The 57,671-nt window shown below is 70.7% G+C and carries 51 protein-coding genes and 1 riboswitch (1 of these 52 running past the window's edge); of the genes, 34 read left to right on the plus strand and 17 right to left on the minus strand.

Annotated elements, in window-relative coordinates; all coding sequences use genetic code 11:
- The first annotated feature begins 9 nt into the window (after window positions 1-9).
- From OG254_RS34540 to OG254_RS34565, 6 genes are all read left to right on the plus strand, one after another.
- The gene (locus OG254_RS34540) at window positions 10-318 is read left to right on the plus strand and encodes a DUF2469 domain-containing protein (RefSeq protein WP_003965949.1); all 309 of its coding nucleotides are present in this window, start codon (window positions 10-12) and stop codon (window positions 316-318) included.
- A 107-nt stretch (window positions 319-425) separates the two neighbouring features.
- A complete protein-coding gene (locus OG254_RS34545; protein ID WP_405589643.1) occupies window positions 426-788 on the plus strand; it encodes a YraN family protein in 363 nt (120 codons plus the stop codon).
- Between the two features lies 1 nt (window position 789).
- Entirely contained in the window at window positions 790-2,415 is a 1,626-nt protein-coding gene (locus OG254_RS34550; protein ID WP_405589646.1) for a YifB family Mg chelatase-like AAA ATPase, read from the plus strand.
- 26 nt (window positions 2,416-2,441) lie between these two features.
- A complete protein-coding gene (gene dprA, locus OG254_RS34555; protein ID WP_405595363.1) occupies window positions 2,442-3,572 on the plus strand; it encodes a DNA-processing protein DprA in 1,131 nt (376 codons plus the stop codon).
- 306 nt (window positions 3,573-3,878) lie between these two features.
- Window positions 3,879-4,721 (plus strand): RNA polymerase sigma factor WhiG, encoded by an 843-nt coding sequence (whiG, locus tag OG254_RS34560; RefSeq protein WP_147994030.1) that lies wholly within the window; start codon window positions 3,879-3,881, stop codon window positions 4,719-4,721.
- A 95-nt stretch (window positions 4,722-4,816) separates the two neighbouring features.
- Window positions 4,817-5,374: a TetR/AcrR family transcriptional regulator gene (locus OG254_RS34565; protein WP_405595365.1), complete on the plus strand. Its 558-nt coding sequence runs from the start codon at window positions 4,817-4,819 to the stop codon at window positions 5,372-5,374.
- A 235-nt stretch (window positions 5,375-5,609) separates the two neighbouring features.
- Here the strand turns inward: OG254_RS34565 and OG254_RS34570 are convergent, their stop codons facing one another.
- Window positions 5,610-6,230 (minus strand): M23 family metallopeptidase, encoded by a 621-nt coding sequence (locus OG254_RS34570; protein ID WP_405589649.1) that lies wholly within the window; start codon window positions 6,228-6,230, stop codon window positions 5,610-5,612.
- A 272-nt stretch (window positions 6,231-6,502) separates the two neighbouring features.
- Here OG254_RS34570 and rpsB point away from each other — a divergent pair, with 272 nt between their 5' ends.
- From rpsB to OG254_RS34625, 11 genes are all read left to right on the plus strand, one after another.
- Window positions 6,503-7,432, plus strand: a complete 930-nt coding sequence (rpsB, locus tag OG254_RS34575; RefSeq protein ID WP_405589652.1) for a 30S ribosomal protein S2 — start codon at window positions 6,503-6,505, stop codon at window positions 7,430-7,432.
- A gap of 159 nt (window positions 7,433-7,591) precedes the next feature.
- On the plus strand, window positions 7,592-8,428 hold the full coding sequence (gene tsf / locus OG254_RS34580; protein ID WP_147994033.1) for a translation elongation factor Ts: 837 nt from the start codon (window positions 7,592-7,594) through the stop codon (window positions 8,426-8,428).
- Between the two features lie 195 nt (window positions 8,429-8,623).
- The gene (gene pyrH / locus OG254_RS34585; protein WP_351188424.1) at window positions 8,624-9,382 is read left to right on the plus strand and encodes a UMP kinase; all 759 of its coding nucleotides are present in this window, start codon (window positions 8,624-8,626) and stop codon (window positions 9,380-9,382) included.
- Window positions 9,383-9,559: 177 nt separating this feature from the next.
- Complete coding sequence (gene frr, locus OG254_RS34590; RefSeq protein WP_405589656.1) at window positions 9,560-10,117, plus strand: ribosome recycling factor; 558 nt, start codon at window positions 9,560-9,562, stop codon at window positions 10,115-10,117.
- Window positions 10,117-11,304 carry a phosphatidate cytidylyltransferase gene (locus OG254_RS34595; RefSeq protein ID WP_405589659.1) on the plus strand — a complete coding sequence of 396 codons (1,188 nt, stop codon included), beginning with the start codon at window positions 10,117-10,119 and terminating at the stop codon, window positions 11,302-11,304. The genes frr and OG254_RS34595 overlap by 1 nt, the downstream gene beginning before the upstream one ends.
- Before the next feature lie 189 nt (window positions 11,305-11,493).
- Entirely contained in the window at window positions 11,494-11,943 is a 450-nt protein-coding gene (locus tag OG254_RS34600) for an SRPBCC family protein (protein WP_405589662.1), read from the plus strand.
- A 119-nt stretch (window positions 11,944-12,062) separates the two neighbouring features.
- Window positions 12,063-13,169, plus strand: coding sequence for a 23S rRNA (adenine(2503)-C(2))-methyltransferase RlmN (gene rlmN, locus OG254_RS34605; protein ID WP_147994038.1), 1,107 nt, complete (start codon window positions 12,063-12,065; stop codon window positions 13,167-13,169).
- Window positions 13,170-13,200: 31 nt separating this feature from the next.
- Window positions 13,201-13,308, plus strand: a riboswitch (TPP riboswitch).
- Between the two features lie 82 nt (window positions 13,309-13,390).
- The gene (locus OG254_RS34610) at window positions 13,391-14,476 is read left to right on the plus strand and encodes a thiamine ABC transporter substrate binding subunit (RefSeq protein ID WP_405589665.1); all 1,086 of its coding nucleotides are present in this window, start codon (window positions 13,391-13,393) and stop codon (window positions 14,474-14,476) included.
- On the plus strand, window positions 14,452-16,122 hold the full coding sequence (locus tag OG254_RS34615; protein ID WP_405589667.1) for an ABC transporter permease: 1,671 nt from the start codon (window positions 14,452-14,454) through the stop codon (window positions 16,120-16,122). Before OG254_RS34610 ends, OG254_RS34615 begins: the two co-directional genes overlap by 25 nt.
- Entirely contained in the window at window positions 16,123-17,142 is a 1,020-nt protein-coding gene (locus OG254_RS34620; protein WP_405589670.1) for an ABC transporter ATP-binding protein, read from the plus strand. It abuts the gene before it with no gap.
- A 25-nt stretch (window positions 17,143-17,167) separates the two neighbouring features.
- The gene (locus tag OG254_RS34625; protein ID WP_405589673.1) at window positions 17,168-17,959 is read left to right on the plus strand and encodes a maleylpyruvate isomerase family mycothiol-dependent enzyme; all 792 of its coding nucleotides are present in this window, start codon (window positions 17,168-17,170) and stop codon (window positions 17,957-17,959) included.
- Window positions 17,960-18,020: 61 nt separating this feature from the next.
- Here OG254_RS34625 and OG254_RS34630 read toward each other — a convergent pair whose 3' ends face one another.
- From OG254_RS34630 to OG254_RS34660, 7 genes are all read right to left on the minus strand, one after another.
- Window positions 18,021-18,674, minus strand: a complete 654-nt coding sequence (locus tag OG254_RS34630) for an LAETG motif-containing sortase-dependent surface protein (protein ID WP_405589675.1) — start codon at window positions 18,672-18,674, stop codon at window positions 18,021-18,023.
- 183 nt (window positions 18,675-18,857) lie between these two features.
- Entirely contained in the window at window positions 18,858-19,979 is a 1,122-nt protein-coding gene (locus OG254_RS34635; RefSeq protein WP_405589678.1) for an LOG family protein, read from the minus strand.
- 44 nt (window positions 19,980-20,023) lie between these two features.
- Window positions 20,024-20,443, minus strand: a complete 420-nt coding sequence (locus tag OG254_RS34640; RefSeq protein ID WP_351188467.1) for a VOC family protein — start codon at window positions 20,441-20,443, stop codon at window positions 20,024-20,026.
- Between the two features lie 131 nt (window positions 20,444-20,574).
- Window positions 20,575-22,029, minus strand: coding sequence for a hypothetical protein (locus OG254_RS34645; protein ID WP_405589681.1), 1,455 nt, complete (start codon window positions 22,027-22,029; stop codon window positions 20,575-20,577).
- Window positions 22,011-22,751: an ATP-binding cassette domain-containing protein gene (locus tag OG254_RS34650; RefSeq protein ID WP_351188471.1), complete on the minus strand. Its 741-nt coding sequence runs from the start codon at window positions 22,749-22,751 to the stop codon at window positions 22,011-22,013. The genes OG254_RS34645 and OG254_RS34650 overlap by 19 nt, the downstream gene beginning before the upstream one ends.
- 214 nt (window positions 22,752-22,965) lie before the next feature.
- Window positions 22,966-24,339 carry an aspartate aminotransferase family protein gene (locus OG254_RS34655; protein ID WP_405589685.1) on the minus strand — a complete coding sequence of 458 codons (1,374 nt, stop codon included), beginning with the start codon at window positions 24,337-24,339 and terminating at the stop codon, window positions 22,966-22,968.
- A gap of 19 nt (window positions 24,340-24,358) precedes the next feature.
- Entirely contained in the window at window positions 24,359-24,874 is a 516-nt protein-coding gene (locus OG254_RS34660; protein WP_405589688.1) for an Lrp/AsnC family transcriptional regulator, read from the minus strand.
- A 168-nt stretch (window positions 24,875-25,042) separates the two neighbouring features.
- On the opposite strand from OG254_RS34660, the gene OG254_RS34665 reads away from it, so the two are divergent.
- Both OG254_RS34665 and OG254_RS34670 read left to right on the plus strand, forming a co-directional pair.
- Window positions 25,043-26,482 carry a gamma-aminobutyraldehyde dehydrogenase gene (locus tag OG254_RS34665; protein ID WP_405589691.1) on the plus strand — a complete coding sequence of 480 codons (1,440 nt, stop codon included), beginning with the start codon at window positions 25,043-25,045 and terminating at the stop codon, window positions 26,480-26,482.
- A 177-nt stretch (window positions 26,483-26,659) separates the two neighbouring features.
- Window positions 26,660-27,850: a spermidine/putrescine ABC transporter substrate-binding protein gene (locus OG254_RS34670; RefSeq protein WP_405589694.1), complete on the plus strand. Its 1,191-nt coding sequence runs from the start codon at window positions 26,660-26,662 to the stop codon at window positions 27,848-27,850.
- A gap of 36 nt (window positions 27,851-27,886) precedes the next feature.
- Here OG254_RS34670 and OG254_RS34675 read toward each other — a convergent pair whose 3' ends face one another.
- Window positions 27,887-28,894 carry an NADP-dependent oxidoreductase gene (locus OG254_RS34675; protein ID WP_405589696.1) on the minus strand — a complete coding sequence of 336 codons (1,008 nt, stop codon included), beginning with the start codon at window positions 28,892-28,894 and terminating at the stop codon, window positions 27,887-27,889.
- Window positions 28,895-29,006: 112 nt separating this feature from the next.
- On the opposite strand from OG254_RS34675, the gene OG254_RS34680 reads away from it, so the two are divergent.
- Complete coding sequence (locus OG254_RS34680) at window positions 29,007-29,555, plus strand: TetR/AcrR family transcriptional regulator (RefSeq protein WP_405595367.1); 549 nt, start codon at window positions 29,007-29,009, stop codon at window positions 29,553-29,555.
- Between the two features lie 56 nt (window positions 29,556-29,611).
- On the opposite strand, the gene OG254_RS34685 is transcribed toward OG254_RS34680, so the two are convergent.
- Entirely contained in the window at window positions 29,612-30,964 is a 1,353-nt protein-coding gene (locus OG254_RS34685; protein WP_405589698.1) for a diacylglycerol/lipid kinase family protein, read from the minus strand.
- 124 nt (window positions 30,965-31,088) lie between these two features.
- On the opposite strand from OG254_RS34685, the gene OG254_RS34690 reads away from it, so the two are divergent.
- A complete protein-coding gene (locus tag OG254_RS34690; protein WP_405589701.1) occupies window positions 31,089-31,625 on the plus strand; it encodes a hypothetical protein in 537 nt (178 codons plus the stop codon).
- On the opposite strand, the gene OG254_RS34695 is transcribed toward OG254_RS34690, so the two are convergent.
- Window positions 31,615-32,778: a serine hydrolase domain-containing protein gene (locus OG254_RS34695; protein ID WP_405589704.1), complete on the minus strand. Its 1,164-nt coding sequence runs from the start codon at window positions 32,776-32,778 to the stop codon at window positions 31,615-31,617. The genes OG254_RS34690 and OG254_RS34695 overlap by 11 nt on opposite strands.
- Window positions 32,779-33,053: 275 nt before the next feature.
- Between OG254_RS34695 and OG254_RS34700 the strand changes: the two genes are divergently transcribed.
- Complete coding sequence (locus OG254_RS34700; protein WP_405589707.1) at window positions 33,054-34,733, plus strand: RNA polymerase sigma factor; 1,680 nt, start codon at window positions 33,054-33,056, stop codon at window positions 34,731-34,733.
- 3 nt (window positions 34,734-34,736) lie between these two features.
- Here OG254_RS34700 and OG254_RS34705 read toward each other — a convergent pair whose 3' ends face one another.
- On the minus strand, window positions 34,737-35,420 hold the full coding sequence (locus tag OG254_RS34705; protein WP_405589710.1) for a glycerophosphodiester phosphodiesterase: 684 nt from the start codon (window positions 35,418-35,420) through the stop codon (window positions 34,737-34,739).
- A gap of 56 nt (window positions 35,421-35,476) precedes the next feature.
- Complete coding sequence (locus OG254_RS34710; protein WP_405589713.1) at window positions 35,477-36,538, minus strand: adenosine deaminase; 1,062 nt, start codon at window positions 36,536-36,538, stop codon at window positions 35,477-35,479.
- 156 nt (window positions 36,539-36,694) lie between these two features.
- Between OG254_RS34710 and OG254_RS34715 the strand changes: the two genes are divergently transcribed.
- Window positions 36,695-37,462, plus strand: coding sequence for a DUF4190 domain-containing protein (locus OG254_RS34715; protein WP_405589716.1), 768 nt, complete (start codon window positions 36,695-36,697; stop codon window positions 37,460-37,462).
- 111 nt (window positions 37,463-37,573) lie between these two features.
- Here OG254_RS34715 and OG254_RS34720 read toward each other — a convergent pair whose 3' ends face one another.
- Entirely contained in the window at window positions 37,574-38,158 is a 585-nt protein-coding gene (locus tag OG254_RS34720) for an NADAR family protein (RefSeq protein ID WP_405595369.1), read from the minus strand.
- A 167-nt stretch (window positions 38,159-38,325) separates the two neighbouring features.
- Between OG254_RS34720 and OG254_RS34725 the strand changes: the two genes are divergently transcribed.
- The 8 genes from OG254_RS34725 to OG254_RS34760 all read left to right on the plus strand — a co-directional run bounded on the left by OG254_RS34725 (window position 38,326) and on the right by OG254_RS34760 (window position 47,954).
- On the plus strand, window positions 38,326-39,861 hold the full coding sequence (locus OG254_RS34725; protein WP_405589719.1) for a gamma-aminobutyraldehyde dehydrogenase: 1,536 nt from the start codon (window positions 38,326-38,328) through the stop codon (window positions 39,859-39,861).
- 75 nt (window positions 39,862-39,936) lie between these two features.
- A complete protein-coding gene (locus OG254_RS34730; protein ID WP_351188510.1) occupies window positions 39,937-41,184 on the plus strand; it encodes a spermidine/putrescine ABC transporter substrate-binding protein in 1,248 nt (415 codons plus the stop codon).
- Between the two features lie 7 nt (window positions 41,185-41,191).
- Window positions 41,192-42,355, plus strand: coding sequence for an ABC transporter ATP-binding protein (locus tag OG254_RS34735; RefSeq protein ID WP_405589722.1), 1,164 nt, complete (start codon window positions 41,192-41,194; stop codon window positions 42,353-42,355).
- The gene (locus tag OG254_RS34740; protein WP_351188514.1) at window positions 42,355-43,284 is read left to right on the plus strand and encodes an ABC transporter permease; all 930 of its coding nucleotides are present in this window, start codon (window positions 42,355-42,357) and stop codon (window positions 43,282-43,284) included. Before OG254_RS34735 ends, OG254_RS34740 begins: the two co-directional genes overlap by 1 nt.
- Window positions 43,285-44,085 (plus strand): ABC transporter permease, encoded by an 801-nt coding sequence (locus OG254_RS34745; RefSeq protein WP_405589726.1) that lies wholly within the window; start codon window positions 43,285-43,287, stop codon window positions 44,083-44,085.
- Between the two features lie 22 nt (window positions 44,086-44,107).
- Window positions 44,108-45,535 (plus strand): NAD(P)/FAD-dependent oxidoreductase, encoded by a 1,428-nt coding sequence (locus tag OG254_RS34750; RefSeq protein WP_405589729.1) that lies wholly within the window; start codon window positions 44,108-44,110, stop codon window positions 45,533-45,535.
- A 115-nt stretch (window positions 45,536-45,650) separates the two neighbouring features.
- Window positions 45,651-46,094, plus strand: a complete 444-nt coding sequence (locus OG254_RS34755; protein ID WP_351188523.1) for a hypothetical protein — start codon at window positions 45,651-45,653, stop codon at window positions 46,092-46,094.
- A gap of 69 nt (window positions 46,095-46,163) precedes the next feature.
- On the plus strand, window positions 46,164-47,954 hold the full coding sequence (locus tag OG254_RS34760; protein ID WP_405589732.1) for a chitinase: 1,791 nt from the start codon (window positions 46,164-46,166) through the stop codon (window positions 47,952-47,954).
- Here OG254_RS34760 and OG254_RS34765 read toward each other — a convergent pair.
- Window positions 47,893-48,726: a phosphatase PAP2 family protein gene (locus tag OG254_RS34765; RefSeq protein WP_405595371.1), complete on the minus strand. Its 834-nt coding sequence runs from the start codon at window positions 48,724-48,726 to the stop codon at window positions 47,893-47,895. The two genes, OG254_RS34760 and OG254_RS34765, sit on opposite strands and share 62 nt — an antisense overlap.
- A 222-nt stretch (window positions 48,727-48,948) precedes the next feature.
- On the minus strand, window positions 48,949-50,283 hold the full coding sequence (gene gabT / locus OG254_RS34770; RefSeq protein ID WP_351188532.1) for a 4-aminobutyrate--2-oxoglutarate transaminase: 1,335 nt from the start codon (window positions 50,281-50,283) through the stop codon (window positions 48,949-48,951).
- Window positions 50,284-50,522: 239 nt separating this feature from the next.
- On the opposite strand from gabT, the gene OG254_RS34775 reads away from it, so the two are divergent.
- The 3 genes from OG254_RS34775 (at window position 50,523) to OG254_RS34785 (ending at window position 56,346) form a co-directional block, all read left to right on the plus strand.
- Window positions 50,523-52,949, plus strand: coding sequence for an ATP/GTP-binding protein (locus tag OG254_RS34775; protein WP_405589736.1), 2,427 nt, complete (start codon window positions 50,523-50,525; stop codon window positions 52,947-52,949).
- Between the two features lie 115 nt (window positions 52,950-53,064).
- A complete protein-coding gene (locus tag OG254_RS34780; protein WP_405589739.1) occupies window positions 53,065-54,753 on the plus strand; it encodes a PucR family transcriptional regulator in 1,689 nt (562 codons plus the stop codon).
- A gap of 147 nt (window positions 54,754-54,900) precedes the next feature.
- Window positions 54,901-56,346 (plus strand): aldehyde dehydrogenase family protein, encoded by a 1,446-nt coding sequence (locus OG254_RS34785; RefSeq protein WP_405589742.1) that lies wholly within the window; start codon window positions 54,901-54,903, stop codon window positions 56,344-56,346.
- A 97-nt stretch (window positions 56,347-56,443) separates the two neighbouring features.
- Here OG254_RS34785 and OG254_RS34790 read toward each other — a convergent pair whose 3' ends face one another.
- On the minus strand, window positions 56,444-57,671 hold the 3' end of the coding sequence (locus tag OG254_RS34790; protein ID WP_405589745.1) for a glycoside hydrolase family 3 C-terminal domain-containing protein. It continues 1,613 nt past the right edge of the window; 1,228 of the gene's 2,841 nt are visible here — the last part of the coding sequence; the start codon falls outside the window, past its right edge; the stop codon is at window positions 56,444-56,446.

The raw sequence follows: 57,671 nt of genomic DNA on the forward strand, positions 1-57,671 counted from the left end.
GAACATGCCATGAGCGCCGAGGACCTCGAAAAGTACGAGACCGAGATGGAGCTCAAGCTCTATCGGGAGTACCGCGATGTCGTCGGTCTGTTCAAGTACGTGATCGAGACTGAGCGGCGCTTCTACCTGACCAACGACTACGAGATGCAGGTGCACTCGGTCCAGGGAGAGGTGTTCTTCGAGGTGTCCATGGCGGACGCCTGGGTGTGGGACATGTATCGGCCGGCGCGGTTCGTGAAGCAGGTTCGGGTACTCACGTTCAAGGACGTGAACATCGAGGAGCTCAACAAGAGCGACCTGGAGCTCCCGGGCGGATGACGCTCACCCGCGGGGGTGAGGAAGTTATCCACAGTCGCGGGCTTGTCCACCAAGATCCAATAGCTCGCTGAGCGGGTTGCAGTGTTGGCGCCGGAGGTGGTGCCGACATGAACGCACGCAGTGCACTCGGCAGGTACGGCGAGGAGCTGGCCGCGCGGCGGCTGGTCGAGTCCGGGATGACGGTTCTCGAGCGCAACTGGCGCTGTGGCAGGACCGGAGAGATCGACATCGTCGCCATGGACGGTGACGTGCTGGTCGTGTGCGAGGTGAAGACCCGCAGGACCGGCGGCTACGAGCATCCGATGGCCGCGATCACGCCCGAGAAGGCGCAGCGTCTGCGAGGCCTCGCGGAACGCTGGATCCATGCTCACGGAGGAGCTCCACCCGGGGGCGTGCGCATCGACCTGGTCGGCATCGTCCTGCCCGGCCGGGGCGCGCCCGTGGTCGAGCACGCGCGGGGGGTGGCCTGACATGGGCTTCGCGCGTACGTGCTCGGTCGCCCTTGTGGGCGTCGAAGGGGTCGTGGTCGAGGTCCAGGCGGACCTGGAGCCGGGGGTGGCGGCGTTCACCTTGGTGGGGCTGCCGGACAAGAGTCTGTCGGAGAGCCGGGAAAGGGTGCGGGCGGCCGTCGTCAACTCGGGCGGTGAATGGCCCCAGAAGAAGCTCACCGTCGGGCTCAGCCCGGCGTCGGTGCCCAAGGCGGGCAGCGGCTTCGACCTGGCGGTGGCCTGTGCCGTCCTCGGCGCCGCCGAGCGGATCGATCCGAGGGTCCTCGCCGACATCGTGATGATCGGGGAGCTCGGCCTGGACGGACGTGTGCGACCGGTCCGGGGCATCCTGCCCGCCGTACTGGCTGCCGCGGACGCCGGATACGAGCAGGTGGTCGTCCCGGAGTGCGCCGCTGCCGAGGCCTCGCTCGTGCCGGGTGTGTCCGTCCTGGGCGTGCGCAGCCTGCGCCAGCTGATCGCCGTTCTCGCCGACGAACCCGTACCCGACGAGGCACCCGACGAGCAGGGCCGCCCGGATCCGCTGCTCGCGGGACTGCGCGTACCGGGCACGGGCGCGGCCACGGGCATGCACAGCATGGGCGCGGTCCAGTCCGACCACGGGCACGACCTCGCCGACGTGGTGGGCCAGATCTCGGCGCGCACGGCCGTGGAGGTCGCCGCGGCGGGTGGCCATCATCTGTTCCTGGAGGGGCCGCCCGGGGCCGGCAAGACGATGCTCGCGGAGCGGCTGCCGGCCATCCTGCCCCTGCTCAGCAGGCCGGAGTCGCTGGAGGTCACCGCGGTGCACTCGGTGGCGGGACTGCTTCCTCCGGGCAAGCCCTTGATCGACGTGGCCCCCTACTGCGCCCCGCATCACTCGGCGACGATGCAGGCGCTCGTCGGCGGTGGCCCGGCCATCGCACGGCCCGGCGCGGTGTCGCTCTCCCATCGTGGTGTCCTCTTCCTGGACGAGACACCGGAGTTCAGCAGCCAGGCCCTGGACGCACTGCGACAACCCCTGGAGGCCGGCCATGTCGTGATCGCGCGCAGCGCGGGCGTGGTGCGCTTCCCGGCGAAGTTCCTGATGGTGCTCGCCGCCAATCCGTGCCCCTGCGGACGCTTCTCCCAGACGGACACCATGTGCGAGTGCCCACCCTCGGCGATCCGGCGCTATCAGGCGAGGTTGTCCGGCCCGCTGCTCGACCGCGTCGACCTCCGGGTCGAGGTGGACCGCATCACACGCGCCCAACTGACCGAGCGCGGGGCGCGGGGTGAGTCCACCGCGACGGTCGCCGACCGGGTCCGCGCGGCCCGCGAGCGTGCGTCGGCCCGGCTCGCCGGCACCCCGTGGCTCACCAACAGCGAGATCCCCGGACGTGAGCTGCGCAGCCGTTGGTACGCGGCGATCGGCGCCATGGACGAGGCGGAGCGGAACCTGGAGCGCGGCGTACTGACCGCCCGTGGACTCGACCGTGTCCTGCGCGTCGCCTGGACCGTCGCCGACCTGCTCGGTCACGACAGGCCCGACGCGACGGACGTCGCCCTGGCGCTGCAACTGCGCACCGGGGTACCGCGTGGTGTGCCCATGGCCATCGGGGCACTGACGTGAGCGTGGGTGAGGATCCGGACGGCGAGATGCTCGACCGGGTGTTCCTCAGCCGGGTCCTGGAACCGGGGGATGAGGTCGCCGGGCGGTGGGTGCGGGAGTTCGGGGTGGGGGAAGTGGTGCGGCGGGTGCGGGCAGGGGCGGAGCCCCTGCCCGGGGTGAGTTACAAGCGGTGGGAGGGGTTGCGGGCCAGGGGTGCGCGGGCCGAGCCCGGCAGAGATCTTGCCGTTGCCCGGGAGGCCGGGGTGCGGTTTCTGTGTCCGGGGCACGTGGAGTGGCCCGGGCAGCTCGATGATCTGGGGGACGCCCGGCCCCTCGGGTTGTGGGTGCGGGGGCGGGCCAGTCTGCGGATGTGGGCCTTGCGGTCCGTGGCCGTCGTCGGGGCGCGTGCGTGCACCGAGTACGGCGCGCACATGGCGGCCACCCTCGCCGGCGGGCTCGCCGAGCGGGGGTGGGTGGTCGTGTCCGGGGGTGCCTACGGAGTCGACGGGGCCGCTCACAGGGGTGCTCTCGGCGCCGGCGGGGCCACCGTCGCCGTGCTCGCCTGCGGCGTCGACCGGCCCTACCCGCGCGGGCACACCCAGTTGATCAACAGGATCGCGGAACAGGGACTGGTCATCGGGGAGCTGCCACCGGGCGACCATCCGACGCCGAGCAGATTCATCGTGCGGAACAGGGTGATCGCGGCGCTGACCCGGGGCACGGTCGTCGTGGAAGCCGCCCATCGCAGCGGCTCACTGGTCACCGCACGGGCGGCCCAGCGGTTGGGCCGTCACACGATGGGGGTTCCCGGCGCGGCCACCAGCGGCCTCTCAGCGGGAGTCCATGAACTCCTGCGCGCGGACGCCGTCCTGGTGACCGACGCCGCCGAGGTGGTCGAGCTCGTCGGCGACATGGGCGACCTGGCCCCCGAGCGGCGCGGTCCCGTCCTGCCGCGCGACCTGCTGGAGCCGGCCGCCCGCCGGATCCTCGCCGCCCTGCCCGGCCGCCGCACGGCACGGGCGGACGAGATCGCACGCGGTGCGCAGACCACCGAGGACGACGCGATCGCGAGACTGTACGAACTCCGCTCACTTGGCTACGTCGAACGACACGGCGACGGCTGGAAGTTGACACGCCAGGCGATGATCTCCGTTCGCGCCGGTCGAAGCAGATGTTGACCGAGCGTGTTCGGCCGTACGGGGGAACACGGATGTCCTTGTGAATTCCCCCAGTTGGGGTGTTCGGGTGATCACGTAGAGCGATCGCCATGACCCTGCGGGGCGTCCAGCGGAACGTATCTGCGTACGGCTTGCCCTCCGTCGTTCGCGCACCGCGACACTGCAGTCACGCTACGCTCACGAGGATTCCGGCGCAGACCGGCACCTCGACACCGGAAGGTCCCCAGAACGGCACCAGCGCGACATCCGACCGACAGCTCCCCCAAAGCACCCCCCACTTCACGGCAGAACGGCACAAGGCAACGAATGCCCCAGCACACCTCCGGCTCCGACCGGGCGGCGATCCCCCCAGCCGCCCGTGACGGTGGCAGCGTGCGACCGCCCGCTCCCTCGACGCTCGACGAGCTGTGGCGGTCGTACAAGGCGACGGGGGACGAGCGATTGCGCGAGCAGCTGATCCTGCACTACTCGCCGCTCGTCAAGTACGTGGCGGGCCGGGTGAGCGTCGGTCTGCCGCCCAACGTGGAGCAGGCCGACTTCGTCTCGTCGGGGGTGTTCGGGCTGATCGACGCGATCGAGAAGTTCGACATCGACCGGGAGATCAAGTTCGAGACGTACGCGATCACGCGGATCCGGGGCGCGATGATCGACGAACTCAGGGCGTTGGACTGGATCCCGCGTTCGGTGCGGCAGAAGGCGCGCAACGTGGAGCGGGCCTACGCCACCCTGGAGGCGCGGCTGCGGCGCACGCCCACCGAAGCGGAGGTGGCCGTCGAGATGGGCATCGCGGTGGACGAACTCCACGCGGTCTTCAGCCAGTTGTCGCTGGCGAACGTGGTGGCGCTGGAGGAGTTGCTGCACGGCGGGGGCGAGGGCGGCGACGGACTGAGCGTCATGGACACGCTGGAGGACACGGCCGCGGACAATCCGGTCGAGGTGGCCGAGGACCGGGAGCTGCGGCGGTTTCTGGCGCGGGCGATCAACACGTTGCCCGAGCGGGAGAAGACCGTGGTGACGCTGTACTACTACGAGGGACTCACGCTGGCCGAGATCGGGAACGTGCTGGGCGTGACCGAGAGCCGGGTCAGTCAGATCCACACCAAGTCCGTGCTGCAGTTGCGGGCGAAGCTGGCCGGCTTCGGTCGTTGACCTGGCGGGACGTGTGTGGGGTTGGGCGGAGAGACTCCCGTCGGCACGGGCGCGTCCGTAGAGTGGTTGACGTGCCAAGGATTCGAGCGGCCTCCGTGGCCGAGCACCGGTCGATGCAGCGAGCCGCCCTGCTGGACGCGGCGCGATCCCTGTTGTCCGAGGGTGGGACGGAGGCGCTGACCTTCCCGGCTCTCGCCGAGCGGACGGGGCTCGCGCGGTCGTCCGTCTACGAGTACTTCCGGTCGCGGGCCGCCGTGGTCGAGGAGCTGTGCGAGGTCGACTTCCCGGTGTGGGCTGCGGAGGTTTCCGCGGCGATGGAGCGGGAGTCGACTGCCGAGGGCAAGGTCGAGGCGTATGTGCGCCAGCAGCTCTCGCTGGTGGGGGACCGGCGGCACCGGGCCGTCGTGGCGATCTCCGCGAGTGAGCTGGACGCCGGGGCTCGGGAGAAGATCCGGGCCGCGCACGGCGGGCTGGTCGCGATGATCGTCGAGGCCCTGGGGGAGATGGGGCACGCGGAGCCCCGGCTGGCGGCGATGTTGTTGCAGGGGGTCGTGGACGCGGCCGTGCGCAGGATTGAGCTGGGCGCGGCGGAGGAGCCTTCGGCGATTACGGAGGCGGCTGTGGCTATGGCGTTGCGGGGTGTGCGGGGCTGACGCCTGCGGGGGGCTGAGGGCTGGGGCTGGGCTCGAGTGGGTTGCGCAGCCCGGCACCAGCGGGGTGCCGCCCATCTTGGGCCGGGAGCGGCCTGGGCGGCACGAATGCCCGCGGGCTGCGAGCACCGGTTGCCACGGATGCGTGGCCCGGTTGCCACAGATGCGAGCACCGGCGGCCAGGGATGCGAGCACCGGCTGCCACAGATGCGAGCCCTGGCCGTCCTGGCCGAGCCGGCTAGGACGGCAGCGGCACCCCCAGCACCGGCAGCAACCTCGACGGGCCCCTGTGCAGCAGGCCCGGTGGCAGCAGTGACAGGGGATCCAGGTACGCCTCACCCCGCCGCAAGCCCCAGTGCACGCACGTCCCCCCGCAGTGCGACCCCGTCGTCTCCACCGTCCCCACGACCTCCCCCGCCTCCACCTCGTCCCCCTCCGCCACACTCGCCCGCACCGGCTCATACGTCGTCCGCAGCGGTGGATCCCCCGTCCCGGTCAGCTCTACCGACACGACGCCTTTCCCTGCCACCCGGCCCGCGAAGGACACCCGCCCCGCCGCCACCGCCCGTACCGGTGTCCCCGTCGGGGCCGCCAGGTCGACGCCTCGGTGGCCTCGGCCGTACGTCGTCGCCGGGGGTTCCCAGCCGCGGAGGATCGGGGGGTGTACCCCCACCGGCCACGCTCGGGCGACTGTCGGGACAGGGGGGTCGGGGCGCGGTGCGGCGGGCACGTTCGTGGCCGTGAGGGTGAGTCGTGGGGGCGGTGACAGCAGCATCGTCGCCGTCAGGAGCAGCAATAACACCAGCCGCCCGCAGAGCCTCGCCGGGGTCGCCGTCCTCGCACATCGCTTCGCTTGCATGCGAGAACCGTCCCGCACTCCCGCCGATCATGGCCGGTATCTGTGGATAACTCCCGGGTTGTGGACAGCGGCGTCACCCGGTACCTCGCCGGTCCCGTACACTTCTTCTGGCGATCCGGGTCACCGGGTCGACTTCGCACGCCCCGATACGACAACCGGAGACGGTCCGTATCAGCGCCTCTCGGTCCTTAGCGGCACGGCGCATGTGGGCGTCAGGCGCGGGAGCCGTCCGGCACCCGCGGCACAACCGAGAAATTCAAGGAGATGCGGCCATGGCCGTCGTCACGATGCGGGAGCTGCTGGAGAGCGGCGTCCACTTCGGTCACCAGACCCGTCGTTGGAACCCGAAGATGAAGCGCTTCATCTTCACGGAGCGCAACGGCATCTACATCATCGACCTGCTCCAGTCGCTGTCGTACATCGACCGCGCCTACGAGTTCGTCAAGGAGACCGTCGCCCACGGCGGCACGGTCATGTTCGTCGGCACCAAGAAGCAGGCGCAGGAGGCCATCGCCGAGCAGGCCACCCGCGTCGGCATGCCCTACGTCAACCAGCGCTGGCTGGGCGGCATGCTCACCAACTTCTCGACCGTCTACAAGCGTCTGCAGCGCCTCAAGGAGCTTGAGCAGATCGACTTCGAGGACGTCGCGGCCTCGGGTCTGACCAAGAAGGAGCTTCTCGTGCTCTCGCGCGAGAAGGCCAAGCTGGAGAAGACCCTCGGTGGTATCCGCGAGATGCAGAAGGTGCCCAGCGCCGTCTGGATCGTGGACACCAAGAAGGAGCACATCGCGGTCGGTGAGGCCCGGAAGCTCAACATTCCGGTCGTCGCCATCCTCGACACCAACTGTGACCCCGACGAGGTCGACTACAAGATCCCGGGCAACGACGACGCGATCCGCTCCGTCACCCTGCTCACCCGTGTGATCGCCGACGCCGTCGCCGAGGGACTCATCTCCCGCTCCGGCGTCGCCACCGGCGACAAGGGTGACAAGGGTGCGGGCGAGCCGCTCGCCGCGTGGGAGCGCGACCTGCTCGAGGGCGAGAAGAAGGCTGAGGAGGCCCCGGCCGCCGCCGAGGCCCCCGCGGAGGCTCCGGCTGAGGCCGCTGTCGAGGCTCCGGCTGAGGCCGCTGTCGAGGCTCCGGCTGAGGCCGCTGTCGAGGCTCCGGCTGAGGCTCCGGCCGCCGAGGGCGAGCAGGCCTGACACCGTCAGCGTCAGGGGTGACGGCGGGAGCGGTGACATGAAGTCCGCTCCCGCCGTTCACCCGTAGGTCGACGAGAGGTCAGCGGTCCCCGACTACATGGGGGCCGTAGACCCCGTAGATCTTCGATCTTCCAGACTTCGAGAAAGATTCACAGACTCATGGCGAACTACACCGCCGCTGACGTCAAGAAGCTCCGTGAGCTCACCGGCGCCGGCATGATGGACTGCAAGAAGGCGCTGGACGAGGCCGAGGGCAACGTCGAGAAGGCCGTCGAGGCGCTCCGCATCAAGGGCCAGAAGGGCGTCGCCAAGCGCGAGGGCCGCTCCGCCGAGAACGGCGCCGTGGTCTCGATCATCGCTGACGACAACTCCTCCGGTGTCCTCGTCGAGCTGAAGTGCGAGACGGACTTCGTCGCCAAGGGTGACAAGTTCCAGGCCGTCGCCACCGCGATCGCCGAGCACGTCGCGAAGACCTCCCCGGCCGACATCGAGGCTCTGCTCGCCTCCGAGATCGAGGCCGGCAAGACCGTCCAGGCGTTCGTGGACGAGGCCAACGCCAACCTGGGCGAGAAGATCGTCCTGGACCGCTTCGCGCAGTACACCGACGGCTTCGTGCTCGCGTACATGCACCGCACGATGCCCGACCTGCCCCCGCAGATCGGTGTCCTCGTCGAGCTGGACAAGCCGAACGCCGAGATCGCCAAGGGCGTCGCCCAGCACATCGCCGCCTTCGCGCCGAAGTACCTCTCCAAGGAGGACGTGCCGGCCGAGGTCGTCGAGTCCGAGCGTCGCGTCGCCGAGGAGACCACCCGCGCCGAGGGCAAGCCCGAGGCCGCCCTGCCGAAGATCGTCGAGGGTCGCCTCAACGGCTTCTTCAAGGACGCCACGCTGCTCGGTCAGCCGTACGCGCTCGACAACAAGAAGTCCGTCCAGAAGGTTCTGGACGAGGCCGGTGTCACCCTGAAGCGCTTCACGCGCATCAAGGTCGGCATCTGAGTCCGTGCCGCGATCGGCGCCTCGCACCGATAGGGTCGAGGGCAGTCGTTGGCGGACGCCGTCATCGCGTACGCGCGCGTGACGGACGACAGCAGATCTGACGAGGAGGCCATTGCCGCGCATGGGATGCGAAACACACCCCAACCGGCAGTGGCCTTCTTCGTATGTGCATCACGTAACAAAGGCGGGATCTCGATGACCACCAAGCCCCAGAAGAGCGACGACGGCAAAGTACGCGGCCGGTACATGCTGAAGCTGTCCGGAGAGGCCTTCTCCGGCGGCGGGGGCCTCGGCGTCGACCCGGACGTGGTGCACAAGATCGCCCGCGAGATCGCGGCCGTCGTGCGCGACGGCGCGCAGGTGGCGGTCGTCATCGGCGGGGGCAACTTCTTCCGCGGCGCCGAACTCCAGCAGCGCGGCATGGACCGGGCCCGCTCCGACTACATGGGCATGCTCGGCACCGTGATGAACTGCCTCGCCCTCCAGGACTTCCTGGAGAAGGAGGGGATCGACTCGCGGGTGCAGACCGCGATCACCATGGGGCAGGTCGCCGAGCCCTACATCCCGCTGCGTGCCGTACGGCATCTGGAGAAGGGCCGCGTGGTCATCTTCGGCGCCGGTATGGGCATGCCGTACTTCTCCACCGACACCACCGCCGCACAGCGCGCCCTGGAGATCGACGCCGAGGCGCTGCTGATGGGCAAGAACGGTGTCGACGGGGTCTATGACTCCGACCCCAAGACCAACCCGGACGCCGTCAAGTTCGACTCCCTCGGCTACGGCGAGGTCATCACGCGCGACCTCAAGGTCGCCGACGCCACGGCGATCACGCTGTGCCGCGACAACAAGCTCCCGATCCTCGTCTTCGAGCTTCTTACGGAGGGCAATATCGCCCGCGCCGTCAAGGGTGAGAAGATCGGCACGCTTGTGGGTGAGCAGGGCGGTCGGGGCTGACGCTCCGACAACTCCGACAACGAACCCGTCCGGGGGACGGACGGGGCGGACCCTGACCGGGGGATGGACAATGTCCTGCCGGTCGGGAACCGTGCAGGAAGAAGACGCGACGCAGCCGGCCGCCGCCCCACCGAGGAACCGCAGCCGGGCCTTACTCAAGACACGCAGGAGCAAGTGGTGATCGAAGAGACCCTCCTCGAGGCCGAGGAGAAGATGGAGAAGGCCGTCGTGGTCGCCAAGGAGGACTTCGCTGCGATTCGCACCGGCCGTGCGCACCCGGCGATGTTCAACAAGATCGTGGCCGACTACTACGGCGCGCCGACGCCGATCAACCAGCTGGCTTCGTTCTCCGTGCCGGAGCCGCGCATGGCGGTCGTGACCCCGTTCGACAAGAGCGCGCTGCGCAACATCGAGCAGGCGATCCGCGACTCCGACCTCGGCGTCAACCCGAGCAACGACGGCAACATCATCCGGGTGGTGTTCCCCGAACTCACCGAGGAGCGCCGCCGCGACTACATCAAGGTCGCCAAGGGCAAGGGCGAGGACGCCAAGGTGTCCATCCGCTCCGTGCGCCGCAAGGCCAAGGAGGCCATCGACAAGGCGATCAAGGACGGCGACATCGGCGAGGACGAGGGCCGCCGCGCGGAGAAGGATCTCGAAGACACCACGCACAAGTACGTCGCTCAGGTGGACGAGCTCCTCAAGCACAAGGAAGCCGAGCTGCTCGAGGTCTGATGAACGACTCTTCCTGGGGGGCGCCGCCACAAGCCGGCCAGGCCGGACAGGCCGGGGCGCAGGCTGGGCATGCCGGGTACTGGGGGGCCACCGCGCGTGGACCTGTCCAGGGGGCTGCCCCGGCGGGTCCCGCGTACGATGCGCCTGAGGCGCAGCACACTCGCCCCATGCCCATCGTGCCCGACGTACCCGCGTATGGCGGAGACCAGGATGACGACCGGGGGGCCGCTCGGCTGAGCGGCCCCTTGTTCCACACCCGACCGCCGCAGGCGCGGCCTCATGACACGCCGCAGGCGCGGCCCTTCGAGGCGGCGTCGCAGAATCCGGAGCCCATGCCCGACGCCCCGCCGCCGGCGCCCCAGCCGCAGAAGAAGAGCGCGGGGCGCGACCTGGGTGCGGCCATAGGGGTCGGTGTCGGTCTTGGCGTGGTGATCGTCGCGTCGCTGTTCGTCGTCAAGGCCGTGTTCGTGGGTGTCGTCGCGGTCGCCGTCGTCGTGGGCCTGTGGGAGCTGACCAAGCGGCTCGACGAGCGCAAGGGCATCAAGGCGCCGCTCGTCCCGCTCGCGCTGGGCGGCGCGGCCATGGTGGTCGCCGGGTACGTCCGGGGTGCCGAGGGTGCCTGGGTGGCGATGGCGCTGACCGCGCTGGCCGTGCTGGTCTGGCGGTTCACGGAGCCGCCGGAGGGCTACCTCAGGGATGTCACCGCGGGCGTCTTCGCGGCGTTCTACGTGCCGTTCCTGGCGACGTTCGTCGCGATGATGCTGACGGCCGACGACGGCCCGTGGCGCGTCCTGACGTTCCTGCTCCTGACGGTCGTCAGCGACACCGGCGCGTACGCGGTCGGCTGGCGCTTCGGCAAGCACAAGCTCGCTCCGCGCATCAGCCCCGGCAAGACCCGCGAGGGCCTGCTCGGCGCGGTGAGCTTCGCGATGGTGGCGGGCGCGCTGTGCATGGAGTTCCTGATCGACGACGGCACGTGGTGGCAGGGCCTGCTCCTGGGCCTCGCGGTCGCTGCCAGCGCCACGCTGGGCGACCTCGGCGAGTCGATGATCAAGCGGGACCTCGGCATCAAGGACATGGGCACGCTGCTGCCGGGGCACGGCGGGATCATGGACCGGCTGGACTCGCTGCTGCCCACGGCGCCGGTGGTGTGGCTGTTGCTGGTGCTGTTCGTGGGGTCCGGCTGACGGTCACCTCCGGCCGACCGTATGCGTACGGCTGACGGTTCAGTGGCATCCGAGGAGCCCCGAGGAGCCCCCGCTCTCGCCGAGCGGGGGCTCCTCGCCGTCTCGGCACATGGCGCGATGGTGTCCCGGAGCCTGCGGTGGGACCATTCCCCTGTACGCCCGTAATGGGGCCTCTCTAAGGGGGTCGTCATGACCGCCATCCGAGAAATCATCGACGTCGACCGGACCCCGGCCGATGTCTACGCGTACATCACCGACCCCTCTCACCTGCCGGAATGGCAGTTGAGTGCCGTCTCGGCCGAGTCGCTCGACGAGGGTCCGATCCACACCGGTTCCCGGGTCCGGGTCACCCGGCGCATCGGCAGCCGTGAGATGCCGATGACGGTGCGGTTCGACGCGCTCGACCCTCCGTACAGCTGGGACCTGCACGGGATCGACGGCCCCGTCAGGGCCCGCACGCACGGTCGGATCGAGCCGCTCGACGACGGGCGGCGCTCCCGTGTGACGATCGACATCGACTTCGAGGGGCACGGCCTCGGCAAGGTCCTGGTCCCCCTCGTCGTCCGCCCCCAGGTCCGCAAGGAACTGCCGCGCGACGAGCAACTCCTCAAGAACCGGCTGGAAGGCACGTCGGCCTAGACCTTGCAGTCCGCGTTGCAGTCCTCGATGGCCTGGTTGACGCTCGCTGACGGCCCTGCTGGCAGCCTGCGTTCCTCGGCCCCGGACCATCGGAGTTGATCTGCGACACTGGTTGAGCCATGCCTAAGCCCGGAGAACTCACATTCGTCGCCCCCCGCGGAGCCAAGAAGCCGCCGCGGCATCTTGCCGATCTCACGCCCGGTGAGCGTAAGGACGCTGTCGCTGCGATCGGGGAGAAACCCTTTCGTGCCAAGCAGCTCTCGCAGCACTACTTCGCTCGGTACGCGCACGACCCGGAGCAGTGGACCGACATCCCTGCCGGGTCGCGGGACAAGCTGCGCGAGGAGCTGTTTCCGGAGCTCATGACCGTCGTGCGGCATCTGTCGACGGACCAGGGCGACACGCGTAAGACGCTGTGGCGGCTGTTCGACGGGACGCTCGTCGAGTCGGTGCTGATGCGGTACCCGGACCGGGTGACCATGTGCATCAGCTCGCAGGCCGGGTGCGGAATGAACTGTCCCTTCTGCGCCACGGGACAGGCGGGGCTCGATCGCAATCTGTCCACCGCCGAGATCGTGCACCAGATCGTGGACGGGATGCGGGCGCTCCGGGACGGGGACGTGCCGGGAGGACCTGCTCGGCTGTCCAACATCGTCTTCATGGGGATGGGGGAGCCGCTCGCCAACTACAACCGGGTTGTGGGGTCGATCAGGCGGCTCACCGATCCCGAGCCCGACGGGCTGGGGCTGTCGCAGCGCGGGATCACCGTCTCGACCGTCGGGCTCGTCCCGGCCATCCACCGGTTCGCCGACGAGGGCTTCAAGTGCCGGCTCGCGATCTCCCTGCACGCGCCCGACGACGAGCTGCGCGACACCCTCGTGCCCGTGAACACGCGGTGGAAGGTGCGCGAGGTGCTGGATGCCGGCTTCGAGTACGTCGAGAAGAGCGGCCGTCGACTGTCCATCGAGTACGCCCTCATCCGGGACATCAACGACCAGGCCTGGCGTGGTGACCGGCTCGGGCGGCTGCTCAAGGGCAAGCCGGTGCATGTCAACCTGATTCCGCTGAATCCGACTCCGGGCTCGAAGTGGACCGCTTCCCGCCCCGAGGACGAGAAGGCGTTCGTCGAGGCCATCGCCGCCCATGGTGTGCCGGTGACCATTCGGGACACCCGTGGTCAGGAGATCGACGGGGCCTGCGGTCAGCTCGCGGCCACCGAGCGGTAATCTGAGCGCGTACACCCGTACGTACATCTTCATATTCCGACAGGGGAGCGCCACAGCGCTGAGAGTGCGGCAACCGGGCCGCAGACCCTCTGAACCTTGCCCAGGTCATTCTGGGTAGGAAGTTCGGTCATCACTCAAGCTGTTGCGCCCTGCCCGGGAGCCGATGAGAGGGCTCCCGGGCAGGGCCGCGTCTCTTCCTGGTCAACCCCAGGAGGAATCAAGTGAGCATCACCAAGAAGGCCACGGTCTTCGCCGTCGGGCTCGGACTCGTCACGCTGTCCGCGTGCGGGTCGTCCGACTCGGGGAGCGACAACCCCGAATCCAAGAGCAACACGGTGACCCTCGTCAGCCACAACTCGTGGGCCGTCTCGAAGGGCGTCCTCGCCGCGTTCGAGAAGCAGTCCGGCTACAAGGTCAAGGTCCTGGAGGACGGCGACGCCGGGCAGGCCGTCAACAAGGCGATCCTGACCAAGGACAACCCCCAGGGTGACGTCTTCTTCGGCGTCGACAACACCCTGCTCTCGCGCGCGCTCGACAACGATCTGTTCCAGTCGTACGAGGCCAAGGGCTCCGACCTGATCCTGCCCGAGTTCCGGGTGGACGAGGACAAGCACCGGGTCACTCCCGTCGACACCGGCGACATCTGCGTCAACTACGACAAGGCGTACTTCAGCGAGCACAAGCTGGCCCCGCCGACGACGTACGACGATCTGATCAAGCCCGCGTACAAGGACCTCCTCGTCACCGAGAACGCCTCCACCTCTTCGCCGGGACTGGGATTCCTCCTGGGGACCGCCGCGAAGTACGGCGACGACGGCTGGCAGGACTACTGGAAGAAGCTCAAGGCCAACGGCGTGAAGGTCGTCGACGGCTGGGAGCAGGCCTACAACGAGGAGTTCTCCGGTTCCGCCGGCGGCAAGAAGGCCAAGGCCGACCGCCCGCTCGTCGTGTCGTACGCCTCCTCGCCGCCCGCCGAGGTGATCTACGCCGATCCGAAGCCGACCAGCGCCCCGACGGGCGTCGCGGCCGGCACCTGCTTCCGGCAGGTCGAGTACGCGGGCCTGCTGAACAACGCCAAGAACACCGAGGGCGGCAAGGCGCTGCTCGACTTCCTGCTCACCAAGACGTTCCAGGACGACATGCCGCTGAACATGTTCGTCTACCCGGTGCGGGAGGCCGCCCAGGTCCCGCCGGAGTTCGTGAAGTACGGCCCGCGGGCCGAGAACCCCGAGACCCTGGACCCGGCGAAGATCGCCGACAACCGTGACGACTGGGTCAAGTCGTGGACCTCGCTCGTACTGAAGTAGCCCCGCCAAGGAGCCGTAAGGGGAACGCGGTGCGGCTCGGCCTCATCGCCGTGCCCGTCGCGTTCTTCGCGGTCTTCTTCGCCTACCCCGTCGCCGCGATCGTCGCGCGCGGACTCAAAGTCGACGGGGTGTGGCAGTTCGGGCGCCTGTGGGACGTGCTCGGGGGGTCCGACATCCGGCACGTCCTGTGGTTCACCACCTGGCAGGCGTTCGCCTCCACCGCGCTGACCCTGCTGATCGCACTGCCGGGCGCCTATGTCTTCGCCCGCTTCGACTTCCCCGGCAAGCAGGTCCTGCGGGCCGTCGTGACCGTCCCCTTCGTGCTGCCCACGGTCGTCGTCGGTACGGCGTTCCTCGCGCTCGTCGGCCGCGGCGGACTCCTCGACGAGCTGTGGGGCGTACGGCTCGACACCACCGTGTGGGCCATCCTGCTGGCGCACGTCTTCTTCAACTACGCCGTCGTCGTCCGCACGGTGGGAGGGCTCTGGGCGCAGCTCGACCCGCGGCAGGAGGAGGCCGCGCGGATGCTCGGGGCGTCGCCGCTGAAGGCCTGGCGGCAGGTCACGCTCCCGGCCCTCGGGCCCGCCGTGGCCGCCGCCGCGCTCATGGTCTTCCTGTTCACCTTCACCTCCTTCGGCGTGGTGCAGATCCTCGGCGGCCCGACCTTCTCCACCCTCGAAGTGGAGATCTACCGGCAGACCTCCGAGATCTTCGACCTGTCCACCGCCGCCGTGCTCACCATCGTCCAGCTCGTGGCGGTGGGCGCGATCCTCGCCGTGCACGCCTGGACGGTACGGCGGCGGGAGAGCGCCCTGCGTCTGGTGGACGCGTCGGTGACGGCGCGGCGGCCGCACGGGGCGGGGCAGTGGGCGCTGCTGGCCGGTGTCCTGGCCGTCATCGTCGTACTCCTGCTGCTGCCGCTGGGCGTGCTGGTGCAGCGGTCCCTTGACGCGCCCGACTTCGGCTACTACCGGGCGCTGACCAGCGCCGACGGCGGGGTCTTCCTCGTCGCGCCGATCGAGGCGATCGGCAATTCGCTGCAGTACGCCGTCGTCGCCACCCTCATCGCCGTGCTGATCGGGGGACTGGCGGCGGCGGCGCTGACCCGGCGGGACGCGGGCCGGTTCGTCCGGGGCTTCGACGCGCTGCTGATGCTGCCGCTCGGGGTGTCGGCGGTGACGGTCGGGTTCGGGTTCCTGATCGCCCTCGACGAGCCGCCGCTGGATCTGAGGAGTACCTGGATCCTCGTGCCCCTCGCCCAGGCGCTGGTCGGCGTCCCCTTCGTCGTACGGACCATGCTGCCCGTGCTGCGGGCGGTGGACCAGCGGCTGCGCGAGGCGGCGTCGGTGCTCGGGGCCTCGCCCTGGCGGGTCTGGCGCGAGGTCGATCTGCCGATGGTGCGCCGGGCGCTGCTGATCGCGGCCGGGTTCGCCTTCGCGGTGTCGCTGGGGGAGTTCGGCGCGACCGTGTTCATCGCGCGGCCCGACAACCCCACGCTGCCCGTCGCCGTCGCGCGGCTGCTGGGGCGGGCCGGCGAGCTCAACTACGGCCAGGCGATGGCCCTTTCGACGGTACTGATGGTGGTGTGCGCGGTGGCGCTGCTGGTGCTGGAGCGGCTGCGGACCGACCGGAGCGGGGAGTTCTAGATGCTGCTGAGCCTGGAAAGCGCGACCGTCCGCTTCGGCGGCCGGGCCGTGCTCGACGCCGTCGATCTCGATGTCACCGAGCACGAGATCGTGTGCGTGCTCGGGCCGAGCGGCAGCGGCAAGTCGACGCTGCTGCGGGCGGTGGCGGGGCTGCAACCCCTCGACGCCGGACGGGTGTCGCTCGACGGGCGGGACCAGGCGGGGGTGCCCGCGCACAAGCGGGGCGTCGGGCTGATGTTCCAGGACCATCAGCTGTTCCCGCAGCGGGACGTGGGCGGCAACGTGGCCTTCGGGGCGCGGATGCACGGCGCGTCGAAGGGCGAACAGGCCGAGCGGGTACGGGAGTTGCTCGACCTGGTCGGTCTGCCGGGGGCGGCCGGGCGCGCCGTCGCCTCCCTCTCCGGCGGTGAGCAGCAGAGGGTCGCGCTGGCCCGCGCGCTCGCGCCCCGGCCGCGGCTGCTGATGCTGGACGAGCCGCTGGGGCAGCTCGACCGCTCGCTGCGGGAGCGGCTCGTCGTCGAACTCCGTGAGCTGTTCGGACGGTTGGGCACCACCGTGCTGGCCGTGACGCACGACCAGGGCGAGGCCTTCGCGCTCGCCGACCGGGTCGTGGTGATGCGGGACGGGCGGATCGCCCAGAGCGGCACGCCGCTGGACGTGTGGCAGCGGCCTGTGGACGAGTTCGTGGCGCGCTTCCTCGGGTTCGACAACGTGGTCGAGGGCACCGTCGCCGGGGCGGCCGCCGACACACCCTGGGGCAAGCTGCCCGTGGACGAGGACTGCGCGCAGGGCACGCGCACGCTGCTCGTACGGCCGGCCGGGGTCCGCCTCGTCGCCCCCGACGCGGGCCTGCGCTGCACGGTCGCCGCGCGGACCTTCAAGGGCACCCATGTCGCCGTGCACCTCCAGCCGCAGGAGGCGCCGCGCCTGGAGGCGGCCTGCGCGCTGCGGGATGCGCCCGAGGTCGGGGACACCGTGGGCGTCGAGTTCGACGCGGCCGAAATTGTCGTGCTCGGCTGATCACGGCGCACATAGGGTGCGGGGCATGACGCTGCTCGCACATGACCGCTACTGCGACGAGATCGCCCACCAGGTCGGCCTGTTGAGGTCAGTGGTGACCTCCGGCGCCGATCTGTCGGCCACTGTGCCGACCTGCCCCGACTGGTCGCTGGAAGAGCTCGTGCGGCACATCGGCGGCGCCCTGCGCTGGGTGGAGCTGATGGTGCGGACGCGGGCCGAGGAGGAGATCCCTGAGGAGAAGGTCCCGGGGGTCGAGGGCCCCGAGGGTGACGCCGCCGCGCTCGACGCCTGGCTCGCGGAGACCGGCGAGATGGTCGTCGGCACGCTGCGGGAGGCCGGTCCCGACGCGAAGGTGTGGGGCTGGGCCGGGATCCTCAACGCCGGGTTCTGGGCCCGCCGTATGACCCACGAGGTCACCGTCCACCGCGCGGACGCGACGCTCGCCGCCGGGATGCCGTACGAGGTCGCGCCGGACGTGGCCGCCGACGCGATCGACGAGTGGTTGCAGATCGTCGAGTGGGCCCAGCGCAGCCTGCCGGACGACCCGACGCGGGATCTGCACCGGCCGGGGAGCAGCATCCATCTGCACGCCACCGACAACGCGCCTGAGGTGAACGCCGAGTGGGTCATCGACCTCGACGGGGGTGCCGTCACCTGGCGGCGCGGTCACGAGAAGGCGACGGTCGCCCTGCGCGGCCCGCTCACCGCCGTACTGCTCGCCTTCTACCGTCGACTGCCGCTGGACAGCCCCGAGTTGGAGGTCCTCGGCGAGCGGGAGCTGCTGGAGTTCTGGCTGGAGCGGGCGACGTTCGGCTGACACGCGGATGGCCCGCCCCCGGAAAGGGGACGGGCCACCAGGGCGTTGCTCTACGGGTGCGTCAGCGGTCGCTGCTCGCCCCGCGCCGGCGCAGGCCGAAGAAGACCGCGCCGCCGCCGAGCGCGACCAGGGAGACCGCGATGCCGGCGATCAGGCCGGTGTTGGAGTTCGCACCGGTCTCGGCGAGGTTGGAGTCACCGGCCGCCGGGGACGGGGCGCTGCTCGCGGGGGCGGTGCTCTCGCTCTCCGACGGGGTCGGGGCCGGGCTGTCGGTCTCCTCGGCCGGGGTCGAGGCGGTCTCCGACGGGGTGGGGGTGTCGGACGGAGCCGGCGGCTCCTCCTCTTCCTTCTTGCAGGCCGTGGACGGGGTCGTCAGGTTCGGCGTGATGTCCTCGTCCACGTAGCCGGCGGCCTTGACGTGGATCCGGTACTCGGCGTCCGGCTTCCAGTTCTCGGCGAAGGTGATGGTGACACCCTCGCGCGAGCCCTTGACCTCCTGCTCGCCGACCTTCTTCAGGTCGGCGCCGTTGTTCTGCAGGTACACCGTGACGGTCGCCGGGATACCGCTGGGGTCCACGTCGGTGACGGTGATGATGCCCTTTTTGCCGTCGCACTTGGCTTCGGCGGAGAATTCACTGATGTCGCACGCGAGCGCGTTGCCCGCGACGGAGAGCGCGAGCGCGGCCGAGGCCGAGGCGACACCCAGAGCGCGCACGGAACGTGCGACGGTACGGCGGTTTATGGACACGTTTGTCCTTACGGGAGTTGCGCCACTGAGGGGGGTTCGACGGAGCCGGTGACGTGACACCACCGTCCCCAGGAGACTCACAGGTTTATAAGCGTGGCATAAGTAGTGTCAACGCATATGCAGCCTACAGCCGTTGGCTTTGCCCTCTTATTAACCGCCGAGACGTTTCAATGCCTCCGGCGCGTCCTCGATCCGGTCGACCAGGGCGATCCGCGCCTCCATCGACCGCTCACGGGCGAGGGACTTGAGCAGCGGCCACGCGGGCAGCTTCTCCGTCCAGTGCACGCGGTCGACCAGGACCATGGGGGTGGGTTCACCGCGCGACTCGTAATAGTTCGGCGTCGCGTTGTCGAAGATCTCCTGTACGGTCCCGGCGGCGCCCGGCAGGAAGACGACGCCCGCGCCCGAGCGGGCCAGGAGGCCGTCCTCGCGGGTGGCGTTGGCGAAGTACTTCGCGATGTGCGAGGCGAAGGGGTTCGGCGGCTCGTGGCCGTAGAACCAGGTCGGGATGCCGACCGAGCGGCCGCCCTTGGGCCAGCGGGCACGCACCTCGAAGGCGGCCGTCGCCCAGTCGGTGATCGAGGGCGTGAACACGGGGGCCTTCGCGAGGATCCGGAGGGCTTCGGCGAGCATCTCGTCGTCGTACGGGGCGGCGTACGCGCCCAGGTTGGCGGCCTCCATCGCGCCCGGGCCGCCGCCGGTGGCGACCGTGAGGCCGGCGCGGGCCAGCTCCCGGCCGAGCCGCGCGGCGCCCTCGTAGGCAGGCGTGCCGCGCCGCATCGCGTGGCCGCCCATGACACCCACCACACGGGCGCCGGACAGGAGTTCGTCGAGCGCGTCCGAGATGGAGTCGTCGTGGATCGCCCGGAGCATGGAGGCGTACACGTCGCGGTCCGCCTTGGTCCGCTGGAACCAGGCGTACGCGCGGGCGTCGGGCGTGTTCTCGTAGCCGTCCGTGAGGGAGGCGAAGAGTTCGTCGGGGGAGTAGACCAGGCCCCGGTACGGATCGAAGGGGAGGTCCGGCACTGGCGGGAAGACCAGGGCGCCGCCGCCGCGGATCTTCGCGGCCGCCTCCTCGCGCATCGGGCAGCCGAGGAAGATGGCACCCGTCGTGTCCGTGCCGAGCAGTTCGCGCGTACGGTCCGTCAGGTCGACTGCCTGGATACGGAATCCGGCGAGGGAGCCGCGCGCCGAGACGGTCGCGTCGAACTCCTCCAGTGTCTCTATCTCACGGTCGTCGTGGTGGGCCGCATGGGCGGGCATCGTCTGCACCCGCCCATGCTAGGCACCGTGCCTCGTGCGGGGGCGCGGCGGGCTCAGCCCTCGATGGCCGCCGGGTCCATCCACACGACCTCCCAGGTGTGGCCGTCGAGGTCGTCGAAGGCACGGCCGTACATGAAGCCCATGTCCTGGACCTTGTCCGACGCGGTGCCGCCTGCCGTGACGGCCTTCTCCACGAGCTCGTCCACCTTCGCGCGGCTCTCGGCGCTCAGACAGATCAGCACCTCGCTGGTCGTCGACGCGTCCGCGATCTCCTTCTTGGTGAAGGTCGAGTAGAACGGCTTGGTGAGCAGCATCGCGACGATGGTGTCGCTGATCACGACGGACGCCGCGTTCTCGTCGCTGAACTGCGGGTTGATCGAGTAGCCCAGCTCCGTGAAGAACTTCTTCGAGGCGTCGAGGTCGTTCACGGGCAGGTTCACGAAGATCATCTGCTGGTACGCGGGGGCGCTCATCGTGGTCTCTCCCATCAGGGTGGTTGCTGTTCGGTGGGATAGACCGGGGGCCCGATCGGAACTCATCGCCGGTCGGAGATTTTTCCTCACCGGTTTTTCGGGGACGTCTGCCGGCGACCGCGGCGGCTGTGTCAGCGGGCGGCCAGGGGCAGCGCGGCCAGCTCGGCCACGACCAGGGTCAGCGGGCAGAACACGGCCAGCAGGACGCCGGTGCGCAGGGCGGCGGCGCTGCGGAGCATCGCGGTCGGGGCGCCGAGGAGCAGCAGCGCGGCCGTGGTGTCGGCGCGGGCCTGTCTGGCCTCCAGCGCGGCCATCAGGAGGGTGGTCACGGTCGCGCCGGTGACCACGGTGGCGCCGAGAGCGGAAAGCGGGCCGACGGTGGCGTTGGCCGCGGAGTCGGACAGGGGCGCCATGGCGTACACGGCGGCGGCCACGGCGCAGACGACGCCGAGGGGGCGGCCGATGCGGGTGGCTTCCGCCATGAGGCCGCGGCCCGCCAGGAGACGGACGGGGCCCGGGCGTACGGACTGGAGGAGCCGGCCGCAGAGATGGGTGAGACCCGGTGCGGCGAGCGCGAGACCGAGGGCGGCGAGCACCCAGCCGACCAGGACTGCGGCGGGGCCGGTGGGCAGCGCCGTGGGGAGGGCGTGGGGGCTGCCGGCGGTGGTGCGGCCGGCGTAGCTCTCCACGGCCAGGCCCGCGGTGAGGATGGTGATGCCCCAGGGCAGGCCCGCGGGGGGTTTGCGGGGGACCGGGGAGTGGGTCAGGTCGTCCAGCGTCTGCCGGCTGTCCTCCTCCTCGACCGGCGAGGGGACCGGTGCGCTCGCCCGCGCCTGCGGGGCGCCGCCCATCTGCGCGGTCGCGGTCCCGGCGGCACGGCCGTTGTGCGGGGCGGGCGTCGCCCCGGTGGTACGACCGCCCGGGCGCTGTGGGGTGGCCGCGGCGCCCCGTACGGCATCCCGCAACCGCGCCCCGAACCGCCCGTACGCCCCGAAGGTCTCCCCTCCCGCCGATCTGCCGGACCCCCCGAAGCGGCCGTACGGCCGTCCCGTGGACCTCCCCGAGGCGGGCCCGAGGGCCTTCGGGCGCAGCAGCAGGGCGACCGCTGCCGACGCCAGTGCCGGTGCGAGGGCCAGGAGCGTCAGGGCGGCCGGCAGCGGCAGCGGGCTGTCCGCCGCCAGGAACGCCGAGGCGGCGCCGTCGAAGGGCATGCCCGTCAGGTCGCCCCGCAGGTGCAGGAAGACGAGCAGGGCGAGCATCGAGCCGAGGGTGCAGGCCAGGGCCGTCGTGGTGGCCGAGACCAGCATGAGGCGGCCCGGACCGAGGCCGATCGCCGCGAGGCCGGGGCGGGGCCTGGTGGCGGGGTCGGTGCGGGCCACGGCCACCGCGAGGTGGATCGTCGCGGCCAGCGGCGGTGCGCACCAGGCCAGCCGGAGCGTTGCCGCGGCGGGGGAGTCCGGGTGGGACATCGCGTAGCCCAGCGCTGACAGCAGCAGGAAGCCCGTGCCCGCCGACGCCGCCGCGACGAGCAGCCGGCGCAGCTGTACGGCGGGCTGGGCGACGCGGGTCAGGCGGAGAGCGAGCACGCGGCCCGGCCTTCCGCCTCGGTGACGGGGGGCAGGTGCACCGTGTTCACGCGCCGCCCGTCGAGCAGCGTCACGGTGCGGTCGGCGAGGGCTGCTGTGTCCGCGTCATGGCTGGCCAGCAGGACGGTGATGCCGTGCGAGCGGGCCGCCGTCGTCAGGGTGCGCAGGGCGTGCGTGCGGTCGGCGCGGTGCAGGGACGCCGTCGGCTCGTCGGCGAACAGGACCATGGGCGAGGGGGCCAGCGCACGGGCGATGCACACGCGCTGGCGTTCGGCCTGGACCAGCTGGTGCGGGCGCTTGCGGGCCGCCTCGCCGATGTCCAGGCGCTCCAGCCATTCCAGCGCCGCCGTCTTGGCGCGGCGACGGCTGGTGCCGCGCAGCATCAGCGGGAGGGCGGTGTTCTCCCAGACGTTCAGCTCGGGGACGAGCGCCGGGGTGGGGTCGACCCAGGCGAACCGGTCGCGGCGCAGCCGTTCGCGGGCCACCGGACCCATCGTGTGGACCGGCACGCTGTTGAACCAGACCTCGCCGCGCCGCACCTGGGCCAGGCCGGACAGACAGCGCAGCAGCGCGGTCTTGCCGCTGGCGCGCGGACCGATGACGGCGAGGATCTCACCCTCCTGGACACCGAGTGAGACGCCGCTGAGTGCGGGCGAGCCGTCGTTGTACGAGAAGTGCAGGGCGCGTGCCCAGAGCACGTCGTTGTCCGGCGGGGCCACCATCGCGTACACCTCGGTTCTGATCCGTTTTCCCGTTCCTCGATCCCCCGTGCGGGGGAACGAAGGCTGGGCTGATCGGTCACTGGCACGCTAGGCAGCCGTCGCCCGAAGCCGGGACAGCACAGGGCCCCGGGCCGCCGTGTCTCACTCGAACGGGCGGCACCGGGGCCAGTGTGTTGATCATTCCGGCCGCGGGGCGGCGGAGGATCGGTCGGGGTCAGAGCTTCGTCCACGCCTCCGACAGCGTCTCGCGCAGGATCTGCTCGATCTCGTCGAACGTCTCCTGGTTGGAGATCAGCGGCGGCGCGAGCTGGATGACCGGGTCACCGCGGTCGTCCGCGCGGCAGTACAGGCCGTTCTCGAAGAGCTTCTTGGACAGGAAGCCGTACAGGACGCGCTCGGTCTCCTCGTCGGTGAAGGACTCCTTGGTCGCCTTGTCCTTCACCAGCTCGATGCCGTAGAAGAAGCCGTTGCCGCGGACGTCGCCGACGATCGGCAGGTCGTACAGCTTCTCCAGCGTCCCGCGGAACGCGGCCTCGTTGTCGAGGACGTGCTGGTTGAGGCCCTCGCGCTCGAACAGATCGAGGTTGGCGAGGCCCACGGCCGCGGAGACCGGGTGGCCGCCGAAGGTGTAGCCGTGCAGGAAGGTGTTGTCGCCCTTGTAGAAGGGCTCGGCGAGGCGGTCGGAGATGATGCAGGCGCCGATCGGGGAGTAGCCCGAGGTCATGCCCTTGGCGCAGGTGATCATGTCCGGGACGTAGCCGAACTTGTCGCAGGCGAACGTCGTGCCCAGACGGCCGAAGGCGCAGATGACCTCGTCCGACACCAGCAGCACGTCGTACTGGTCGCAGATCTCGCGCACCCGCTGGAAGTAGCCGGGCGGGGGCGGGAAGCAGCCGCCCGCGTTCTGGACCGGCTCCAGGAAGACCGCGGCGACGGTCTCCGGGCCCTCGAAGAGGATCTGCTGCTCGATCTGGTCGGCGGCCCAGCGGCCGAAGGCCTCCGGGTCGTCACCGAAGAGCGGAGCGCGGTAGATGTTGGTGTTCGGGACCTTGTGCGCGCCGGGGACCAGTGGCTCGAAGGGGGCCTTCAGGGCCGGCAGACCCGTGATGGACAGGGCGCCCTGCGGGGTGCCGTGGTAGGCGACCGCGCGCGAGATGACCTTGTACTTGGTCGGCTTGCCCTGCAGCTTGAAGTACTGCTTGGCGAGCTTCCAGGCGGTCTCGACGGCCTCGCCGCCGCCGGTGGTGAAGAAGACCTTGTTCAGGTCGCCCGGGGCGTGGTGGGCCAGGCGCTCGGCCAGCTCGACGGCCTTGGGGTGGGCGTAGGACCACACCGGGAAGAACGCCAGCTCCTGCGCCTGCTTGAACGCCGCCTCGGCGAGCTCCACGCGGCCGTGGCCGGCCTGGACCACGAACAGGCCCGCGAGGCCGTCGAGGTAGCGCCGGCCCTTGTCGTCGTAGATGTAGGTGCCCTCGCCCCGGACGATGGTCGGGACGGGGGACTTCTCGTACGAGGACATACGCGTGAAGTGCATCCACAAGTGGTCGTACGCGGTCCTGCTGAGGTCCTGAGGGCTGCTGGTGCTCACGGTTATCGGATCCTCACGGTTATCGGGTTCCCCACATGTAGGTCTGCTTCTTGAGCTTGAGGTAGACGAAGCTCTCCGTCGAGCGCACTCCGGGGACCGCCCGGATGCGTCGGTTGATGACGTCCAGGAGGTGGTCGTCGTCCTCGCAGACGATCTCCACCATCAGGTCGAAGGACCCGGCGGTCATCACCACGTACTCGCATTCGGACAGGGCCGTCAGCGCGTCGGCCACGGCCTCCACGTCGCCCTCGACGTTCACGCCGACCATCGCCTGCCGGCGAAAGCCCACGGTGAGCGGGTCCGTGACGGCGACGATCTGCATCACGCCCTGGTCGAGCAGCTTCTGGACGCGCTGGCGCACGGCCGCCTCGGACAGGCCCACGGCCTTGCCGATGGCTGCGTACGGCCGGCGGCCGTCCTCTTGAAGTTGTTCGATGATGGCGAGGGAGACGGCGTCCGGCTGGGGACCGCCGTTCCTGGACTCGCGGGAGTCCCTCTGCTCTGCGCTTCGACTGACCACGACGTCACTGTGCACGACGTCTCGACAGTTCCGCAAGGCCGAGGCGATGAAATTCGTTGTTTACGTGACTGAGTACTGCGGATTTCGCAGATGTGGCGCCAGTGGGGGTGTTGAAAACGTGGGAGAGCCGATTAGGGTGGGTGTCTCAGAGAATGGACAGCTCTACCTGACAGGAGGCCGGCAGTGAGCACCGAGCTGCGTCGTCTGCGCAACTACATCGACGGTGAGTTCCGGGACGCCGCCGACGGACGGACCACCGAGGTGGTCAACCCCGCGACGGGCGAGGCGTACGCGACCGCGCCGCTGTCCGGACAGGCGGACGTCGACGCCGCGATGGAGGCCGCCGCACGGGCCTTCCCCGCCTGGCGTGACGCGACCCCCGCCGAGCGACAGAAGGCCCTGCTGAAGATCGCGGACGCGTTCGAGGAGCGGGCCGAGGAGCTCATCGCGGCCGAGGTGGAGAACACCGGCAAGCCGATCGGACTCACGCGGTCCGAGGAGATCCCGCCGATGGTCGACCAGATCCGCTTCTTCGCGGGTGCGGCGCGCATGCTGGAGGGCCGCTCGGCCGGTGAGTACATGGAGGGCATGACCTCCATCGTCCGCCGTGAGCCGATCGGCGTCTGCGCGCAGGTCGCGCCCTGGAACTACCCGATGATGATGGCCGTATGGAAGTTCGCGCCGGCTCTCGCGGCGGGCAACACGGTCGTCCTGAAGCCGTCCGACACGACCCCCGCGTCGACGGTCCTCATCGCCGAGATCATCGGTTCGGTCCTGCCCAAGGGTGTCTTCAACGTCATCACCGGCGACCGTGACACCGGGCGCCTGATGGTCGAGCACCCGACTCCGGCGATGGCCTCCATCACCGGTTCGGTGCGGGCCGGTATGTCGGTCGCCGAGTCCGCCTCCAAGGACCTCAAGCGGGTCCACCTGGAGCTGGGCGGCAAGGCGCCGGTCGTCGTCTTCGAGGACACCGACATCGCCAAGGCCGTCGAGGACATCTCCGTCGCGGGCTTCTTCAACGCCGGGCAGGACTGTACGGCCGCCACGCGCGTGCTGGTGCAGGAGGCCATCCACGACGAGTTCGTGGCGGCGCTGGCCAAGGCCGCCGCCGAGACGAAGACGGGTCAGCCGGACGACGAGGACGTGCTGTTCGGCCCGCTCAACAACCCGAACCAGCTCAAGCAGGTCTCCGGGTTCATCGAGCGGCTGCCCGCCCACGCCAAGGTCGAGGCCGGCGGTCACCAGGTCGGTGACAAGGGCTACTTCTACGCGCCGACCGTCGTGTCCGGGCTGAAGCAGGACGACGAGATCATCCAGAAGGAGGTCTTCGGGCCGGTCATCACCGTGCAGTCCTTCTCGGACGAGACGCAGGCCGTCGAGTGGGCGAACGGCGTCGAGTACGCGCTCGCGTCGTCGGTGTGGACCAAGGACCACGGGCGGGCGATGCGGATGTCCAAGGCGCTGGACTTCGGGTGCGTGTGGATCAACACGCACATCCCGCTGGTCGCGGAGATGCCGCACGGTGGGTTCAAGAAGTCCGGGTACGGCAAGGACCTTTCGGCGTACGGGTTCGATGACTACACGCGGATCAAGCACGTGATGACGTCCCTGGACGCGTAGTTCTGCGGCTGCGGGGGCGTATGTGCGGGTCGCGCCCCTGGGCATGCTGCAGCCCCGGACGGGTCAAGTGCCGTCCGGGGCTGTGGTGTTTCCGATCGACAACCTGTCCGTCGGGTGCCGTTCCGCTCGACGGGGCGTCCATTGCCCGGCCCTCGGTGGCGGCGGCATGCTGCGGCCATGGCCCTCCCACCGATGAACTCTCCGCTGTCCCGTCGGACCCTGCTGCGCACCCTCGGTATGGGCACCCTGCTCGGCGGGCTCGCCGGCTGCGGTGTGCGGCCCGCCTACGTGTCGGCCGGCGACCGCGCCGCCACCGATGTCTCCGCCACCGACAAGCGGCTCACCTGGGCGAACTGGCCGCTGTACATCGACACGGACGACGAGGACCAGACCCGGCGGCCCACGCTCGAGGCCTTCCAGAAGCGCACGGGCATCTCCGTCGACTACGTCGAGGAGATCAACGACAACGACGAGTTCTTCGGCAAGATCAGCCCCGCCCTGATGAACCACCAGCGCACCGGCCGCGATCTCATCGTCATCAGCGACTGGATGTGCGCCCGGTTCGTACGGCTGGGCTGGGTGCAGGAGTTGGACCGGGCGCACCAGCCGAACGTGACGAAGTACCTCGACCCGCTGCTGCGTTCACCGGCCTTCGACCCCGGACGGAAGTTCACCGTGCCGTGGCAGTCCGGCATCACCGGCATCGCGTACAACCGCCGCAGGCTCGGCCGCGAGATACGCCACGTCTCCGAACTGTGGGCGAGCGACCTCAAGGGCCGGGTCACGCTGCTCTCCGGTCTGGACGAGGCGTTCGCGCTGCTCATGCAGGGCAACGGCGTCGACATCACCCGATGGACGGCGGACGACTTCCACACCGTCTGCGACCAGGTCGACAAGCAGGTCCGCAAGGGCCAGATCCGCCGCTTCACCGGCAACGACTACATCAAGGACCTGTCCAGCGGCGACGTCCTGGCCTGCCAGGCGTACTCGGGCGACGTCATCCAGCTCCAGGCCGACGACCCCGACATCCGCTTCGTCGTCCCCGAGGAGGGCGCCGAGCTGTGGTCGGAGTCCCTGATGGTCCCCAACCTCGCCCGCCACAAGACCAACGCCGAGCGGCTGATCGACTACTACTACGAGCCCGAGGTCGCCGCCGAACTGGCCACGTGGGTCAACTACGTCTGCCCCGTCCCGGCAGCCCAGGACATCCTCGCGTCCTCCAAGGACGAGGACACGGCCGCGCTTGCCGAGGACCCGCTGATCTTCCCGGACGGGGCGATGCGCCGACGCCTGGCGATCGCGCGGGACATCACATCGCAGGAGCGGGTGGAGTTCGCGAAGCGGTGGAACGCGATCGCGGGGTTGTAGGCGGCCGGCTCCTCGCTGAGGGCGGCTTGCTCGTTCCTACGCGACCGTGAGCACGATCTTGCCCTGGATGTGCCCTCGGGCGGCGCGTTCGTGCGCCGCGCGGGCATCCGCCAGGGGGAACGTGCTGTCGATCGCGACGCGCACCGTGCCCGCGTCGAGCAGGCGGCCCAGTTCGGCGAGCTGCGCGCCGTTGGAGCGGACCTGGGTGATCGAGACCGTGACGCCCAGCTTCGCGGTCTCCTCCTCGTCGAAGTCCCCGGGGAACACGGGGAACTGGGAGCCGCCGCGCTTGAGTGTGTGCAGGAAGCGCCTGCTGTGGGGGCCGCCGACGGTGTCGAGGACGACGTCGATGTCGTGCACGAGTTCCTCGGGACGACTCGTCGTGTAGTCGATGAACCGGTCGGCGCCGAGTTCGCGCAGGAACGACTCGTGAGCGCCCGATGCCACCGCGATGACCTGTGCGCCCTTCCACTTCGCCAGCTGCAGCGCGAAGTGCCCCACGCCGCCCGCGGCGCCGTTGACGAGGACTGTCGTGCCGGCGTCGAGCGGTGCCGGGCGATGCCGTGCCTCCTGGAAGGGCGAGGGGTGGTCGTGTCCGAGCTCGATCAGGTACTGCCATGCGGTGAGCCCTGCCATGGGCGCCCCGGCGGCGTGCACGTGGTCGATGCCGGCCGGCTTGAGTGCGAGGTCCGACGCGCGTGCGGCCACGTACTCGGCGTATGCGCTGCCGTTGAAGCTGGGGAAGCGGAGGAGGCCGAAGACTTCGTCACCTACGGCGAAGGCGTCCACGTCCTCGGCGACGGCCTCGACGACGCCCGACACGTCCGTCCCCAAGATCGCCGGCAGGCTGAGCGTCGATTCCGTCCCGGGCATGCTGGTCAGCCCGCCGCGCACGTACCAGTCCGGAGGATTGACGCCGACCGCCGATACGCGGACGAGCACCTCGCCGGGCCCCGGCTCGGGCATCGGCACCTCGTCGTAACGCAGAACCTCAGGGCCTCCGTGCTCATGCAGCCGGACCGCCCTCATCGTGTCTGTCGACATCGTTTCTCCTGCCCATGCCCTGCGGGATACGCTTATCCGGATCAGTGATCCATGTAAATGGACCACTGATCCGAATATATGGACCGCTGATCCGGATAGTCAAGAGAGACAGATGCGAGCCGACGCCAGGAAGAACCGCGACCAGCTGCTCGCCGTCGCGGGCGCCGCCATCACCGAGCAAGGCGTCGACGTGTCCCTGCGCGACATCGCGCGCCGGGCCGATGTCGGACTCGCCACGCTGCTGCGGCACTTCCCGACGCGCGAGGCGCTGCTCGATGCCCTGCTCCGCACGAGCTTCGACGAACTGACGGCGAAGGCGGGCGAGTTCGAGACGTCGAGCTCGCCCGAAGACGCTCTCGCTTCGTGGCTGCGGGACTGCGTCGCGTGGACGACCGAATACCGGGGCGTGACCGTGCTGATGGCGGCCGCCATCGAAGACACCGAATCCGCACTCCACGCTTCGTGCGTCACCCTGCGCGCAGCCGGCGCGCGGCTCCTCGCCCGTGCCCAGGCGGCCGGCGTGGCGCGCGGCGACATCGACGGCGACGATCTGTTCGCGCTGATCGCCATGCTCGCGTGGCTCGGCGATCAACCCTCGCTCGCGCCACGCGCCGATCGGCTCTTCGGGGTCGTCGCGGGCGCGATTCTGAAGAGCCGGTGAGCGAGGGGGTCAGCTCGGCTCGGTCTGCTGAGGCGTCACTCGGCACTCGGGCTTGATCACAGCGTGGGTCCCCGGCGATGCACCGCAGTCCGCCCCACCGTCGCCGCCAGCTTCCGGAGGCGTCGCCAGTCCAGGCGGGGCGGGCGTTGCGGGATGCCGGGGCGTTTGCGGGGGACGCGGACGCGCAGGGCGCCGGCGTTGATGCGGCAGTGGACGGGAGCGGGCAGGACGAGGGCCTCGCCGTCGAGGCCGACCTCGATCTCCGGACGGTCGGCCTCGATGATCACCTCGGGGGCGGTGAGGATGGTGAGGCCGTCCGGCTCGGGGTCCAGGAGCAGGGCGGCGGCCTCGGCCGCGCTGTCCACCCTGATGCCGAGGACGCCCAGGACGGCGGCGTCGAGGCGGTCGCGGCGGCCGAACCCGAAGGGATCGCCCGTGCGGTAGGGGTTGTTGCTGACCAGCACGGCATGCGGAGCGCTGAGCGTCCGGCCCGCCGCACGAGCCGTCAGTGTCGGGCCCTGCTGGCGCGTGAGCAGGTCGGGCAGCAGCTCCAGGCTGGTGCCGATCTTGTCGTCGCGGTAGCCGGGGCTCTGCACGATGGCCGCGTACGCCCCGAAGGAAGCGTTGTTGACGAAGGGCCGGCCGCCCGCGTACCCGAGGTCGACGCGCAGCTCCACGCCGTCGGTGAGGGCGTCCAGGCAGGCCGCCGGGTCGTCGCGGTCGAGGCCGAGGTCCACGGCGAAGTGGTTGCGCGTGCCGGCGCTGATCACCAGGAACGGGATGTCGTAGGCGGCGGCGACGGCCGCGACCCGCGCCTGGGTGCCGTCGCCGCCCGCGACGCCCAGCAGGTCCGCCCCCTCGGCCACGGCCTTGCGGGCGAGGGCGGTGACGTCCTGGTGATGGTCCTCGTCGAGCAGGATGACGTGGGCGCCGAGCCGCTCGGCCTTCTCCTGGAGCGAGAAGCGGCCCACCTTCCCGCCGCCGGAGCGCGGGTTCATGATCAGATACGGCCGCCGCGGCGGCGGTGCCTTGCGCTCCCGCATCACCCGCACCCGGGAGCCCCCGGCGCCCCGCAGCGCGTGCCGACCGCTCCACACGGCCACCGTCCACAGGGCCACGGACACGAGCAGCGCCCAGAAGAGGGTGGCCGCGAACAGGGCGATGACCGCGGCCGGCACCGCCAGCGCCACGACGCCCGCCACCCAGCGCAGCGGCCCGCGCAGCGTCAGCGTCCACCACAACGCGACCGCGCTGAGCCCCAGGCCCGCCGCGCCGGCCACCAGCAGCAGGAGCCCGCCGACACCGCCGTAGGCGAGCGGCACGAGCACCGCGAGCCCCGCCGCGGCGAGCGCCGTCCGCGCCGCCCACCGCTGCTCCCGGTACGCCCGGTCACTCAGGTCCAGGCCCATGAGTCCTCCCTCGTCGGCGGACATCGTAGGGCCGGTCCGGCGCGAACCGCATGGTGGCGGTCGGTTCGGGCCCACGAGGGAAACCCCTTTTGAACGTGTTCAACTCCTGGCGTACGCTACCCCCATGAGCGACAGAGCCGCCCTGCTCAAGGGCATCCGCGTCTGGCTGGCCTTCTTCGTCGTCTGTCTGGTGCTCAGCGGCGCCACGGCCTTCCCCCTTGTCCACGAACTGCGCTGGACCGAGGACCTGTTGCGCAGCCTGTCCGTGCCGGAGCACCTCCCCGGCCTGATGGACTGGATCGAGCGCGTCCGGCGCGGGCTCGACACCGCCGACGCCGACCACCCCTTCCTCCTCTACGGCACGGACTGGCTGGCCTTCGCCCACCTCGTCATCGCGGTCGCCTTCTACGGGCCGTACCGCGACCCGGTGCGCAACATCTGGGTCGTCGAGTTCGGGATGATCGCCTGCGCGGGCATCATCCCGCTGGCTCTGATCTGCGGGCCCATCCGCGACATCCCCTTCTGGTGGACGGTCATCGACATGTCGTTCGGCGTCTTCGGGGTGATCCCGCTGTACGTCGTACGGAAGAAGATCAAGCGGCTGGAGGCACTGACGGCGCCGTCGGCACCTCCGGCCGCTGCCGCCGCCGTCAGCGGTTGAACGCGGGGAACGCGAATCGCCGGGCGATGGCCTCGCCGTCGCCGCGCGCGTCGGTCGAGTTGACGGAGTAGACCACGGTGCGGGACAGGTCACGGGTGGCCGCGACGACCGTGTGGTAGCCGGGGCGGGATCCCGTCTTGGCCCAGACCGTCCGGCCGTTCAGCTTGAACGGCGAGAACGGGGCGCCCATCGTGGCGTCGACCGCGTCCGGCACCGCGAACATCTCCGTCAGCTGCGGCTCGGGCACGACCCGCCCGCTGAACACGCCCACCAACAGCCGTTCGAGATCCGCGGTCGTCGAGATCATGTCGCCGGCCGCCCACCGGTCGGACATGTTCCAGTCGGTCACGTCGACCAGCTCGCCGTCGATCCGCTCGAACCCGCGGTTGTGGGGCCCGTGGATGCGGGGGTCGGGGCCTGCGGGGAACGACGTGTGCCGCATGCCGAGCGGCCGGAAGATCCGTACGGCCGCCTGGTGGGCGTACGAGTCGCCGGTGACCCTCTCGATCAGCATGGCCAGTACGGTGTAGTGGATGTTGCCGTAGACCTGCCGCTCGCCGGGCCTGTACTCGGGGTCCGGCCCCTTGGCGACGGACGAAGCGACGACTTCGGCGGGCGTCAGGGTCTCGAAGCGGTGCGGGTACATCTCCTCGGTGGTTTCCCCGAGCGACGCCCCCGGCCGCAGCCCGCTGGTGAAGTTCAGCAACTGCCGTACGGTGATGGGCGCGAAGTTCTTCGTGAGCAGGCCGGGCAGGTACTGCTGCACCGTGCCGTCGAGGGAGATCCGCCCCTCGGCGGCGAGTTGCAGCGCGAGCGCCGCGGTCACGATCTTCGTCGCCGAACCGGCCCGGAAGCGGGCGTTCTCGATCGCCGGCGCCCCGGTTCTCAGGTCGCGCACCCCGGCCGACCCGTGCCAACTCCCCTTGCCGCCCACCCGGATCAGCGCCGCCGTCGCCTCGTTGTCGGGCAGACCGGCGAGCGCGGCGCACAGGGCCTTGACGTCGGGGCCGTCCTTCGGAGCGGCCTCGATCGCCTGCGCGGAACAGGACGACGGGGGCGCGGGCCGCGCGGAGGCGGTCCCGGCGAGCGGCAGTGCGGTCAGGGTCAGGGTGAGCGCGGAGGTGACGAGGGCGGGAAACGGGCGTACGGGCATCTTCGGCTCCTGGGTCGGTGGGATGTCCGTGATCATCGTCGGGGCGGTGGGGCCCCGGCCGGATCGTCGGTGCGGAGGGGGTCGACCCTGACCGAGCCCGGAGCAACTGCCGCACAAAACAAGGGTGTTGCCGGGGATCGCCCCTACGGGCCCTCGCCCGCCGAAAAAGTGTTATCGCCCGGCACTTCACCGCGTCTCCACTACCCCAAGCGGAATGTGACCGTCGACATAGCCAACAGTGCTGGTCGGGCTGAGAAGGTGCGTGCGGGCAGCGCATGACCCGGGAGAGGACGTACGTGGACGAGGCAGCCGGCCGGCAGTGGCGCTCCACCATCGCGGCGGCGCAGGCCGGTGACCGGCAGGCGCTCGACGAGGTGGTCGAGGGCTGGCTGCCGCTGGTCTACAACGTGGTCGGGCGCGCCCTGAACGGCCATGCCGACGTCGACGACGTCGTCCAGGAGACCATGCTGCGCGCCGTCGACAACCTCGGCTCGCTGCGGGACCCGGACAGCTTCCGCTCCTGGCTCGTCGCCATCGCCATGCGGCAGATCCGGGACCGGGCCCGCCGCAGACAGCCCGCGCAACTCGACGAGTCCGCCGCGCACGAGGCCACCGACTTCGCCGAACTCACCGTGCTGCGGCTTCAGTTGGAGGGCCAGCGGCGCGAGGTCGCGCAGGCGGTGCGCTGGCTGGACGCGGAGGACCGGCAGCTGCTGTCGCTGTGGTGGCTGGAGGTCGCGGGCGAGCTGACCCGGCGCGAACTGGCCGCCGCGGCCGGAATCAGCCGACAGCACGCGGCGGTGCGTGTCCAGCGCCTGAAGGAGCGGCTGGAGACCGCCCGCGGCATCGTCCGCGCACTCGACGGCGCCTGCCCCGGCCTGCGCGAGCTGACCGCCCGCTTCAGCGGCCGCCCCGACTCGGTCTGGCGCAAGCGGCTCGCCCGGCACATCAGGGGCTGCGGCTACTGCGGCGACACCCGCGAGGCCGTCGTCCCCGCGGAACGCCTCCTCGTCGGCATCGCGCTCGTCCCCGTCCCCGTCGGCTTCACCCTCTCCCTGGCCCTCGGCGGCAAGACGGCGGTCGCGGCGACGGCGACCTCCGTCGGCTGGTCCGCCAAGGTGATGGCCGCCCTCACCCAGCCCGCCGTGGCGGTGACGGCCGGCGCGACGCTCGTCGCGGGCGGCGCCTACGTCGTGACGCAGCCGCCGGACAGCCCGCCGCGGGCGACGGCACCCACGGCATCGAGCACGGCCCGCCCGCCGTCGCCCACCCCGCCCGGGACACCGACGGCCACGCCCTCACGGTCCCCGTCGCCGTCACCGACGCGGAAGGCCGAGCTGTACGGCACGGTCGTCGACGCCATCGACCGGGCCCCGGACCCTAACGCCGAGCCCGCCGCCCTGCCGCACCGCCCCGAGTCCGGCGTCACCAGCACCTGGGGCGCGAAGGCCGTCATGCAGCACCGGGGCGAAGCGGTGACGCTCAGCGGCCGGGGCTATGTCCTGGTGCGCTGGCAGATCTCCCCGCAGTCGCGGCCCGGCGCGCTGGTCATGCCGACCTGGACCGGCCTCAAGGGCGAGCTGTTCCATGTCGCGTCCGGCGGCGGCCGCCGTATGGACGACACCACCGGACCCGACACCACCGGGATGGGCGGCCCCGCCACCGGCTACACGGTCCTGCCGGACGGCACCCAGCAGATGTGGCAGAACGAGTACTTCTACGTCGACGGCTCGGTCACCCTCCACCAGAACGAACGGGGCGCCGACTACGGCGTGATCGTCTTCCCGTCCACCTGGGAGGAGGCCGAGAAGGACGTACGGACCGGCCCCGACCAGGGAGTGATCCGCTACGGCCTGGTCCGCGACACCGGCAAGGACACCGCGCCGGTCCCGCAGTACGTCACCCGCGAGACACCCACCGACCCGGCGACGGTGGCACAACGCTCGCGCGTGTAGCGGCTAGACGCCGCGCAGGCCGAGGAGGACGTCGAGGCGGTTCGTGGTGATCGAGTCGACGCCGAGCTCCAGCAGGCGGCGCATGGAGCGCCGGGTGTCCGGGGTCCAGACGGAGAGCAGATGGCCGCCCCGGTGGACGCGCTCGGCGAGGGCGTGGTCGACCAGGCCGAAGCGGTAGTTGAGCCAGCGCGGGCGTACCGCGTCCAGCAGCGCGGGGCGCGGCGGCGCCAGCGTCGTCCAGGTCAGGGCGATCTCGGCGGCCTGGTCGGCGGCTCGTACGGCGAGCATGGCGGAGGCGTCCGCGCAGTAGTACACGCGGTCCTGGGCACCGCACTCGCGCACGACGTCGGCGATCCGGCGCGCGGCCCGCACATCGGGCGTGCCCGGCAGATCGAGCATCACCCGGCTGTCGTCGCACACCGCGAGTGCCTCCGCCAGCGTCGGCACCCCGCCCTCCGTCAGCCCCCGCACCTCGGCCGCCGACAGCGCGCGCAGCGGCCGGTCCTGCTCCCACAGCCGCTTCAGCGTCTCGTCGTGCAGCAGCACGGGCACGCCGTCCTTGGTGAGCCGTACGTCGACCTCCACCGCGTCCGCGCCCAGGGCGAGCGCGGAGCGCAGGGAGTCGAGGGTGTTCTCGCGGACGCGGTAGGGGTCGCCGCGGTGGGCCACGGCGGTCACGTTCTGCATGGGGCCATTCTGGTGGGGACGGGGGCCGGAGCGGAAAGGTGCGCGGGCGGGTCGGCTCAGGGCGCGAGCCACGCGGCCGTGTACGTGTCGATCTCGTCGGCGATCCGGGCCTTGCCGGGCTCGTCGAGGAAGGACGAGGTCACGGCGTTCTTGGCGAGCTCGGCCAGGCCACGCTCGTCGAGGTCGAGGAGGCGGGCGGCGACCGCGTACTCGTTGTTGAGGTCGGTGCCGAACATCGGCGGGTCGTCCGAGTTGATGGTGACGACGATCCCGGCCTTCGCGAACTCCTTGATCGGGTGCTCGTCGATCGTGCGGACCGCGCGGGTGGCGATGTTGGAGGTCGGGCACACCTCCAGCGGGATCCGGTGCTCGGCGAGGTGCGCGAGCAGCTTCGGGTCCTGCGCCGAGCTGGTGCCGTGCCCGATGCGCTCGGCGTGCAGATGGGTGAGGGCGTCCCAGACCGTCTCCGGGCCGGTCGTCTCACCGGCGTGCGGCACGGAGTGCAGCCCGGCGGCGACGGCCCGGTCGAAGTACGGCTTGAACTGCGGCCTCGGTACGCCGATCTCGGGCCCGCCGAGCCCGAAGGAGACCAGGCCCTCGGGGCGCACCCGGTCGTCGGTGGCGAGCCGCGCGGTCTCCTCGGCGGCCTCCAGACCCGCCTCGCCGGGAATGTCGAAGCACCAGCGCAGCACGGTTCCGAACTCGGCCTCGGCCGCCTTGCGGGCGTCCTCGATCGCCGCCATGAAGGCGCGCTCGTCGATGCCGCGACGGGTGGAGGAGAACGGCGTGATGGTCAGCTCGGCGTAGCGCACCTGCTGGCGGGCCAGGTCACGGGCCACCTCGTAGGTCAGCAGCCGTACGTCCTCCGGGGTGCGGATCAGGTCCACGACGGACAGGTACACCTCGATGAAGTGGGCGAAGTCCGTGAAGGTGAAGTAGTCCGCCAGGGCCTCCGGGTCGGTGGGGACCCTGGAGTCGGGGTGGCGGGCGGCGAGTTCCGCGACGATGCGGGGGGAGGCGGAGCCGACGTGGTGGACGTGCAGTTCGGCCTTGGGCAGTCCGGCGATGAAGGCGTGCAGATCGCGCGGGACGCGGGCGTCGACGAGATGGTCGGTCAAGGTTCCTCCCCGGGAACAGCGCCTGCCGGTGCGGTTCCTGGCCGGCGGGACGCGGTGATCGGCTGATCGGTGACTCGGGATCATCGTAGGCCGGGGCCGCGCCGGAAATGCCAGGGCCTTAGCATGACGGGACGTACGACAGAGGGGGTCCCGCGCATGTCCGACGACGCGCAGACGCCGGAAGCGCCGGAAGTATCGGGGGAGGCGGCCGCCGGGGGGTTCGTCTCGCCGGGTGGTGCCGGTGGGGCGACGGGGGCGACCTCGCTGGACAAGACGTCCGGGGACGGTCGGGGTGGTACGCCTCAGGCGGCCGGACCCGACTCCGTGGACCCCTGGGCGGCGGGGCCTGGGCCTGGGCACACCGTCGCCTCGAACGAGCCGCCGGCCTGGGCCGCGCCGTCCGTGCACGATCAGCGGACGGTCACGTCGATGCCCTCCGCGGGGCAGTTCGCCGAGCCACCGGGTCCGCCCAACCCGTTCGCGGCGCCGGGCCCCACGCACGCCGACCCCTTCGCGGCGCCGGGCCCCATGCACGCCGACCCCTTCGCGGCGCCGTACGCCGCGCACGGCGAGCCCGTCCCTCCGCCGCCGATGTCGCCCGACGGTCCTGGGCAGGTCCCGTACGGCTATCCGGCGCCCGGTCCCGGTTATTACGGCTGGCCCGGGATGCAGCCCATGCCCAGCAACGGCATGGGGACGGCCGGTCTGGTGCTCGGGATCATCTCCGCGGCGATCTTCTGTCTGTGGCCGCTCGCCATCATCCTGGGGGTGCTGGCGTTGATCTTCGGCGCGATCGGTCGTGCCAAGGCGCGGCGGGGCGAGGCGACGAACCCCGGCCAGGCCCTGGCCGGGATGATCTGCGGCGCGGCGGGCACGGTGCTCGGCTTCGGGATGCTGGCACTGGTGATCGCGACGGGCGTGTAGCGGCAAGGCCGGGGTTTCCTCGCCCCCGCCAGGGGGCTCTGCCCCCTGGACCCCCGCTCCTCAAACGCCGGAGGGGCTGATTCATAGGCGCGGCGGGGGCGAGAAAACCCCCTACACCCGCAGCCGCTCCCGCGCCTCCATCAACGCGAACCCCAGCAGATTCGGCCCCCGCCACCGCTCCGGATTCCCGGCCCCGTCATCCCCCGCCGCAAGCCCGATCCCCCACACCCGGTCCACCGGACTCGCCTCCACCAGCACCCGCTCCCCGGTCCCCAGCAAGAACGCCCCCAGCCCGGGATCCGCGGCGAACTTGTGGACCGACCCCTCGACGACGATCCGGAACCGCTCCCGCTCCCACACCGCGTCGTCGAACCCCCGCACGAGCCGCCCGGCCTTCTTCGCCAGCGAGGGATGCTCCGCGGCCAGCACCTGCCGCTCCGCCTCCGCGTCCCCGAACAGCCGGGCCTTCTCGGCCATCATCCAGTGCTCGGCGGTCGCGTAGGACACGCCGTCCACCGTGAACGGCGACGGCCACCACTGGCTGAGACAGCTCGCGCCCACCCGCCCGTCCGGCAGCGGCCGGTGTCCCCAGAAGTGCAGATACCTGACTCTCGCCCCCGAGCGGACGGCCTGGATCAGGACATCCCAAGAATCGATCTTCGCCATATGGCCGAGTCTGGCACGCACCACCGACATTCCGTCCTCGGTTTTCCAGGCCAACTCGACACCTGGTCGACAGATTCCGTCGCGTAACCAAAAGGCAACAACGGAATCACTTGTTGGAGTCCTTCTGCTCTGTCAGGATCGGCACTCAAATCGAGCCTGAGCCACGCCGGCCCCCTCGGGGGCACGGAGGGAGCGACATGCACAACCCGGGCACCGCCACCCCGGAACGATTCCCGGCGCAGGACCGCTTCGCGGACGGCGCGCAGTACATCGCGGGCCGTCCGGCGAAGGGGACCTCGGGGCGTACGCACGCCGTCGTAGACCCTGCCACAGGCGAGGAGGTGTACACGTACGACCTGGCCGGTACCGATGACGTCGATGCCGCGGTCGCCGCCGCCCGCGAGGCCTTCCCCGCCTGGGCCGCGGCCACCCCCGGCGAGCGCTCCGACGCACTGCACCGCTTCGCCGCGGTCGTCGCCGAACGCGCCGAGGACTTCGCCCGCGCGGAGTCCCTGCAGTGCGGCAAGCCGCTGAAGCTGACCCGGGAGTTCGACGTCCCGGGGACCATCGACAACATCGCCTTCTTCGCCGGAGCCGCCCGGCATCTGCAGGGTCAGTCCGCCGGTGAGTACTCCGGCGACCACACCTCGTACGTGCGCCGCGAACCCATCGGCGTCGTCGGCTCCATCGCCCCCTGGAACTACCCCCTCCAGATGGCCGCCTGGAAGATCCTCCCGGCGATCGCCGCGGGCAACACGATCGTGCTCAAGCCCGCCGAGCTCACCCCGCTCACCTCGCTCCTGTTCGCGCAGGCGGCCACCGACGCCGGAATCCCGGACGGTGTCATCAACATCATCACGGGCACCGGGAAGGAGGCCGGCGAGCACCTGGTCGGCCATCCCGACGTCGCCATGACCTCCTTCACCGGCTCCACCGCCGTCGGCAAGCGCGTCGCCGAGATCGCCACCGCGACCGTGAAGCGGATCCACCTGGAGCTCGGCGGCAAGGCGCCCTTCCTGGTCTTCGACGACGCCGACATCGAGGCCGCCGCCCACGGCGCCGTCGCGGGCTCGCTCATCAACACCGGGCAGGACTGCACGGCCGCCACGCGCGCGTACGTGCAGCGACCGCTGTACGACGCGTTCGTCGAGCGCACCGCCGCCCTGATGGAGAGCGTCCGGCTCGGTGATCCGTTCGCGCCGGGCACCGATCTCGGGCCGCTCATCTCCCACGTCCAGCGCGACCGGGTGGCCGGCTTCGTCGACCGTGCGCGTGCCTACGCGCGCGTGGTCACCGGCGGCGCCACGCCGAAGGGGGAGCTGGAGGACGGCGCGTACTATCTGCCCACGCTCGTCGCCGACGCCGCCCAGGACAGCGAGATCGTGCAGTCCGAGATCTTCGGTCCGGTACTGGTCGTTCTGCCGTTCGACAGCGACGATGACGGGATCCGGCTGGCCAACGACACCCCGTACGGTCTGGCCGCCTCCGCGTGGAGCCGGGACGTCTACCGGGCGAACCGGGCCACGCGCGAGATCAAGGCCGGGTGCGTGTGGGTCAACGACCACATCCCGATCATCAGCGAGATGCCGCACGGCGGCTACAAGGCGTCCGGCTTCGGCAAGGACATGTCCGCCTACTCCTTCGAGGAGTACACCCAGGTCAAACACGTCATGTTCGACAACACCGCGGTCGCCGCGAAGGACTGGCACCGCACCGTCTTCGGGGACCGATAGCCAGATCAGCGGGCACGGCCGCGCGTCCGACCCACGCCGGCCGTCCCCCCTCCCTCCCGAAAGGGCACCAAGCGCATGGAGCAGTACGAGCCCGACCGCCTGTCACCGGCCCAAGTGGCCGCCATGCGGCGCAGCCTCCGCAATGGCCGGGCGGCGATGACCCGCCGTTCCCTGCTGCGCGCCTCCGCGGGCGGCGCGCTCGCGCTGGGCGGACTGGGGACGCTCAGTGCCTGCGGGATCCCCGCGGCCGGCAAGACCGAGGGCGGCACGTCCTCCGAGGACCACTCGGCGAAGGAGAAGGAGATCTCCTTCTCCAACTGGACCGAGTACATGGACGTCGACGACAGCGGCAAGCACCACCCGACGCTGGAACAGTTCACCAAGCGGACCGGCATCAAGGTCAAGTACACCGAGGACATCAACGACAACAACGAGTTCTTCGGCAAGGTCAAGCCGCAGCTCGCGGCGGGCCAGGACACCGGGCGCGACATCATCGTGCTCACCGACTGGCTGGCCGGCCGTCTCATACGCCTCGGCTGGGCCCAGAAACTGGACCCGTCCAACCTGCCGCACGCCTTCGCCAACCTCTCGCAGCAGTTCCGCGATCCCGACTGGGACCCGGGGCGGGCGTACTCGTACCCCTGGCAGGGCATCTCGACCGTCATCGCCTACAACAAGAAGGCGCTCGACGGCGTCGAGGTGAAGACGGTCTCCGACCTGCTCGACAACCCCAAGCTCAAGGGCCGCGTCGGCTTCCTCACCGAGATGCGCGACACCATCGGGATGACCCTGCTCGACATGGGCAAGGACCCCGGCAAGTTCAGCGACGACGACTACGACGCGGCGATCGCCCGCCTGCAGAAGGCCGTCGACAACAAGCAGATCCGCCGCTTCACCGGCAACGACTACACCTCCGACCTCACCAGCGGCGACTTCGCGGCCTGTCTCGCCTGGGCCGGAGACGTGGTCCAGCTGAAGGCCGACAGCCCGGACATCGACTTCCTGATCCCGGACAGCGGCTACATGACGTCGAGCGACAACATGCTCGTCCCCAACAAGGCCCGTCACAAGACGAACGCCGAGCGGCTCATCGACTTCTACTACGAGCCGAAGCCCGCGGCCGAGCTCGCCGCCTACATCAACTACGTCTGTCCCGTGGACGGTGTGAAGGAAGAGCTGGCGAAGATCGACGAGGACGCGGCGAACAACCCGCTGATCCTCCCCGACAAGGCCATGCAGGCCCAGTCCCGCGCCTTCCGCTCACTGAGCTCGAAGGAAGAGACGGCATACGAAGAGAAGTTCGCGAAGCTCACAGGGGCGTGACCACACCATGACGAACGACACCAGCGGCGACGTCCGCCTCTCCGGCATCAGCAAGACCTACGGCTCCTTCACCGCCGTGCACCCGCTCGACCTGACCGTCCCGCAGGGCTCCTTCTTCGCCCTGCTCGGCGCCTCGGGCTGCGGCAAGACCACCACGCTGCGCATGATCGCCGGCCTGGAGGAGCCCAGCGGCGGCACCGTCCACCTCGGCGATCAGGACGTGACCGCGCTCCCGCCGTACAAGCGGCCGGTGAACACGGTCTTCCAGTCCTACGCCCTCTTCCCGCACCTCGACATCTTCGAGAACGTCGCCTTCGGCCTGCGCCGACGCGGCATCAAGAGCGTGAAGAAGCAGGTCGAGGACATGCTCGACCTCGTCCAGCTCGGCGAGCAGGCCCGCAAGAAGCCGCACCAGCTCTCGGGTGGCCAGCAGCAGCGCGTGGCCGTCGCCCGCGCGCTGATCAACCACCCCAAGGTGCTTCTCCTCGACGAGCCCCTCGGCGCCCTCGACCTCAAGCTGCGCCGCCAGATGCAGCTGGAGCTCAAGCGCATCCAGACCGAGGTCGGCATCACCTTCGTCCACGTCACGCACGACCAGGAGGAGGCCATGACGATGGCCGACACGGTCGCCGTGATGAACGCGGGCCGCGTCGAGCAGCTCGGCTCGCCGGCCGACCTGTACGAGAACCCGCGCACGACCTTCGTCGCCAACTTCCTCGGCACCTCCAACTTCATCGAGGCCGAGGTCGACTCCAAGAGCGGCGACGACATCGTGCTGAAGGCGGGCGGCGGCAAGCTGGTCCTCCCCGAGGAGCGGTGCAGCGCGCCCACGACGACCGGCGGCAAGGTGCTGGTCGGCGTACGCCCCGAGAAGATCTCCCTCACGCATGCCGACGAGGCGGGCGAGATACCCGAGGGCCGCAACCGCATCACCGGCAGGATCGCGGACTCCTCCTTCATCGGCGTCTCCACCCAGTACGTCGTCGACAGCCCCGTCTGCCCCGAGTTCGAGGTCTACGCCCAGAACATCGACCGCGACACCCGGCTCGTGCCCGGCGCCGAGGTCGTCCTGCACTGGAACCCGGCGCACACGTTCGGCCTGGACGCCTCGCAGTCCCTGCTTGCTGGGACGACGGGCTCCGCCGGCATCCAGGAAGAGGCGGCGGTCTGATGGCGACAGTCACCGAGGCGCCCCCGCCTCTCACCCCGACCGCCCCGGAGAAGAAGCCGCCCCGCAAGCGCGGCCGTCTGGTGCCGTACTGGCTCCTGCTGCCCGGCATCCTGTGGCTGGTCGTCTTCTTCGCGCTGCCGATGATCTACCAGGCCTCCACGTCCGTGCAGACGGGCTCCCTGGAGGAGGGCTACAAGGTCACCTGGCACTTCGCGACCTACTGGGACGCCCTGTCGGACTACTACCCGCAGTTCCTGCGCTCGGTGCTCTACGCCGGCTCGGCGACGATCCTGTGCCTGGTCCTCGGCTATCCGCTGGCGTACCTCATCGCCTTCCGCGCGGGCCGCTGGCGGAACCTGATCATGATCCTGGTGATCGCGCCGTTCTTCACCAGCTTCCTGATCCGCACGCTCGCCTGGAAGACGATCCTCGCGGACGGCGGCCCGGTCGTCGGCGCCCTCAACACGCTGCACGTCCTGGACGTCACCAGCTGGCTCGGGATGACCGAGGGCGACCGCGTGCTGGCCACGCCGCTCGCGGTGGTGTGCGGTCTGACGTACAACTTCCTGCCGTTCATGGTCCTGCCGCTCTACTCCTCGCTGGAGCGCATCGACCCACGGCTGCACGAGGCGGCGAACGACCTGTACGCCAGGCCGAGCACCACCTTCCGCAAGGTCACCTTCCCGCTGTCGATGCCGGGCGTGGTCTCCGGCACGCTGCTGACCTTCATTCCGGCGGCGGGTGACTACGTCAACGCGGACCTGCTGGGCTCCACCGACACCCGCATGGTCGGCAACGTCATCCAGACGCAGTTCCTGCGGATCCTGGACTATCCGACGGCCGCGGCCCTGTCCTTCATTCTCATGGCCGCCATCCTCGTCATGGTGACGCTCTACATCCGCAGGTCGGGAACGGAGGATCTGGTTTAAATGACCTTCGTCAACTGGCTCAAGCGCAATCTCGTAGTCATCGCGGGACTGGTGACGCTCGCTTATCTCCTGCTGCCGAACGTCGTAGTGACGGTCTTCTCCTTCAACAAACCGAAGGGGCGCTTCAATTACCAGTGGCAGGAGTTCTCCACGGCCGCCTGGCAGGACCCGTGCGGCGTCTCCGACCTGTGCGGCTCGCTGTCGGTCAGCCTCCAGATCGCGTTCTGGGCGACCCTCGGCGCCACGCTGCTGGGCACGATGATCGCCTTCGCGCTGGTCCGCTACCGGTTCCGCGCGCGGGGCGCCATCAACTCGCTGATCTTCCTGCCGATGGCGATGCCCGAGGTCGTCATGGCCGCCTCGCTGCTCACCCTGTTCCTCAACCTGGGTGCTCAGCTCGGCTTCTGGACGATCCTCATCGCGCACATCATGTTCTGCCTGAGTTTCGTCGTGACGGCGGTGAAGGCGCGTGTGATGTCGATGGATCCACGGCTGGAGCAGGCCGCGCAGGATCTGTACGCGGGCCCGTTCCAGACCTTCGTCCGGGTCACCCTGCCGATCGCCGCCCCCGGCATCGCGGCCGGCGCGATGCTCGCCTTCGCGCTGTCCTTCGACGATTTCATCATCACCAATTTCAACGCGGGCTCCACCGTCACCTTCCCGATGTTCGTCTGGGGCTCGGCCCAGCGCGGAACGCCCGTTCAGATCAATGTCATCGGTACGGCCATGTTCATCATCGCCGTACTGTTCGTCCTGGCCTCCATGGCCATCGGAAACCGCCGCAAGAAGCAAAAGGCATAAGCACCTGTAGGGAGTTGAAATCATGGCCCCAAGCGCCATGAGTTCTGGCAATCACTGGACGAAATCCCTTTCCGACGCCCAGCCGGTCCCGTACTGGCTGGACGACCCCGGCCGACCCCACCCCGAACCCGCGCTCACCACCGCCGAGACCTGCGATCTGCTGGTCGTCGGCGGCGGCTACAGCGGACTGTGGACCGCGCTCATCGCCAAGGAGCGCGACCCCCAGCGGGATGTCGTCCTGGTCGAAGGCCGCGAGGTGGGCTGGGCCGCCTCGGGCCGCAACGGCGGCTTCTGCGCCGCTTCGCTCACCCACGGTCTGCCCAACGGACTCACCCGCTGGCCGGACGAGATCCATCAGCTGGAGGAGCTGGGCGCCCGCAACCTCGACGAGATCGAGAGGGCGGTCGCCCGCTACTCCCTGGACTGCGACTTCGAGCGCACCGGCGAGATCGACGTCGCCACCGAGACGTACCAGCCGCGGGAACTGCGCGACTGGTACGAGGAGTTGAGGGACAAGGGCCTCGCCGAGGGCATCGAGTTCCTGGACACCGAAGCGGTACGGGCACAAGTCGACTCACCGACATTCCAGGCGGGTCTGTACGACCGCCGGGGCGTCGCCATGGTCAACCCGGCCAAGCTGGTGTGGGGCCTGAAGCAGGCGTGCCTGGACCTCGGTGTCCGCGTCTACGAGCACACCCCCGCCCTGACCCTGAAGCCGTACGGCGCGGGGATGGCCGTACGCACTCCGTACGGCTCGGTCCGCGCCCGCAAGGTCGCGCTCGGCACGAACATCTTCCCGAACCTGGTCAAGCGGGTGCGCGCCTACACCGTCCCGGTCTACGACTACGCCCTGATGACCGAGCCGCTCACCGAGGACCAGCTCGCCTCGATCGGCTGGAAGAACCGCCAGGGCCTCGGCGACTCGGCGAACCAGTTCCACTACTTCCGCCTCTCCGCCGACAACCGCGTCCTGTGGGGCGGCTACGACGCCGTCTACCCGTACGGCGGCCGGGTGCGCGCCGAGTACGACGACCGCCCGGAGACGTACGCCAAGCTCGCCGGGCACTTCTTCACCTGCTTCCCGCAGCTGGAGGGCACCCGCTTCACGCACGCGTGGGGCGGCGCGATCGACACCTGCTCGCGCTTCTCGGCGTTCTTCGGCACGGCCCATCAGGGCAAGGTGGCGTACGCGGCGGGCTTCACGGGGCTCGGCGTCGGCGCGACCCGGTTCGGCGCGGACGTGATGCTGGACCTGCTGGCGGGGGAGCAGACTGAGCGCACGCAGCTCGAAATGGTCCGCAAGAAGCCGCTGCCCTTCCCGCCCGAGCCCTTCGCCTGGACCGGCATCGCCCTCACGAAGTGGTCGCTGGCCCGCGCGGACGCGCACGGCGGGCGGCGCAATCTGTGGCTGAAGGCGATGGACCGGCTGGGCCTGGGCTTCGACAGCTGATGTGACCCAGATCACTCTGAATTCATCTCGCGAACCCGCGTAATGCAAGCCGGGCGACCTCCCTCTCCCTCGTGACGCGACCAGCGTCCACGAAGAAAAGAGGGAGGTCACCGTCATGACAGGGGCGAAAACGGCGGTCGAGTGGCTGGCGTCCGTGGCTCCGAACCCCGAGGCCTGCCGCTGGGAGTGGGAGCGCAATCCCCTCGGGGTCACGCTGCTGCCGGCCGGCAAGGCCTGGGACGTACTCATCCTGCCGGGCGAGCTCGGCTATCCGACCCTCGATGTGCTCACCCGCATCATCGACCAACTGGGCCCGGTCCTGGTCGACTTCGGCGACTCGCGCATGGGCTTCTTCGTGCCGCCCGGCACGGCCGCCCGCTGGCTCGGCACCGGCATCCGTACGGCCGGGGCCGGCACCTGGATCGTCGTTCCCTACCCGGGCCGCTCCACCGGCGGTATCCGCTGGCTCGTCCCACCGGACGGCACCGGCACCCTCGTCGACCCGGCACTCCTCGAACTGGCCATGCACGAGGCGGCGGCGGGTCTCGCCGACTCTTGACAGAAGGATTGGTCTGGACCAAGTTGTGTGCGGCTCCACCCTCCCTTTCCCCCATGCCCGGAGGCACTTGTGGATCGCTTCAGACCTCTGGCCCTCCTGACGGCCGCGGCACTGACCCTGTCCGGCGTCACCGCACTCTCGTCGGCCGCCCGTGCGGCCGACGCGGACCTCGCCCGCAACGGCGGCTTCGAGTCCGGCCTCGACGCCTGGACCTGCACGGCCGGTACGACGGTCAACTCACCTGTGCGCAGCGGAAGTTCCGCACTCCAGGCCACCCCGGCCGGCAGCGACAACGCCCGGTGCGCACAGACCGTCACCGTGAAGCCGGACTCCCAGTACACCCTGTCCGGATACGTCCGCGGCTCGTACGTCTATCTCGGCGCGAGCGGAACCGGCACCACCGACGTCTCCGCCTGGACCCAGTCCGCCCCCTCCTGGCAGCAGCTCACGACGACCTTCCGCACCGGCCCCTCCACCACCCGCGTCACCCTCTACACCCACGGCTGGTACGGCACCGGGGCCTACCACGCCGACGACATATCCCTCGTCGGCCCCGGCGTGGACGCCGGCCAGCCGCCCGCCGCGCCGACCGGCCTGAAGACGGGTGCGACCACCTCGTCCAGCGTCGCCCTGTCCTGGTCGGCGGTCACCGGCGCGACGGGCTACGCCGTCTACCGCGACGGCGCCAAAGTCCAGACGGTGACCGGCACTTCGGCCACGGTCGCCGGGCTCTCGCCCTCCACGGCCTACAACTTCCAGGTCGCCGCGGTGAACGACGCGGGCGAGTCGGCGAAGTCGGCCACGGTGACCGCGACGACGACCGCGGGCACCGGCACCCCCGTGGAACTCCCGGCCCACGCCCTGGTCGGCTACCTCCACGCGAGCTTCGCCAACGGCTCGGGCTACACCCGCATGGCCGACGTCCCCGACAGCTGGGACGTCATCGACCTGGCCTTCGGCGAGCCCACCTCGGTCACCTCGGGCGACATCCGCTTCGAGCGCTGCCCGGTGACGGAGTGCCCGAACGTGGAGTCCGACGCCGACTTCAAGGCGGCCATCAAGGCCAAGCAGGCGGCCGGCAAGAAGGTGCTGATCTCGATCGGCGGCCAGAACGGCCAGGTGCAGCTGACCAGCACGGCGGCGCGGGACACCTTCGTGACGTCGGTCTCGAAGATCATCGACGAGTACGGCCTCGACGGCCTGGACATCGACTTCGAGGGCCATTCGCTGTCCCTGAACGCCGACGACACGGACTTCAAGAACCCGAAGACACCGGTGATCGTCAACCTCATCTCGGCCGTGAAGACCCTGAAGGCGAAGTACGGCGACGACTTCGTGCTGACGATGGCCCCGGAGACCTTCTTCGTCCAACTCGGCTACCAGTACTACGGCACCGGCCAGTGGGGCGGCCAGGACCCGAGGGCGGGGGCGTACCTCCCGGTCATCCACGCTCTGCGCGACGACCTGACGCTCCTGCACGTCCAGGACTACAACTCGGGCCCGATCATGGGCCTCGACAACCAGTACCACTCCATGGGCGGCGCCGACTTCCACATCGCCATGACCGACATGCTGCTGACCGGCTTCCCGGTGGCGGGCAACGCGAGCAACGTCTTCCCGCCCCTGCGCCCCGAACAGGTCGCCATCGGCATGCCGGCGTCGACCAATGCGGGCAACGGCCACGTCCCCCCGGCCGAGGTCACCAAGACCCTGGACTGCCTCACCAAGAAGACGAACTGCGGCTCGTACGCCACGCACGGCACCTGGCCGGCGCTGCGCGGCCTGATGACGTGGTCGATCAACTGGGACCGCTACTCGAACTGGGAGTTCCAGCGGACGTTCGACGGCTATTTCGGCTGAGGAACAGCCACAGCAGCGACAGGAGCACCGTGCACAGGCACCAACTGGCCACGACGTCCAGTGGCCAGTGGTAGCCGCGCCGGACCAGGCCGAAGCCGACGCCGAGATTGAGGGCGGCGCACACGGCGAGAAGAGTGCGGCGGGCGAGTGCGGAGCGCAGCCAGGGGAGGAGGAGCAGGGCGGCGGCGCCGTACGCGACGGCGGCCGTGGCCGTGTGCCCCGACGGGTAGTAGCCCGTCGCGGGCGGCACGGCCGGGGTACCCGGCCGGTCGGTCAGTTCCTTGAGGGGGACGATCAGGGCCGGCACCAGGGCCATCAGAACGGCCGCGGCGGCGGCCGGCCACCACCAGTGGTCTGTACCAGTACGGCGATGCCGCCAGGTGACGTACAGCAGGACGACCGCCATCACCGGCACCGCGACCGGGATATTGCCCAGGTCGGCGAGGAGCTCGGAGAGGCGGTCGGGGTGGATCAGGGCCCGGCTGGCCGCCTCGTCGAGGTCGACCAGCGGGCCGTCGGCCACCACCTGCCAGGTGATGAGCGCGAAGAGAAGGGCCACAAGCCCGAGAAGAAGGAAGAGGGAGGTCGGCCGCCCCGGAACAGGGGGGGTGGTTCCGAGGCGGCCGTCCGGATCGGAAGGTCGCGCGCCCCGGGGGGTTTGGGGCGGGCGACTGTCCGATCGGTGAGGAGATCCGGAGCCGGAAGCTCCGGGTGTGTGCGCGAGGGCACGACCAGGTCGAAGCTGGGGAGGCCACGGCCTGATGTCGCCCAGAGTCCCCTCTGGGCGGGGTGTATCTCTCATCTGGTTAGAACCTACGACAGGGCGAAGGCGTTAGACAGACGGAATCGCGTCCTGACATCCACCTCGCACACCTTCTTCACACGCTCTGACTACGGCCGCCCCAGCCCCGGAATCAACGGAGTTGTCAGGGCCGGGGCGCATGGGGTTCCCGGGGTGGGAACCCCGTCTCCCACCAGTGGTTTCGCTGTGACCTCAGATGCGGGTGAAGGCCTGCTCGATGATGTCGAGGCCCTCGTTCAGCAGGTCCTCGCCGATGACCAGCGGGGGCAGGAAGCGCAGCACGTTGCCGTAAGTGCCACAGGTCAGGACCAGCAGGCCCTCGGCGTGGCAGGCCTTGGCCAGCGCGCCGGTCGCCTCCGGGTTCGGCTCCTTGGTGGCGCGGTCCTTGACCAGCTCGATGGCGATCATGGCGCCACGGCCGCGGATGTCGCCGATGATGTCGAACTTCTCGGCCATCGCGGTGAGGCGGGCCTTCATCGTGGCCTCGATCGCCTTCGCCCTGGCGTTGAGGTCGAGCTCCTTCATCGTCTCGATGGAGCCGAGCGCACCGGCGCAGGCGACCGGGTTGCCGCCGTAGGTGCCGCCCAGGCCACCCGCGTGCGCGGCGTCCATGATCTCGGCGCGGCCGGTCACGGCGGCGAGCGGGAGGCCACCGGCGATGCCCTTGGCGGTGGTGATCAGGTCCGGGACGATGCCCTCGTCCTCGCAGGCGAACCACTGGCCGGTGCGGCAGAAGCCGGACTGGATCTCGTCCGCGACGAAGACGATGCCGTTGTCCGAGGCGAACTTGCTGAGCGCCGGCAGGAAGCCCTTCGCCGGCTCGATGAAGCCGCCCTCGCCGAGCACCGGCTCGATGATGATCGCGGCGACGTTGTCCGGGCCGACCTGCTTGGTGATCTGGTCGATGGCCTGCGCGGCGGCCTCGGGGCCGGCGTTGTCCGCACCGGTCGGCCAGCGGTAGCCGTAGGCCACGGGCACCCGGTAGACCTCGGGCGCGAACGGGCCGAAGCCGTGCTTGTACGGCATGTTCTTCGCGGTCAGCGCCATGGTCAGGTTCGTACGGCCGTGGTAGCCGTGGTCGAAGACGACGACGGCCTGACGCTTGGTGTACGCACGGGCGATCTTGACGGCGTTCTCGACGGCCTCGGCGCCGGAGTTGAACAGCGCGGACTTCTTGGCGTGGTCACCGGGCGTCAGCTCGGCGAGGGCCTCGGCGACCTCGACGTACCCCTCGTACGGCGTGACCATGAAACAGGTGTGGGTGAAGTCCGCGAGCTGGGCCGACGCCCGGCGTACGACGGCCTCGGCGGAGGCCCCGACGGAGGTCACGGCGATGCCCGAACCGAAGTCGATCAGCCGGTTGCCGTCGACGTCCTCGATGATGCCGCCGCCCGCGCGCGCGGTGAACACGGGCAGCACGGAGCCCACGCCCTGCGCGACCGCGGCGGTACGGCGGGCCTGCAACTCCTGTGACTTCGGACCGGGGATGGCGGTGACGACGCGGCGCTCCTGCGGAACTGCACTCATGAGGGGCTCCTGGGGGTTTTGCTGAAGCTTGTCTTGTTCTTCTCTTCTTTTCTCGCAGGCTAGGGCGGGGAGTGGGGGGTGGGCATGCTCCATGTGGGCGTTGTCGGGAGCGTCGGTTGTCCGTGGTGGACATGGCGTTCGCGAAGACACCCGGCCGTGTAAGCGGTGAACTCCCCATCGGAGGGCACTAGATTGGCTCGCTGACGGTGGACGGAACGGCTGGTCAGGGGGCAAGGGCGATGGACAGCGACGGGACGCACGACGCGCGGGGCACGCACGCGAACCCTGTGCCGCGTCCGGCGGTGCCTCCGGACGCGCCCGCGGTGCCGCCGCGGCCGGCGTGGGAACCGGGGGAGCCGAGGCGGCAGGAGAGCGGCCAGGGCGAGGCGGTCGCCGCCTGGCTCGACGAATCCCGACCCGAGGCCGGGACCGGCATCTGGCGCTTCGGTTACCGCATGCCGAAGGCGGGCCCGAACGGGGAGCGGCTCGCTCCCGTGACCGTCATCGGCATGTTGATCCCGCTCGCCGTGGCGCTCGTCGTGTGGTCCTTCTGGCGGCGCGGCGCGATCCCGTACCAGTACACCTTCCTGCGGTTGTTCACCCCGGACGATTGGTGGTGGGGCGGCACGCTCGCCTCGCCCAAGCGGCTGGAGGACCAGTCGATCCAGTACCCGGGCGTGGAGGCGCTGCAGGTCTACAACGGGCTCTTCTTCGCCCTGCTCGTCTACGCCGTGGGCCGGCTGGGTGGCTGGCCGGCCGTCGTCCGCCACGTGCTGGTCCGCAGGCCCCAGCCCGCCCGCGCCCTGCTCGCCGCACTCGTCGGCCTGGTCACCCTCAGCTTCGTGTTCCCGGACGCCTTCCCCGGCGTCGGCTGGGACGCCCTGCCGATCGTGAACCCGCTGTTCTCGCTGATCGCGCTGATCAGCGACGGGTACGGGATCTACGAGTCGCCGTGGGCGACGGACGCGCTCTACGCCCTCATCACCCTTGCGGTCCTGTGGCCCTTCGCCAGGCTCGGCGGCTGGTGGTCCCTGGCCCGGAGCCGGCTCGCCGCCCGCGGCCGCGCCGCACGGGAAGAGGACGCGTCGTCGGTGGCCGAGCAGTCCCGCGCCCGCTGGCCCGAGCTGCGGGAGGCCGGACAGCACCAGGCGGCCGAGGTGCTCACCGCCGAGGTGCTCGCCGGGCGGATGAACGACGTCGACTGTGCGCGGGTCGAACACGGCTGGGTCCGGGCCCGGCGCCAGGGTCGGCTCGCCGTCTTCACGGACACGGTGCTGCGCCAGGGTGGCGCGGCGTTCACGCATCCCTCCGGCGCCCGGGACCTGCACGGCCGCGCCGCCCGGCACGACCTGCTCACCGGACAGGTGCGCATCGGAAAGTGGGCGGCCGCCGAGCGCGCGCCGCTGGCCTACGGCGGCGTGGGCGCGGCCCTCGGGCGCGAGACGCTGGGCACCTCGATGCTGGTGGTGGGGCCGTCGGGCGCCGGGAAGACCCGGCATGTGATCGCCCCGGTCGTCGAGTCCCTCGCGCTCCAGGCGCTCACCGGCAGCTGCGCGGTCGTCGTGGTCTCCAGCGCGGGCACACCCGTCGGGTCGGACTCGTCGTACGACGTCGTGGTGCGCGTCGGCGACCCCGCCTCCGTGCACGACCTCGACCCGTACGCCGACTCCGACGACCCCGACGAGGCGGCCGGATTCCTCGCCGAGGCCCTGGCCGGGGACCTCGACACCGTCGGCGCCGAGCGTGCGGCCACCGCGCTCGCCCAGCTCCTGGGCCCCTACCGTGCCGCCCACGGGCGCTTCCCCGCCCTGCCCGTCCTGCGGGAACTGCTGGAAGGGCACCCGACGGCCCTCGCCGACCTGCGCCGGCGGCTCGCCGACGACCGGCACACGGCGATGCGCCGCGAACTGGAGGCCCGTGCCCGGCAGACCGGCACCTCCGGCGACCCCGGTCCCGCGCTCGCCGACCGGCTCGCCCTGCTGGACCGGCCCGCGTTCGCCGACTTCTTCGGCTCGGGCGGCGACACGATCCGCCCGTTCTCGCTGCGTGCCGTCGCCCACCACCCGCTGCGCGTCCGCATCGACCTGCCCGAGCACGGACACGAACAGGCATCCCGCCTGATCGCCCGGCTGGTGCTGGCCCAGTTCGCGGGCGTTGCGCGCGAAGCCTCACGCGACCACTTCGTCAGCCTGGTCCTGGACGATGCCACCGGCACCGTCACCCCCACGTCGGTGCGGCGGATCCAGCGGCTGCGGTCGCAGAACGCCGGTGTCGTGCTCGCCCTGCGCACGGTCTCCGACGTGCCGGAGCCCCTGCACGGGCCGCTGTACGGAGCGGTCGGCTGCCGGATGGCGCTGGCCGGGGTGACGACCTGGGACGGCAGCCGGTTCGCCGACGCCTGGGGCACCGAGTGGGTCGAGACCAAGGACGTCGCCCGGCACACCGTCTTCGCCGACCAGCCGATGACCCGGGCCATGCACGCCCTGCGCAAGCTGGTGACCGGCAAGGCCGTGACGACGGAGGCGGTGACCGTGCGCCAGGTCGAGCGGGAGCGGTGGTCGGCGTCCGACCTCGCGCACGGGGTGCCGCCGGGTCACGCGGTGCTGTCGCTCACCAGCGTCGAGGGCGAACACGCGCCGCCCTTGCTGGTGGATCTGCGGGGCTGACCTCGGCATACGGGTGTGCGGCCACGCGGCGACCATACGGTGAGGCAGAATCGACACAGGTCGTTCATACATGGCGGCCAAAAGATCACAGAGATCACACCGACTTGAAGGCCTCATGCCCCCCACGCTCTCCTCGCTCGTCCACCACTCCGCGCTGAAGCTGACCGTGCGGGCGGGCGAGGACCGCCTGGACGTGCCCGTGCGCTGGGCGCATGCCAGCGAACTCACCGACCCCGTGCCCTACATGGAGGGCGGGGAGCTGCTGCTGATCACCGCGCTGAAGCTGGACGCCGAGAACCCCGAGGCGATGCGGCGCTATGTGCGGCGCCTGGCGGGCGCGGGAGTGGTGGGGCTCGGCTTCGCGGTCGGCGTCAACTACGAGGACATCCCCGAGGCCCTGGTCGACGCGGCGGCCGAGGAGGACCTGCCGCTGCTGGAGGTGCCGCGCCGCACGCCCTTCCTCGCCATCAGCAAGGCAGTGTCGGCGGCCATCGCGGCGGATCAGTACCGGGCGGTGACGGCGGGGTTCGCGGCGCAGCGGGAGCTGACCAAGCAGGCGCTGACCGACGGGCCGGAAGGCCTGCTGGCCGGGCTGGCCTCGCAGGTGGACGGCTGGGCGGCGCTGTACGACGCCTCCGGTGCCGTCGTCGCGACCGCGCCCGAGTGGGCCGGGCGGCGGGCGGCACGGCTCACGGCGGACGTGGAGCGGCTGCGGGAGCGGCCCGCGCCGGCGTCGTCCGTGGTGGGCGGGCCGGAGAACGAGGACCGGGTCGAACTGCACACCCTCGGCACGGGCCGTCGGCCCAAAGCGGCCCTGGCCGTGGGAACGGCGGCCGCGCTCGGCACGGCGGAGCGGTACGCCGTCCACTCGGCCATCGCGCTGCTGACGCTGACGACCGAGCGCTCACGGTCCCTCCAGGCGGCCGAACAGCGGGTCGGCGCCGCTGTGCTGCGGATGCTGCTCGCCGGGCAGCCGGACCATGCGCGGGCCGTGGCCGGGGGCCTGTACGGAGGGCTCCTGGACGCGCCGTTCCGGGTGATCGTCGCCGAGTCGGCGTCGGTGTCGGCGGCACGGGTCGTGGACTCCGGGACGCGGGTGCCGGTCAACAAGGCGACCGCCGCGGTGCTGGTCGCCGCCTCCGAGGCGAACGGCGATCCCCTGGGCGCGCTCACCGAGATCGTCGAGTCCGCGGCGGCCCGCGCCGGGGAGGCGGTGCTGGTGGTGCCGGAGGGGGAGGGGGAGACGGCGCGACTGGTGGTGCTCGCGGCGGACGGGGGTGCGGCGGTCTCGGCGTGCGCGGAGTACGCGGCGGCGCTGGAGGCGGCGCGCGTGGGGGACGTACCGGAGCAGCCAGTGGGAGCCGACGAGGACGAGCTGGTCGTCGGGCTGTCGGCGCCGGCCGGGCCCATCGCCGCCGCATCGGCGTACAAGCAGGCCCAGCAGGCGCTGTCGGTGGCCCGGCGGCGCGGGCGGGTCTTCGTGGAGCACGAGCAGCTGGCCGCGGGGTCGGTGCTGCCGCTGCTCGCGGACGACGCGGTGAAGGCGTTCGCCGACGGGCTGCTGCGGGCCCTGCACGAGCACGACGCGACGGGGCGCGGGGACCTGGTGGCCTCGCTGCGGGCGTGGCTGTCCCGGCACGGCCAGTGGGACGCGGCGGCCGCGGATCTCGGGGTGCACCGGCATACGCTGCGCTACCGGATGCGGCGGGTCGAGGAGATCCTCGGGCGGTCGCTGGACGACGCGGATGTGCGGATGGAGCTCTGGCTGGCCCTGAAGGCGACGTCGCCCGAGGAGATGGGCTGAGAGGCACGGGGCCTGCCTCCGCTGCGCCAATCCGTCGAACCCCGGCTCCCCACCACTACACCCCGGACAAACGCCCCTCCGCCCCCACGCCCCTACCGTGGACCACGACACACAGGACACCCCTACGCGGAAGGGCCGGGAATTCATATGACTTCCACCCACGCCTTCTGGCTCGCCGGCCGCCAGGTCAGCGGCGAGGACAGCTTTGATGTGACCTCCCCGTGGGACGGGCGGGTCGTCGGCAAGGTCAGCGTGCCGACCGACGCGCAGATCGAGGAGGCCGTGGCCGCCGCGTACGCCGTCCGGGACGAGTTCGCCGCGACCCCGGCCCATGTGCGCGCCGCCGCCCTCGACCACGTCAGCCGGCGGCTCGTCGAGCGCACCGAGGAGATCGCGCGGCTGATCTCCGCCGAGAACGGCAAGCCCATGAAGTGGGCCCGGGGTGAGGTCGGCCGTGCCGTGTCCGTGTTCCGGTTCGCGGCCGAGGAGGCCCGGCGGTTCAACGGCGGCGAGGCCCAGCGGCTCGACACCGACCTCGGCGGTCAGGGGCGGCTCGCCTTCACCCGCCGCTTCCCCAAGGGCGTCGTCCTCGGCATCGCGCCGTTCAACTTCCCGCTGAACCTGTGCGCCCACAAGATCGCCCCGGCCGTCGCCGCCGGCGCGCCGATCATCCTGAAGCCGGCCCCGGCCACCCCGCTGTCCGGCCTGATCATCGGTGACCTGCTCGCCGAGACCGAGCTTCCGGCCGGTTCCTGGAGCATCCTCCCGGTCCCGAACGACCGCATGCCCGCCCTCGTCCAGGACGAGCGCCTGCCGGTCATCTCCTTCACCGGCTCCGAGAAGGTCGGCTACGCGATCATGGACTCGGTGCCGCGCAAGCACTGCACCCTGGAGCTCGGCGGCAACGGCGCGGCGGTCGTGCTCGCCGACTTCGCCTCCGACGAGGACCTCGACTGGGCCGCGACCCGCATCGCGACCTTCTCCAACTACCAGGGCGGCCAGTCCTGCATCTCCGTGCAGCGGGTGATCGCGGACGCGTCCGTGTACGACCGGCTGCTGCCGCGCCTCGTCGCCGCCGTCGAGGCCCAGGTCACCGGCGACCCGAGCGATGACGCCACCGAGGTCGGACCGCTGGTCAGCGAGGACGCCGCCAAGCGCGTCGAGACGTGGGTGGACGAGGCGGTCGCCGCCGGCGCCGCCCTCCTCGCCGGCGGCAAGCGCGACGGTGCCTCCTACGCGCCGACCGTCCTCGCCGACGTGCCGGCCGACGTCACGATCGCCTGCGAGGAGGTCTTCGGACCCGTCCTCACGGTGCACAAGGTCGACGGGGAGGCCGCCGCCTTCGCCGCCGTCAACGACTCCAAGTACGGCCTGCAGGCAGGTGTGTTCACCCACGACCTGCAGACCGCCTTCCGTGCCCACCGGGCTCTGGAGGTCGGCGGTGTCGTCGTCGGCGACGTCCCGTCCTACCGCGCCGACCAGATGCCGTACGGCGGCGTCAAGCAGTCCGGCGTCGGCCGTGAGGGTGTGAAGTTCGCGATGGACGACTACACCTACGAGCGCGTGATGGTCCTCACCGGCCTGGCACTCTAGCTCATGGGAACCATTTTCATATAGAGTTCCCGAAGGGGCCCGGCACCGATGCCTTCCGGTGCCGGGCCCCTTCTTTGCGTCGGCCTGGTCCGGACCCTCAACCGGAGAAGCCGACGTGCGCGAGCCGCAGTGGGCCGCGCAGTCCGATCTGGACGTCGCGCACGCCCTCGGCGATGATCTCGGCGGTCAGCGTCGAGTAGGCGTACCGGTCCGCGCCCTCGGGCGCCCGGAACGTGAGGGCGGCCAGCACCGGGCCCCCCTCCAGCGACACCTCGACCACACCGTCACCGGACGCCGTCACCGTCACCTCCGTGACGCCGCCCGCGAAGTCGCAGTCCCGGTAGACCAGTTCGCCCGTCCTGCCCTGGGCCGCCGTCACCGCATCGCCCGACGTCTTCGTCCGGTCGACGATCGCGACGCCGCACTGGTCGTCGAAGTCGGCCGCCGCCAGGCCGTGCCGGAGGACGGGGCGCGGCGTCGCGGGCTCGCCGTCGAGGAGCACGGTCGTCCGCAGCCGGACGTCCTCGCTGGAGGCGCCGGCCAGCACCTCGTACGGGCCGGGCTCGCGGCGCCATCCGCCCCGTGTCACGTCCCAGAAGTCGAAGGCGGCCAGGGGGACTTCGAAGGTCAGCTCCCGGCGCTCGCCGGGCTCCAGCCGCACCCGGCTGTGCGCCTGCAGTTCGCGCCGCGGGCGCGGCACCGCCGGGTCCACGGCGCGGGAGTAGAGCTGGGCCACCTCGTCGGCCGCCATGTCGCCGGTGTTCGTGACCGTGAAGGTGACGTGCAGCGAGCCGTCCGTCGTCCGGGTCGCGAGGTCGGCGTAGGAGAAGGTCGCGTACGACAGACCGTGGCCGAACGGGAACAGCGGGGTGCCCTCGAAGTACAGATAGGTCTGGTGGCCGCCGATCACGTCGTAGTCGAGGATATCGGGCAGGTCGGCGTCGTCGGCGTACCAGGTCTGCGGGAGGCGGCCGGCGGGGGAGACGTCTCCGGCCAGGATCCGGGCGAGTGCGGTGCCGGCCGCCTGGCCGCCGTGGGAGGTCCAGAGCATCGCCGGGAGGGCGGCCGGGTCGACCGCGTAGGGGTAGGCCGACACCAGTGCCAGCATGGTGTCCGGGTTGGCGGCGCGCGCCGCGCGCAACAGACGCTCCTGGTGGGCGGGAAGGGCGAGCGTCGTACGGTCCTCGGTCTCGCGGCCGTTGATGTGCGGGTCGTTGCCCGCGACCACCAGGACCACGTCCGCCTGCGAGGCGACCCGGGTCACCGCGTCCTCGCCGCGTTCGACGACGATCAGCTCGAAGATCTCCGGGTCCGCTTCGGCAACC

The sequence above is a fragment of the Streptomyces sp. NBC_01092 genome (assembly GCF_045039535.1).
GTDB lineage: Bacteria > Actinomycetota > Actinomycetes > Streptomycetales > Streptomycetaceae > Streptomyces.

Coding starts and splice junctions, on each gene's coding strand:
- OG254_RS34730 (WP_351188510.1), top strand. CDS start 39,937: ATGGAGCAGTACGAGCCCGACCGCCTGTCACCGGCCCAAGTGGCCGCC.
- OG254_RS34685 (WP_405589698.1), bottom strand. CDS start 30,964: ATGGGCCTGGACCTGAGTGACCGGGCGTACCGGGAGCAGCGGTGGGCG.
- OG254_RS34715 (WP_405589716.1), top strand. CDS start 36,695: ATGTCCGACGACGCGCAGACGCCGGAAGCGCCGGAAGTATCGGGGGAG.
- OG254_RS34550 (WP_405589646.1), top strand. CDS start 790: ATGGGCTTCGCGCGTACGTGCTCGGTCGCCCTTGTGGGCGTCGAAGGG.
- gabT (WP_351188532.1), bottom strand. CDS start 50,283: ATGAGTGCAGTTCCGCAGGAGCGCCGCGTCGTCACCGCCATCCCCGGT.
- OG254_RS34720 (WP_405595369.1), bottom strand. CDS start 38,158: ATGTCGGTGGTGCGTGCCAGACTCGGCCATATGGCGAAGATCGATTCT.
- rlmN (WP_147994038.1), top strand. CDS start 12,063: ATGCCTAAGCCCGGAGAACTCACATTCGTCGCCCCCCGCGGAGCCAAG.
- OG254_RS34785 (WP_405589742.1), top strand. CDS start 54,901: ATGACTTCCACCCACGCCTTCTGGCTCGCCGGCCGCCAGGTCAGCGGC.
- dprA (WP_405595363.1), top strand. CDS start 2,442: ATGCTCGACCGGGTGTTCCTCAGCCGGGTCCTGGAACCGGGGGATGAG.
- OG254_RS34545 (WP_405589643.1), top strand. CDS start 426: ATGAACGCACGCAGTGCACTCGGCAGGTACGGCGAGGAGCTGGCCGCG.
- OG254_RS34680 (WP_405595367.1), top strand. CDS start 29,007: ATGCGAGCCGACGCCAGGAAGAACCGCGACCAGCTGCTCGCCGTCGCG.
- OG254_RS34670 (WP_405589694.1), top strand. CDS start 26,660: ATGGCCCTCCCACCGATGAACTCTCCGCTGTCCCGTCGGACCCTGCTG.
- tsf (WP_147994033.1), top strand. CDS start 7,592: ATGGCGAACTACACCGCCGCTGACGTCAAGAAGCTCCGTGAGCTCACC.
- OG254_RS34775 (WP_405589736.1), top strand. CDS start 50,523: ATGGACAGCGACGGGACGCACGACGCGCGGGGCACGCACGCGAACCCT.
- OG254_RS34650 (WP_351188471.1), bottom strand. CDS start 22,751: ATGGTGGCCCCGCCGGACAACGACGTGCTCTGGGCACGCGCCCTGCAC.
- OG254_RS34735 (WP_405589722.1), top strand. CDS start 41,192: ATGACGAACGACACCAGCGGCGACGTCCGCCTCTCCGGCATCAGCAAG.
- OG254_RS34640 (WP_351188467.1), bottom strand. CDS start 20,443: ATGAGCGCCCCCGCGTACCAGCAGATGATCTTCGTGAACCTGCCCGTG.
- whiG (WP_147994030.1), top strand. CDS start 3,879: ATGCCCCAGCACACCTCCGGCTCCGACCGGGCGGCGATCCCCCCAGCC.
- OG254_RS34725 (WP_405589719.1), top strand. CDS start 38,326: ATGCACAACCCGGGCACCGCCACCCCGGAACGATTCCCGGCGCAGGAC.
- OG254_RS34675 (WP_405589696.1), bottom strand. CDS start 28,894: ATGTCGACAGACACGATGAGGGCGGTCCGGCTGCATGAGCACGGAGGC.
- OG254_RS34540 (WP_003965949.1), top strand. CDS start 10: ATGAGCGCCGAGGACCTCGAAAAGTACGAGACCGAGATGGAGCTCAAG.
- OG254_RS34570 (WP_405589649.1), bottom strand. CDS start 6,230: ATGCAAGCGAAGCGATGTGCGAGGACGGCGACCCCGGCGAGGCTCTGC.
- OG254_RS34750 (WP_405589729.1), top strand. CDS start 44,108: ATGGCCCCAAGCGCCATGAGTTCTGGCAATCACTGGACGAAATCCCTT.
- OG254_RS34705 (WP_405589710.1), bottom strand. CDS start 35,420: ATGCAGAACGTGACCGCCGTGGCCCACCGCGGCGACCCCTACCGCGTC.
- OG254_RS34700 (WP_405589707.1), top strand. CDS start 33,054: ATGACCCGGGAGAGGACGTACGTGGACGAGGCAGCCGGCCGGCAGTGG.
- OG254_RS34600 (WP_405589662.1), top strand. CDS start 11,494: ATGACCGCCATCCGAGAAATCATCGACGTCGACCGGACCCCGGCCGAT.
- rpsB (WP_405589652.1), top strand. CDS start 6,503: ATGGCCGTCGTCACGATGCGGGAGCTGCTGGAGAGCGGCGTCCACTTC.
- OG254_RS34755 (WP_351188523.1), top strand. CDS start 45,651: ATGACAGGGGCGAAAACGGCGGTCGAGTGGCTGGCGTCCGTGGCTCCG.
- OG254_RS34620 (WP_405589670.1), top strand. CDS start 16,123: ATGCTGCTGAGCCTGGAAAGCGCGACCGTCCGCTTCGGCGGCCGGGCC.
- OG254_RS34745 (WP_405589726.1), top strand. CDS start 43,285: ATGACCTTCGTCAACTGGCTCAAGCGCAATCTCGTAGTCATCGCGGGA.
- OG254_RS34690 (WP_405589701.1), top strand. CDS start 31,089: ATGAGCGACAGAGCCGCCCTGCTCAAGGGCATCCGCGTCTGGCTGGCC.
- OG254_RS34625 (WP_405589673.1), top strand. CDS start 17,168: ATGACGCTGCTCGCACATGACCGCTACTGCGACGAGATCGCCCACCAG.
- OG254_RS34780 (WP_405589739.1), top strand. CDS start 53,065: ATGCCCCCCACGCTCTCCTCGCTCGTCCACCACTCCGCGCTGAAGCTG.
- OG254_RS34695 (WP_405589704.1), bottom strand. CDS start 32,778: ATGCCCGTACGCCCGTTTCCCGCCCTCGTCACCTCCGCGCTCACCCTG.
- pyrH (WP_351188424.1), top strand. CDS start 8,624: ATGACCACCAAGCCCCAGAAGAGCGACGACGGCAAAGTACGCGGCCGG.
- OG254_RS34740 (WP_351188514.1), top strand. CDS start 42,355: ATGGCGACAGTCACCGAGGCGCCCCCGCCTCTCACCCCGACCGCCCCG.
- OG254_RS34595 (WP_405589659.1), top strand. CDS start 10,117: ATGAACGACTCTTCCTGGGGGGCGCCGCCACAAGCCGGCCAGGCCGGA.